The organism is Pseudomonas sp. B3(2017), assembly GCF_002113595.1.
Lineage (GTDB): Bacteria > Pseudomonadota > Gammaproteobacteria > Pseudomonadales > Pseudomonadaceae > Aquipseudomonas > Aquipseudomonas ekonensis.
Genome location: NZ_NEIU01000011.1, coordinates 115,344 through 173,014, shown reverse-complemented (window position 1 = coordinate 173,014; position 57,671 = coordinate 115,344). Strand labels below are relative to the sequence as shown.

At 66.5% G+C, this 57,671-nt stretch carries 43 protein-coding genes and 1 pseudogene (1 of these 44 only partly in view); 24 read left to right on the top strand and 20 right to left on the bottom strand.

Annotation, left to right across the window (positions count from 1 at the left end; all coding sequences use genetic code 11):
• Both CAG33_RS17665 and CAG33_RS17660 read right to left on the bottom strand, forming a co-directional pair.
• Positions 1–165, bottom strand: the start of a protein-coding gene (locus CAG33_RS17665; RefSeq protein WP_085639727.1) for an NAD(P)-dependent alcohol dehydrogenase. Its footprint begins 912 nt before the window's first position; 165 of the gene's 1,077 nt are visible here — the first part of the coding sequence; its start codon is at positions 163–165; the stop codon falls past the left edge of the window.
• 124 nt (positions 166–289) lie between these two features.
• Positions 290–838, bottom strand: a complete 549-nt coding sequence (locus CAG33_RS17660; RefSeq protein ID WP_085583227.1) for a GNAT family N-acetyltransferase — start codon at positions 836–838, stop codon at positions 290–292.
• 185 nt (positions 839–1,023) lie between these two features.
• Between CAG33_RS17660 and CAG33_RS17655 the strand changes: the two genes are divergently transcribed.
• From CAG33_RS17655 to CAG33_RS17640, 4 genes are all read left to right on the top strand, one after another.
• On the top strand, positions 1,024–1,950 hold the full coding sequence (locus CAG33_RS17655; RefSeq protein ID WP_085639724.1) for a universal stress protein: 927 nt from the start codon (positions 1,024–1,026) through the stop codon (positions 1,948–1,950).
• Entirely contained in the window at positions 1,941–3,308 is a 1,368-nt protein-coding gene (locus tag CAG33_RS17650) for an MBL fold metallo-hydrolase RNA specificity domain-containing protein (RefSeq protein ID WP_085639721.1), read from the top strand. The genes CAG33_RS17655 and CAG33_RS17650 overlap by 10 nt, the downstream gene beginning before the upstream one ends.
• Before the next feature lie 19 nt (positions 3,309–3,327).
• On the top strand, positions 3,328–3,972 hold the full coding sequence (locus CAG33_RS17645; protein WP_256576744.1) for a hypothetical protein: 645 nt from the start codon (positions 3,328–3,330) through the stop codon (positions 3,970–3,972).
• Positions 3,973–4,037: 65 nt separating this feature from the next.
• Entirely contained in the window at positions 4,038–4,700 is a 663-nt protein-coding gene (locus CAG33_RS17640) for a phosphoribosyltransferase (RefSeq protein WP_085639718.1), read from the top strand.
• A 35-nt stretch (positions 4,701–4,735) separates the two neighbouring features.
• Here the strand turns inward: CAG33_RS17640 and CAG33_RS17635 are convergent.
• Positions 4,736–5,179: pseudogene (locus CAG33_RS17635) on the bottom strand (erythromycin esterase family protein); the annotation flags it as partial.
• A 114-nt stretch (positions 5,180–5,293) separates the two neighbouring features.
• Complete coding sequence (locus CAG33_RS17630; protein WP_085583297.1) at positions 5,294–5,863, bottom strand: GNAT family N-acetyltransferase; 570 nt, start codon at positions 5,861–5,863, stop codon at positions 5,294–5,296.
• 177 nt (positions 5,864–6,040) lie between these two features.
• Between CAG33_RS17630 and fnr the strand changes: the two genes are divergently transcribed.
• A complete protein-coding gene (fnr, locus tag CAG33_RS17625) occupies positions 6,041–6,772 on the top strand; it encodes a fumarate/nitrate reduction transcriptional regulator Fnr (protein ID WP_085639716.1) in 732 nt (243 codons plus the stop codon).
• On the opposite strand, the gene CAG33_RS17620 is transcribed toward fnr, so the two are convergent.
• Entirely contained in the window at positions 6,747–7,460 is a 714-nt protein-coding gene (locus CAG33_RS17620) for a hypothetical protein (RefSeq protein WP_085639714.1), read from the bottom strand. The two genes, fnr and CAG33_RS17620, sit on opposite strands and share 26 nt — an antisense overlap.
• A 196-nt stretch (positions 7,461–7,656) precedes the next feature.
• Here CAG33_RS17620 and CAG33_RS17615 point away from each other — a divergent pair, with 196 nt between their 5' ends.
• The 3 genes from CAG33_RS17615 to CAG33_RS17605 all read left to right on the top strand — a co-directional run bounded on the left by CAG33_RS17615 (position 7,657) and on the right by CAG33_RS17605 (position 11,164).
• Positions 7,657–8,217 carry an Hsp20/alpha crystallin family protein gene (locus tag CAG33_RS17615; protein ID WP_085639711.1) on the top strand — a complete coding sequence of 187 codons (561 nt, stop codon included), beginning with the start codon at positions 7,657–7,659 and terminating at the stop codon, positions 8,215–8,217.
• A gap of 62 nt (positions 8,218–8,279) precedes the next feature.
• Entirely contained in the window at positions 8,280–8,750 is a 471-nt protein-coding gene (locus CAG33_RS17610) for a CBS domain-containing protein (RefSeq protein WP_085583295.1), read from the top strand.
• Positions 8,751–8,788: 38 nt separating this feature from the next.
• On the top strand, positions 8,789–11,164 hold the full coding sequence (locus CAG33_RS17605) for a phosphoketolase (protein ID WP_085639709.1): 2,376 nt from the start codon (positions 8,789–8,791) through the stop codon (positions 11,162–11,164).
• A 7-nt stretch (positions 11,165–11,171) separates the two neighbouring features.
• Here CAG33_RS17605 and CAG33_RS17600 read toward each other — a convergent pair whose 3' ends face one another.
• The 3 genes from CAG33_RS17600 to CAG33_RS17590 are packed head-to-tail and all read right to left on the bottom strand — an operon-like array spanning position 11,172 to position 14,139.
• Positions 11,172–11,597: a potassium channel family protein gene (locus CAG33_RS17600; RefSeq protein WP_085583209.1), complete on the bottom strand. Its 426-nt coding sequence runs from the start codon at positions 11,595–11,597 to the stop codon at positions 11,172–11,174.
• Positions 11,598–11,625: 28 nt separating this feature from the next.
• A complete protein-coding gene (gene ftsH / locus CAG33_RS17595) occupies positions 11,626–13,464 on the bottom strand; it encodes an ATP-dependent zinc metalloprotease FtsH (protein ID WP_085632446.1) in 1,839 nt (612 codons plus the stop codon).
• Positions 13,465–13,491: 27 nt separating this feature from the next.
• Positions 13,492–14,139, bottom strand: a complete 648-nt coding sequence (locus tag CAG33_RS17590) for a BON domain-containing protein (protein WP_085639706.1) — start codon at positions 14,137–14,139, stop codon at positions 13,492–13,494.
• 188 nt (positions 14,140–14,327) lie between these two features.
• On the opposite strand from CAG33_RS17590, the gene CAG33_RS17585 reads away from it, so the two are divergent.
• The 3 genes from CAG33_RS17585 to CAG33_RS17575 all read left to right on the top strand — a co-directional run bounded on the left by CAG33_RS17585 (position 14,328) and on the right by CAG33_RS17575 (position 16,388).
• Positions 14,328–14,579: a hypothetical protein gene (locus CAG33_RS17585; protein ID WP_085639703.1), complete on the top strand. Its 252-nt coding sequence runs from the start codon at positions 14,328–14,330 to the stop codon at positions 14,577–14,579.
• Positions 14,580–14,748: 169 nt separating this feature from the next.
• Positions 14,749–15,639 (top strand): universal stress protein, encoded by an 891-nt coding sequence (locus tag CAG33_RS17580; protein ID WP_085583201.1) that lies wholly within the window; start codon positions 14,749–14,751, stop codon positions 15,637–15,639.
• 257 nt (positions 15,640–15,896) lie between these two features.
• A complete protein-coding gene (locus CAG33_RS17575; protein ID WP_085583199.1) occupies positions 15,897–16,388 on the top strand; it encodes a BCAM0308 family protein in 492 nt (163 codons plus the stop codon).
• Between the two features lie 53 nt (positions 16,389–16,441).
• Here CAG33_RS17575 and CAG33_RS17570 read toward each other — a convergent pair whose 3' ends face one another.
• A complete protein-coding gene (locus CAG33_RS17570) occupies positions 16,442–17,338 on the bottom strand; it encodes a universal stress protein (protein ID WP_085639700.1) in 897 nt (298 codons plus the stop codon).
• Positions 17,339–17,426: 88 nt separating this feature from the next.
• The gene (locus CAG33_RS17565; RefSeq protein ID WP_085583195.1) at positions 17,427–17,987 is read right to left on the bottom strand and encodes a phosphoribosyltransferase family protein; all 561 of its coding nucleotides are present in this window, start codon (positions 17,985–17,987) and stop codon (positions 17,427–17,429) included.
• Positions 17,988–18,125: 138 nt separating this feature from the next.
• Here CAG33_RS17565 and CAG33_RS17560 point away from each other — a divergent pair, with 138 nt between their 5' ends.
• From CAG33_RS17560 to CAG33_RS17530, 7 genes are all read left to right on the top strand, one after another.
• The gene (locus CAG33_RS17560; RefSeq protein ID WP_085639697.1) at positions 18,126–18,845 is read left to right on the top strand and encodes an ABC transporter ATP-binding protein; all 720 of its coding nucleotides are present in this window, start codon (positions 18,126–18,128) and stop codon (positions 18,843–18,845) included.
• Positions 18,842–19,732, top strand: coding sequence for a biotin/lipoyl-binding protein (locus CAG33_RS17555; protein WP_085639694.1), 891 nt, complete (start codon positions 18,842–18,844; stop codon positions 19,730–19,732). Before CAG33_RS17560 ends, CAG33_RS17555 begins: the two co-directional genes overlap by 4 nt.
• Entirely contained in the window at positions 19,729–21,192 is a 1,464-nt protein-coding gene (locus CAG33_RS17550) for an efflux transporter outer membrane subunit (protein WP_085639691.1), read from the top strand. The genes CAG33_RS17555 and CAG33_RS17550 overlap by 4 nt, the downstream gene beginning before the upstream one ends.
• On the top strand, positions 21,189–22,331 hold the full coding sequence (locus tag CAG33_RS17545) for an ABC transporter permease (RefSeq protein ID WP_085583187.1): 1,143 nt from the start codon (positions 21,189–21,191) through the stop codon (positions 22,329–22,331). The genes CAG33_RS17550 and CAG33_RS17545 overlap by 4 nt, the downstream gene beginning before the upstream one ends.
• Before the next feature lie 154 nt (positions 22,332–22,485).
• Positions 22,486–23,679, top strand: coding sequence for a sodium:proton antiporter (locus tag CAG33_RS17540; RefSeq protein ID WP_085639688.1), 1,194 nt, complete (start codon positions 22,486–22,488; stop codon positions 23,677–23,679).
• A 45-nt stretch (positions 23,680–23,724) separates the two neighbouring features.
• Positions 23,725–24,150, top strand: a complete 426-nt coding sequence (locus CAG33_RS17535; protein ID WP_085583183.1) for a YeeE/YedE family protein — start codon at positions 23,725–23,727, stop codon at positions 24,148–24,150.
• 1 nt (position 24,151) lies between these two features.
• The gene (locus CAG33_RS17530) at positions 24,152–24,607 is read left to right on the top strand and encodes a YeeE/YedE family protein (RefSeq protein WP_085583181.1); all 456 of its coding nucleotides are present in this window, start codon (positions 24,152–24,154) and stop codon (positions 24,605–24,607) included.
• Positions 24,608–24,705: 98 nt separating this feature from the next.
• On the opposite strand, the gene CAG33_RS17525 is transcribed toward CAG33_RS17530, so the two are convergent.
• From CAG33_RS17525 to CAG33_RS17490, 8 genes are all read right to left on the bottom strand, one after another.
• Positions 24,706–25,515: an isocitrate lyase/phosphoenolpyruvate mutase family protein gene (locus CAG33_RS17525; RefSeq protein ID WP_085639685.1), complete on the bottom strand. Its 810-nt coding sequence runs from the start codon at positions 25,513–25,515 to the stop codon at positions 24,706–24,708.
• 179 nt (positions 25,516–25,694) lie between these two features.
• Entirely contained in the window at positions 25,695–26,180 is a 486-nt protein-coding gene (locus tag CAG33_RS17520) for an Lrp/AsnC family transcriptional regulator (RefSeq protein ID WP_085583177.1), read from the bottom strand.
• A gap of 225 nt (positions 26,181–26,405) precedes the next feature.
• The gene (locus CAG33_RS17515; RefSeq protein WP_085639682.1) at positions 26,406–27,689 is read right to left on the bottom strand and encodes an MFS transporter; all 1,284 of its coding nucleotides are present in this window, start codon (positions 27,687–27,689) and stop codon (positions 26,406–26,408) included.
• 102 nt (positions 27,690–27,791) lie between these two features.
• Positions 27,792–27,998, bottom strand: a complete 207-nt coding sequence (locus tag CAG33_RS17510; protein ID WP_085583173.1) for an MbtH family protein — start codon at positions 27,996–27,998, stop codon at positions 27,792–27,794.
• A 51-nt stretch (positions 27,999–28,049) separates the two neighbouring features.
• The gene (locus tag CAG33_RS17505) at positions 28,050–30,560 is read right to left on the bottom strand and encodes a methyltransferase domain-containing protein (RefSeq protein WP_256576743.1); all 2,511 of its coding nucleotides are present in this window, start codon (positions 30,558–30,560) and stop codon (positions 28,050–28,052) included.
• Positions 30,561–30,596: 36 nt separating this feature from the next.
• The gene (locus CAG33_RS17500; RefSeq protein ID WP_085639679.1) at positions 30,597–40,838 is read right to left on the bottom strand and encodes a non-ribosomal peptide synthetase; all 10,242 of its coding nucleotides are present in this window, start codon (positions 40,836–40,838) and stop codon (positions 30,597–30,599) included.
• Between the two features lie 107 nt (positions 40,839–40,945).
• Positions 40,946–46,198: a non-ribosomal peptide synthetase gene (locus tag CAG33_RS17495; RefSeq protein WP_085639675.1), complete on the bottom strand. Its 5,253-nt coding sequence runs from the start codon at positions 46,196–46,198 to the stop codon at positions 40,946–40,948.
• A 68-nt stretch (positions 46,199–46,266) separates the two neighbouring features.
• Positions 46,267–47,217: a fatty acid desaturase gene (locus CAG33_RS17490; protein ID WP_085632468.1), complete on the bottom strand. Its 951-nt coding sequence runs from the start codon at positions 47,215–47,217 to the stop codon at positions 46,267–46,269.
• A gap of 505 nt (positions 47,218–47,722) precedes the next feature.
• Here CAG33_RS17490 and CAG33_RS17485 point away from each other — a divergent pair.
• Positions 47,723–49,129, top strand: coding sequence for an amidase (locus CAG33_RS17485; protein ID WP_085632470.1), 1,407 nt, complete (start codon positions 47,723–47,725; stop codon positions 49,127–49,129).
• Between the two features lie 54 nt (positions 49,130–49,183).
• On the opposite strand, the gene CAG33_RS17480 is transcribed toward CAG33_RS17485, so the two are convergent.
• Positions 49,184–50,098, bottom strand: a complete 915-nt coding sequence (locus CAG33_RS17480; protein ID WP_085583163.1) for a LysR family transcriptional regulator — start codon at positions 50,096–50,098, stop codon at positions 49,184–49,186.
• Between the two features lie 270 nt (positions 50,099–50,368).
• Between CAG33_RS17480 and CAG33_RS17475 the strand changes: the two genes are divergently transcribed.
• The 4 genes from CAG33_RS17475 (at position 50,369) to pgm (ending at position 56,587) form a co-directional block, all read left to right on the top strand.
• A complete protein-coding gene (locus CAG33_RS17475) occupies positions 50,369–51,391 on the top strand; it encodes a zinc-dependent alcohol dehydrogenase family protein (protein WP_085583161.1) in 1,023 nt (340 codons plus the stop codon).
• Positions 51,392–51,927: 536 nt separating this feature from the next.
• Complete coding sequence (locus CAG33_RS17470; RefSeq protein WP_085639672.1) at positions 51,928–53,385, top strand: hypothetical protein; 1,458 nt, start codon at positions 51,928–51,930, stop codon at positions 53,383–53,385.
• Between the two features lie 48 nt (positions 53,386–53,433).
• Entirely contained in the window at positions 53,434–54,834 is a 1,401-nt protein-coding gene (locus tag CAG33_RS17465; RefSeq protein ID WP_085639669.1) for an aminotransferase class I/II-fold pyridoxal phosphate-dependent enzyme, read from the top strand.
• A 106-nt stretch (positions 54,835–54,940) separates the two neighbouring features.
• A complete protein-coding gene (pgm, locus tag CAG33_RS17460) occupies positions 54,941–56,587 on the top strand; it encodes a phosphoglucomutase (alpha-D-glucose-1,6-bisphosphate-dependent) (protein WP_085632478.1) in 1,647 nt (548 codons plus the stop codon).
• A gap of 158 nt (positions 56,588–56,745) precedes the next feature.
• Here pgm and CAG33_RS17455 read toward each other — a convergent pair whose 3' ends face one another.
• Positions 56,746–57,441 carry a pirin family protein gene (locus tag CAG33_RS17455; protein ID WP_085639666.1) on the bottom strand — a complete coding sequence of 232 codons (696 nt, stop codon included), beginning with the start codon at positions 57,439–57,441 and terminating at the stop codon, positions 56,746–56,748.
• On the opposite strand from CAG33_RS17455, the gene CAG33_RS28530 reads away from it, so the two are divergent.
• Complete coding sequence (locus CAG33_RS28530) at positions 57,440–57,610, top strand: hypothetical protein (protein WP_170930050.1); 171 nt, start codon at positions 57,440–57,442, stop codon at positions 57,608–57,610. The two genes, CAG33_RS17455 and CAG33_RS28530, sit on opposite strands and share 2 nt — an antisense overlap.
• Positions 57,611–57,671 lie beyond the last annotated feature (61 nt).

Below are 57,671 nucleotides of genomic sequence, written 5' to 3'. Positions count from 1 at the left end.
GGCCACCGGGTATTCGCCCCGCAGGATGTGCACATCGGTGCCGCAAAGGGTCGTGGTGGTGATGCGCACCAAGGCATCCAGCGGGCCGATGTCAGGGACGGACTTTTCCTCCAGTACGATGCGGTGCCTCTCGACGAAGACTGCCGCTTTCATCTTCTGTGCCATGGCTCGCCTCCGGGGACGGTGATCGGGCGTGATGTGGGGCTACTGTGCGCCGTCGATGCCCCCGATCTTTGATCCGCGTCAAATTTGCGCGCTGCCGTGACGTGCCGCTCGTCAGCCCGGTGTTTCAGGGGCGCAGATCGAGTTCGTGGAAAATTTCGCTGACGTCGCCCCGTACGTAGCGGGACGTGAACCCCAGCGCCTTGGCCAGATGGTGCATGGCGTAGTTGTTCGCCAGATCCATCGAGACCATGCATTCGAAGCCGTTGCGTTGCGCCGCCGCGACCAGGCGTTGCAGCAGGAGACGGCCCAGCCCCTTGCGTTGCCAGTCTTCGCTGACCGCGACCGCGCATTCGCAATGGCGGCCACCGGGGATGGCGGCGCAACGGCAGACGCCGACCTGCCGGAGCTGGCCATCGGCATGGGCCAGCGCTACGTAGGCCAGGCCGGGCGGAAGGTCGTGCGCCGTGCGCTGCATCTCCAGCCCCGCCAGGCCGCCGCTGAGCCCGGTCATGAAACGGAAGCGCCGGGATTCGTAGGCGAGGGTGCTGCGAAAGCGCTTGTCCCGCTCGCGGTCTTCCTCCCGCAGCGGGCGGATGAGCACGGTCGCGCCGTCCGCCAGTTGTTCCACCCAGTGTTCGCCAGCCTCTGGCTGTTCAATCCGCTGCCTCGCCATGTCGCCTCCCGGCCCTCGGCCCGATAGGGGTGAAGCCGTTGTACCGTGGCGCAGCGGCCCGTTTCTGACAATCGTCAAGTTGCGGCGCAGGTGGCCATTTTCTGATCTTCGTCAAGCCGACGCACGACCGGGTTCCGACAATCGCAGGCATCGACACGCCTGCCGCGCAGGCCCGGAGGTCCGCCATGGGTCAATATCGACAACTGCTGGTGCTGCTCACCGAGGTGGATCCGCATTCGGCCGCGTTGCGCAGGGCTCTGGCCCTGGCGCATGCCAGCGGTGCCGGGGTGCACGTGCTCGGGCTGTTCGAACCGTCCGAGGCGCACCTGCTCAGCGAGGAGCGCCTGAACGAGACCGAGATCCAGCGCCAGTTCGAGGATTACCGTGCACGGCTGGCCAGCCTGGTCGAACGGCACCGCGGCAGCGGTTGCGCACTGACGGTCGACAGCCTGCGGGCGGAGGATCTGCGCGGCCAGGCCATCGATTACATCGGCGAACTGCAGCCCGACATGGTCATCAAGGACAGCGAAGGGGCGTCGGCCCTGGCGCGGCTGTTCAGCACGCCGCTGGACTGCGCGCTGATGCGCGGCCTCAAGGGGCTCACGCACCTTGTGCCGGCGGGCGCGGTGTCGCTGCCGCAGCGCATCCTGGTGGCCGTGGACACGTCGGCGGTCGATGCGCCGGATGCCCAGGCGCGCTTCAACCGCGCACTGGTGCGGGCCGCCCAGGCCCTGGCGCTGCAATGCGACGCTCAATTGCACCTGCTCTCGGCCTACGACTTGATCGGGGTCTTCGCCTCCGACATGAACGTCACCCAGGCGTGGATCGATGAAATGCGCGTTGTCCTGCAAGAACCCTTCGACCGCCTGGCGGACGCGGAAGGCGTCGCGCCGGCGTGCCGGCACTTCATCGAAGGCGACCCTGCGCAGGTGATCCGCGACCAGGTCGCGGCGCTGCACATCGATGTGGCGGTCATGGGCGTCGTGCAGCCCAAGGGCCTGGACAAGCTGCTGGGCGACACCACCGAACGCATCATCAGCCATCCGCCTTGCAGCGTGCTGGCGGTTCATCCTCACGCGACCGACATTTGGGAGCCCTGGCCATGCAACTGACTTTTCTCGGCGGCACCGGCACCGTGACCGGCAGCAAATTCCTGCTGACCCGCGACAGCACCCGGGTTCTCGTGGACTGCGGACTGTTCCAGGGCTACAAGCAACTGCGCCTGCGCAACTGGGAACCGTTGCCGCCGGCGCTGCGTCAACTCGATGCGGTGGTGCTGACCCATGCCCACCTCGACCACAGCGGCTATTTGCCGGTGCTGGCGCGGGAAGGCTACAGCGGGCCGATCTACGCCACCCCGGCGACCTGCGCCCTGGCGCAGATCCTCTTGCTCGACAGCGCCCGGCTGCAGGAGGAGCAGGCCGAGCATGCCAACCGGCACGGCTACTCCAAGCACTCGCCCGCACGGCCGCTCTACACCGAAGAGGACGCGAAGCGGGCGCTGACGCTGTTCCGTCCGGTCGAACTGCATCAGGCCACCCCGATCGCGCCCGGCATTGAACTGCTGTTGCGCACGGCCGGGCACATCCTGGGGGCGGCGACGGTGCAGCTCGGCGTCGACGGCCAGACTTTGCTGTTCTCCGGCGACCTGGGTCGCCCGCAGGATCCGATCATGCGCGCGCCGGAACCGGTGTCGGCGGCGGACGTGCTGCTGGTCGAGTCCACCTACGGCGACCGTCGGCACCCGACGGAGTCGACCGAGCAGTACCTGGCCCAGGTCATCACCCAGACGCTCCTGCGCCACGGCATCACCCTGGTGCCGTCGTTCGCCGTCGGCCGTGCCCAGTTGCTCATGTATTACCTGTACAAACTCAAGCGCGACGGGCTGATACCTGATGTTCCGGTGTACCTCAACAGCCCGATGGCCACCGATGCCACCAGCCTGTACCTGCAATTTCGGAACGAACACCGGCTGACCCCGGACGAATGCGTGGCGATGTGCAAGGGCACGCGTATCGTGCGCACGGTCGACGAGTCCCGGCACCTGGACCAGTTGCGCGAACCGGCGGTGATCATCGCCGCCAGCGGCATGGCCACGGGAGGGCGGGTGCTGCACCACCTCAAGGCGCTGGCGCCCAATCCGCGCAACAGCATCCTGTTTTCCGGCTTCCAGGCCGGCGGCACCCGCGGCGCCGATATCGTCGCCGGCGCCCGCAGCGTGCGGCTGCAGGGCGAAGACGTGCCGATCAGGGCACAGGTGCATGCCATGGACACCCTGTCGGCCCATGCCGACGCCGACGAGATCATGGCGTGGCTGCGCGGGTTCACCCGGCCGCCGCGCCAGACCTATGTGATCCATGGCGAGCCGCATGCCGCCGACACCCTGCGCCGGCGCATCAGCCTGGAACTGGGTTGGCAGGTCTGCGTGCCCGAGCATCAGGAAACCGTCTCATTAGACCCTATGCGCTAGAAGGGCGCGGGAGGTTCACATGGAAACGCAGGCAAGGGCCAAACTGCGGGCCTGGAGGCACCGGCCCAAGGGCAGCCTGGGATGGATCGTGGCCATCGTCGCCTTGCTTGTCGCGGCCGCCGCCTACCGGGCGCTCAGCCCGACATGGCGCTTGCCCATGCAGGATCCGGCGGTGCTGCTGTCCTTGCTGGCCTTGAGCGTCGCCCTGGGCTGGGCGGTGCAGCGTGGGGTGAAGCGCACCGTGGCACGGACGATCTTCGACGGGCAGGGCAGCGGCTGGCAGGCCAGGCTTGGCTTCATCCGGTCGGTCACCCGGGAGTCGAACATCGCGTTGGGTGTGCTGGTGCTGCTGGCGGTGGTCGGCGGGGGCACCCTGTGGCTGGCAGGCCGCTCGGTGGCGCGTATCGTGGACAACTGCGAGGCCAATCTGCAGGCCCAGGTGCAGACCCCCGTCGACGGCCAGCTCACCGCGCTGGTCGGCAAACCGGTGTGCACCTGCCTTGCGCAGACGTTCCTCGACCGCAACGGGGTGCTGCGCCTGGCGCTGTTCGGCACGCCGCTGCGTGAGGTCAGCGGCTTCAAGGCCCTGATGCCGGCGGATGAGCGGCGTTGCCTGACGCAGTACGACCTGCTGCTGGAAGAGTCCGGCGCGGACGAACCGTGAAGGGCTCGGCACGCCTGACCGTCCGTTGAACGATGCGCTCCCGTCGGTGCGCAGGAGGTGTTCCCATGTCACAGATCCCCGTGTTGAAAAACCGGTTTCTCGACCGCAGCGAGGCCGGGCGGCGCCTGGTCGAGCCGCTGAGCCGCTATGGCGCAAGGCCCGACGTGATCGTGCTGGGGTTGCCCCGCGGCGGCGTGCCCGTCGCCTGCGAAGTCGCGTCCGCCCTCCAGGTGCGCCTGGACGTGCTGGTGGTGCGCAAGCTCGGCGCACCGGGCCATCCCGAATACGCCATGGGCGCCATCGCCGGGGGCGGCGTGCAGATCCTCAACGACGATGCACTGCGCACCTTCAAGGTCGACCGGGACGCGTTCGCCGCCGTGCTGAACCGGGAGACCCGCGAGCTGGCCCGCCGGGAGCAGGCCTACCGCGCAGGCCGCCCGCCGCTGAACCTCAAGGACCAGGTGGTGATCCTCATCGATGACGGCCTGGCGACCGGCGCCTCGATGCTGGCGGCCGTCGAGGCCGTTCGCCGGCAAGGGCCTGCGCGCCTGGTGGTCGCGGTGCCGGTGGCGCCGCCGGACACCCTGGAAGCGTTGCGCAACGAGGTGGACGAGGTGGTCTGCCCGTTGGTGCCCGAACGGATGGTCTCGGTCGGCTACTGGTATGAAGACTTTCCCCAGACCTCCGATGAGGAGGTCGTCGCGTTGATGCAGCAGGCCGGGGCCTGAAGCCCTCGCGGCCTTGAGGCCGGCCGGCGGTCGCGTCAGACGCCGAACGGATAGGTGTCGTCCTCGGGTTCCATCTGTTCCCGTTGCGGCAGGGGCAGGGCGGCGACAGGCCGGGTCTGCTCGAACCAGACCAAGGCGTCGAACTGCTCGGCCAGCGCGGCTTCGAAATAGTGGCTGAGGCGTTCGCTGTCCGGCCGGTAGATCACCCCGATCGCCCGCTCCAGCAGCGTCGTGGACAAGGCCCGGCGCAGCTCCTGGCGCTGCGGGTCGCGCCAGTCGGTGAGCGAGGCGGGCACGCCGGCCAGGCGGAACTGGTGCTCCCAACTGTCGGGCCGGGCGGGCCGGATGTCCTTGATCCGCATGTCGCCGTCCCAGTCATCGGCGGCGGCCACCTGGCCGCGGTCGGTGGCCATGCCGATCAGCACGGCGTCGCGGCCGAAGGCGTTGCGGCACAGTTGGCCGATGTTGAACTGGCCTTTCAGCTTCTGCGAAGGACCGATCATGGGGCATCCTCCTTCAGGGGGGGCGCGAATGCGCCCTGGCGCGGTCCTGGAGGGCAAGCGCTCCGGAGCGCGCCAGGGCGAGGTGTGGGTTCAGGCCAGCGCGAGGCGGTGGATGACCTGGCTGGGGTTGTCCGGGTCGGTGGCCGTGGTGAATCCGGCGGCCTTGGCCAGATCGCGCATCGGGTGATTGGCGGCGGCATCGATCGAATACATCTGCCGGAAACCTTTGGCCCTGGCGTGGTCGGTCAGGTGCTTGAGCAGCAGGCGGCCGAGGCCGTGGTGCTGCCAGCTGTCGAGCACCGTGACCGCGCATTCGCACTCATCCTTGCCGGCACCGGCGGCGTAGCGGGAGATCCCCACTTCCTGCAGCTCACCATTCACATGGGCCAGGGCGACGAACGCCGCCTGGCGGTCCTGGTCGACCTTCATCAGTTGATCGAGCATCGCTTCGCCAGGTTCCCTGAACTGGCACAGGAAGCGGAAGTGCCGGGATTCCGGCGACAGGCGTTCGATGAAAGCCTTTTCCCGTTGCCGGTCCGCGGCCCGCAGGGGCCTGATCAGCACGTGGGTGCCGTTGTCGAGGGACTCGATCCAGTGTTCGCCCGCAGGCGTCGGGAACGCAGGGATGGAAGGTTGAAGACCGGTATCGGCGGGAGCCATGGCAATGTCCTCGTGTGTCGGAATGAACAGGGCCAGTTTCGGTGCCTGTTCCCCCACCGACTTGACCTTCGTCAAACCCTCGCGCGCCGGGCCTGACCCTTGGTCGGAATGCCCGGAAACATGGGCCCGAGGGGCTAATGTGAAAGAACGCCCGCACATCAAAGCGGAGGCATTGCCATGTCAGGCATTTCCGACACGGGTGCAAGGCCCCATGTGAAGTGCCTTGCCTGCTCCTTGAGCCGGCTCTGCCTGCCCGCCAGCCTCAGCGCCGAGGAAGTGGACAGGCTGGAGCGGATCGTCCGCCGCAACCGGCCCCTGAAGCGCGGGCAATACCTGTTCAAGGCCGATGAACCCATGGAGCACGTGTTCGCCCTGCGCTCAGGGGCCGTCAAGAGTTACCTGCTCGATGCCGAAGGCAACGAGCGCATCACCGGTTTCGTCCTGCCGGGGGAAATGCTCGGGCTGGACGCCATCGGCGCCAGTCATTACCGCAGCTACGCCGTGGCGCTGGACATCTCGATGGTCTGCTCGATCAGGCTGGATCAATTGGTCGACCTGTCCGGCCACATCCCCGGCCTGCGCTACCAACTGCTGCACATGCTCAGCCTGGGGATCAAGGGCAAGGACGACCACCTGCGCTGCTGCCACGGACGGGCCGACCAACGGCTGTCGATCTTCCTGTTGGGCATGTCGACGCGCTACCACGCCCGGGGGCTGCGGGCGGACATCTTCACCCTGCCCATGTCGCGCGGCGACATCGCCAACTACCTCGACCTGACCCTGGAAACCGTCAGCCGGGCCTTCACCCGGTTCGTCCAGGCCGGGCTCATCCGCTGCGCCGGCCGTGAAGTGACGTTGGTCGACGAGCAGGGCCTGATCGACCTCAGCCATCTGGAGGAGCCCACTTGAGCATCGCCAGCACCCGGTCATAACGCTGCACCGGCCCGGCCCACGTGGGGCGCTGCACCTGATCCGGCCGCAGCCAGATGCGCTGCGGCGACACCCCCTTTCGCCAACACAGGCGCGCGGCCTGGCGGGCCACCTGCGACGGCGCGCAGCAGAACACCGTGTCCGGCCTGTAAGTGTCCAGCAGGTGGATCAGTTGCAGCCATCCGCTGCTGCTGGTGCGCGGCACGCGAGGCAGCGCCGAGAACCACGTCTTGCATTCGTCGGGCAGTTTCCCGGGAGCGAAGCCATCGTGCAGCAGCCGCAGTTGCAGCGCAGGCAGCCAGCAGCGCACCTCATCCAGCGCGCCGAGCAGCGTCAGCACCCCTTCGCCCCGGGCGATGGCCAACAGCCGCGTGCTCTGCAAGGGGAGCGGCCAGGCGCTGCCCAGCGGGCCGGAATAGGCCAGCCGCTCACCCGGCCGCGCCAGCGGTCGGGCCGCGTGGACGGTCACGATGAACCGTCCGGTCGCGCCCGGCAGGCTCACATAACTGCAAGGCCAGCGCTGCCGGCCGTCGCCCAGCAAGCAATACTGCCCCGGCATCGGTTCGGCGGTGGGCGGGCCGCAAAGCGCCAGGCCCAGACATTGCTGGACGCCCGGCCCCGATGACGTCTGCAGCACGCGGACGGATCCGCTGTCTTCCCGATCCATAGACACCTCGCCGCTCGCCGGGGGTTGACCACGGTTCGTCCAGCCTAGGCGCATGCCTGGGCCTGACTTTGATCGCGATCAAGTTACGGGGCGGGCGCAGCGTTGCGCAGGTTGATAAAGATCAAACGGGGTGGGTGAGCGCCGCGCAAGATCGAAGCGTCTCCCAGGGAGGCATCACTCAAACGAGGAGGTCGTCATGTCCGAAGCAGCCAAAAAAGTCCCTGTCACCCCCGTTGCCGCCCAGCCAGCCAAAGCGTCGCCGCCCGGCGTCGAAGCCCCGGACCTGTGGCGGCCGTTCCAGCAGTTGCGGCGCCAGATCGACAGTCTGTTCGATGATTTCGGGCGGCGTCCGATGCGCATGTCGTTCAGCCATACGCCGTTCGATCTCGAACCCTTCTGGCGGCGAGACCTGTTCTCCCACGGCATGCCGGCGATGGACATCAGCGAACTGGCCGAGGAATACCGCATCAGCGCCGAATTGCCTGGCGTGGACGACAAGGACATCGAAATCAAGCTCGCCAACGGCAACCTGGTGATCCGTGGCGAGAAGCAAGAAGAAGTCGACGAAAAGCGCAAGGAGTACCACCTGTCCGAGCGGCATTACGGCAGCTTCGAACGGGTCTTCCAACTGCCCCGCGAAGTCGACGCCGAGAAGATCAATGCCCAGTTCGCCAAGGGGGTGTTGCTGGTGCACCTGCCCAAACGCGCCGAGGCCATCCATCCGGAAAAAGTGATCCCGATCAAAGGCGGCAAATGACCGGCGCGTCATACCGTTCCAGGAGCAGGGAGGCTCCGCCCCTTCAACCCGAGGTGAACTTCATGTCCATTGGCAAATACTGCAACCGGGATGTGGTCGTGGCCCCGCCCGGCATTTCCATCTATGCCGCCGCGCGCATGATGAGCCAGTACCACGTCGGCGATCTGGTGCTCGTCGAGCCCGTCGACCGCGAGCACGATGTCTTCCGGCCGGTCGGCCTGATCACAGACCGGGACCTGGCCTTGCGGATCGTGGCGCGCAACCCGCCGGACCAGGACGAACTGAGGGCGGTCGACGTGCTGCCCCGGTCGCTGATCACGGCCAACCAGAACGAGGATCTGTTCGACGTCATCCTGAACATGCGCCGCGCCAACATCCGGCGGATCCCCGTGGTGGACGACTTCGGCCTGCTGGTGGGGATCGCCACGGCGGACGATCTGGTGGCCTTGCTGTCCGACCGCCTGCACGAACTGACCTTGCTGATCCGCCAACAGAGCCTGCGAGAGGAAGACATCCGCGCCGAAGACATCTGAACGCGGCCGCGCCGAGGCCATCACCCGAGGGGGCGATCATGAGCGATTATCCGGGCACCGAGGAACTGGAGGGGCTGGATGCCTACTGGCGGGCGGCCAACTACCTCACGGTGGGGCAGATCTACCTGCAGGCCAACCCGCTGCTGGCCAGCCCGCTGCAACTGGCCGACATCAAGCCCCGGCTGTTGGGTCATTGGGGGACTTCGCCGGGCCTCAACCTGATCTACACGCACCTGAACCGGCTCATCCGTCAGCACGACCTCAACGTGCTGTTCGTCGCGGGCCCCGGCCATGGCGGGCCGGCCGTGGTGGCCCAGGCCTACCTCGACGGCACCTACACCGAGCTCAACCCCGCGGTGTCGCGGGACGCCGAGGGGATGGCCCGGCTGTTCCGCCAGTTCTCTTGGCCCTACGGCATCGGCAGCCACGTCGGCCCCCATGTTCCCGGCTCGATCCATGAGGGCGGCGAACTGGGCTACTCCCTGGTTCACGCCTACGGGGCCGCGCTGGACAACCCCCAGTTGCTGGTCGCCTGCGTGATCGGCGACGGCGAGGCGGAGACCGGTGCGCTGGCGGCGAGCTGGCACTGCAACAAGTTCCTCAATCCGGCGGGCGACGGGGCGGTGCTGCCGATCCTGCACCTCAACGGCTACAAGATCGCCAACCCCACCGTGCTCTCCAGGATCAGCGAGGACGAACTCACCAGCCTGATGTGCGGCTATGGCTACGACCCTTATTTCGTCGAAGGCGACGAACCCATGGAGGTGCACCGGGCGTTGTCCCGCACCCTGGAGGTGATCTACGACAAGATCTGCCGCATCCAGCGCCTGGCCCGTCAGGCCGAGGCCGGGGAGGGTGTCGAACGGCCGCTGTGGCCGGCGCTGATATTGCGCACCCCGAAGGGATGGACCGGGCCGACGTTCGTCGATGGGCAACGGATCGAAGGCACCTGCCGCGCCCATCAACTGCCGCTGGCGGACTTGGCCAAACCGCTGCACTTGCTGCAACTGCAGCAATGGCTGGAAAGCTACCGACCGCAAGAACTGTTCGATGCCCAAGGCGCGCTGCTGCCCGAACTGGCCGCGCTGGCTCCGTCCGGGCGGCGGCGCATGAGCGCCAACCCCCATGCCAATGGCGGCCTGACGCTGCGCGCGCTGGATCTGCCGTGCCACACCGATTATTGCGTGCAGATGGACGGCCCCGGCCAGGTGCGGGCCGAAGCGACCCGGGTGCTGGGCGGTTACCTGCGCGATGTCATGAAAAACAGCGCCGTGTCGCGCAACTTCCGCCTGTTCGGGCCGGACGAAACGGCGTCGAACCGCCTGGACGCGGTGTTCGAGGCCACCGACAAGGTCTGGCTCGACCCGCACGGCAGCGACGACGCTCATCTCGGCGCGCAGGGCCGGGTGATGGAGATTCTCAGCGAGCACCTGTGCGAGGGATGGCTCGAAGGCTACCTGCTGACCGGCCGCCATGGCCTGTTCTCGTGCTACGAAGCGTTCATCCATATCGTCGATTCGATGATCAACCAGCACGCCAAGTGGCTGAAGACCGCCGCCGAGGTGCCGTGGCGCAAGCCGGTCGCGTCGCTGAACATCCTGTTGACGTCCCACGTGTGGCGCCAGGACCATAACGGCTTCTCGCACCAGGATCCGGGCTTTCTCGACCTGTTGGCCAACAAGAAGGCCGACGTGGCGCGGATCTACCTGCCGCCGGACGCCAACTGCCTGCTGTCGGTGGCGGACCATTGCCTGCGCAGCCGCGGCTACATCAACGTGGTCGTCGCCGGCAAGCAGCGCGAATGGCAATGGCTCGACGGCGAGGCGGCGGCCTTGCACTGCCAGGCCGGCATCGGCCGCTGGGCCTGGGCCGGCCATGAAGATGACCATCCCGAGGTGATCCTCGCCTGCGCCGGCGACGTGCCGACGCTGGAGACGCTGGCGGCGGTGACGCTGCTGCGCGAGTGCGCCGCCGACTTGCGGATCCGGGTGGTGAACGTGGTCGACCTGATGGCCTTGCAGTCGGCGCAACAGCATCCCCACGGCTTGCCGGACAGCGAGTTCGAGGCGCTGTTCACCGCGGACCGTCCGGTGATCTTCGCCTTCCACGGCTACCCGGCGTTGATCCACCGGATGATCTACCGGCGCGCCAATCCGGAGCGGTTCCATGTGCGCGGCTTCCGTGAGGAAGGCGCCACCACCACGCCTTTCGACATGGCGGTCATCAACAACCTGGACCGCTACCAACTGATGCTGGACGTGTTCGAGCGCGTGCCGCGCCTGCAGCCGCAGGCCGAACAGGCGCGCAGCCGCTACTGGTCGATGATGGAGCGGCACAAGCTGCACTTGATCGGGCACGGCGAGGACCTGCCGGAGGTCGCGCAGTGGCGCTGGAGCGCACGCCCAGGCCGGTGAACCGCCGTTACTTGGCCTTCCAGTACTTCTGCATTTCCAGGAACAGGAACGAGGCGGTCCAGGTGATCAGCACCAGGCCCGTCAGTGCCTGCAGGCCGGTCAGGTACTTGAGGTGGCCGGTGGGGGCGATGTCGCCGAAGCCGATGGTGGTGTAGGTGGTGAAGGAAAAGTACACGCAGTCGAGCAGGCTGCCGTCGAAATTGCCGCTCAGCGTGCCCCAGCCTTCGGCGTGCGCCATCAGGTAGTACACCAGGGCGAAGCACCACACTTCGATGGCATGGGCCAGCAACGCGCCGAACACCCCCACCACGATCCGGAACCGGGCCCAGAGCTTGAGGCGCGGCAGCCAGTCGTTCAGGCGCAGCAGGCATTCGTAGTGGATCACCACCACCAGGATCACCACGAGCGTGTTGATCAGCGTGACGGTCAGCATGGTCGGTGCCCCGGGCAGGATCGGTCGGTCATCTGGCTTCGTTCACCAGCGTGCAGGCGGCCGGTTCGCCGGCCTGGGGCAGCAGCGCCGGAAACTCTTCGGGGGTGATGGTTTCCCGGGCGAGCAGCAGGCGGGCCCCGGCGTCGAGATCCTGCCGCCGCTGCTCCAGCAGCGCACGGGCGCGGCCGTAGGCCTCATCGAGCAAGTGGCGGATGCCCAGGTCGACTTCACGGGCGGTCTGTTCGGAATAGTCCTTGTGCTCCTGCTGCATGACCGCGTCGCCGAGGTAGCGGGTCGATTGCCGCTCCAGCACCGCCTGACCCAGTTCCGCGCTCATGCCGAAGCGGGTGATCAACTGCCGGGCGATGTCGGTGGCGCGTCCCAGGTCGTCGGCGGCCCCGGTCGAGACCTGGCCGAACGCCAGGCTTTCGGCGGCGCGCCCGGCCATCAGCACGGCGATGCGGTCGCGCAGCATCTGCGCGCTGATCAGGAAGCGGTCGTCCGTGGGCCGTTGCAGGGTGTAGCCCAGCGAGCCGGCGGCCCGGGGAATGATCGACACCTTGTGCACCGGATCCATCGCCGGCAGGCTGCTGGCCGCCAGGGCATGCCCCATTTCGTGGTAGGCGACCACCCGGCGCTCGTCCTCGCGCAGGACATTGCCCTTGCGCTCCACGCCCGCGACCAGGCGTTCGAGCGCCGCAGTGAAGTCCGGCAGTTCGACCTGCTGGCTGTTGCGGCGGGTGGCGATGATGGCGGCCTCGTTGACCAGGTTGGCCAGGTCGGCGCCGGTCAGGCCGGGGGTGATCGCGGCGATGCGTTCGCAGTCGAGGCCGTTCTGGCTGAGGATCTTTTTCAGGTGGACCTTCAGGATCGCCAGGCGACCCTTGCGGTCGGGCCGGTCGATCAGGATCTGCCGGTCGAACCGACCGGCGCGCAGCAGCGCCGGATCCAGCACCTCGGGCCGGTTGGTCGCGGCCAGGAGCACCACGCCTTCGCGGGGATCGAAGCCGTCGAGCTCGGCCAACAACTGGTTCAGCGTCTGCTCTTTCTCGTCGTTGCCGCCGAGGTTGCCGAGCCCGCGCATCTTGCCCAGCGCGTCCAGCTCGTCGATGAAGATGATGCAGGGCGCCGCCAGCCTGGCTTGTTCGAAGAGATCGCGGACCCGCGCGGCGCCCACGCCGACGAACATTTCCACGAATTCCGAGCCGGAGATCGAGAAGAAGGGCACCCCGGCTTCGCCGGCGATGGCCTTGGCGACCAGGGTCTTGCCGGTGCCCGGCGGCCCGACCAGCAAGGTGCCTTTGGGCACATGGGCGCCGAGGCGGCCATACCAGGCCTGGTCCTTGAGGAACGACACGATCTCGGTCAGCTCGTCCTTGACATCGTCCAGGCCGGCCACGTCGGCGAAGGTGACCTTGATGTCGCGCTCCACGTACACCCGCGCTCGGGATTTGCCGACATTCATCAGTCCGCCCAGGCCGCGCCTTTCGCCCGGCCCGCGCAGCAGGAAATACCACAGCACCAACATCACCAGCAGCGGCAACAGCCCGATCAGGGCGGACAGGACGCTGTCCTCGGCCACTCCGCTGAAGGCCACGCCCGAGTGCGCGAGCTGCCCGCTCAACGCCGGATCCACCCGGATCGTGGAGAACTGCGTGCGCCCGTCGACGGGTTCCTGCAACCGCCCGACGATGCGGTCGCGCTCGATCCGCAAGTCGCTGACCTTCTGCAGATCCAGCAACTGCAGGAACTGGCTGTAGGCAATGACCTGCTCGGCCTGGCGGTTGAACAGGCCGAGCTGGACGGCCACGAGCAGCGACACCCCGATCACCGCCAGATAAAGCTTCCAGGGTTGATCCTTGTTCATGGCCGGGCCTCCCGGTGACCTGCCGGATCAGGCGATCAGCAGGAAGTCTTCGACCTTGCTCACGCCGGGCACCGCCCAGGCCGCGCGCTCGACCACTTCGCGCTCGCGCATCAGGTGCACCTTGCCTTCGAGCCGGACCACGCTGCCGTTGACGGTGACGCGAATGCCGTCGGCCTCGATTTCGGCGCTGCGTTTGAGCGCATCCTCGATGTGGCGCTTGATGTCGACCGCATCGGCGCGGGCCTTCAGGGTGATGCGGTTGTGCACGCGCACCACACCGGACAAGTGCCACACCGCCTGCTCGATCACTTCTTTCTGGTATTGCCAGTCCAGTTCGCCTTCGAGGGTCACCGTGCCCTTGTGCACGGTGACCTGGATGCCTTCCACATTGGCGTCCGAGCTCCAGGCGATGATTTTCAGGGCGCGGGCGGCAATCGTGTCGTCCGCGGTGCCTTCGAGCCTGTTCAGCCGCACTTCGATTTCCTCTGCCAGGCCGCGCACGCCTTTCATGGCCTTGACCGTGCGTTCGGCGCTGACTTTCTGGGCGTAGCTGTCGACATGGCCGGACAGGGTGACGACGCCATCCTGTACCGTCACGCCGATGCTCGCGGCGTGGATGTCGGGTTGAAACTGCAGCTCTTCGAGCACCAGGTCGCGCAAGTCGAGGTCGTTCATGAGGGTCTCCGCTATCGGGTTCAAAGGCGGGCCGGGTCGCCCGGGGACTTTGTTTTTACGCCCGGGCGCGGCAGCGCGATTGACAAAGGTCAAACTCCGCGGGCACCGGGCCGATTGATAAATGTCAGGCCCCGCCCGGTGCCGGCGCCGATACTCGGGTCATCTTGGGCATGCACGGAGACACGGCCATGCAACGCTTGCTGTGGGTGGGACTGTCGGGGCTGCTGCTGGCGGCGGCCTCGGGATGCACGCCTTGGCGTGCGCAGGAATACTACGCGCGCCTGGAGTCGGCGGAGGACAACGCGGCCACCGCCCGGCTGCGCGCCGATCAGGTGTGCTACCGCCTCGACCGGGTCGAGCGGACCGCCGACGAGGCCTTGCGCAGGGCGGACGACGCCCAGGCGCAGGTGCGGCAACTGCGCCAGGCCCTGCGCAAGTAGCGCCTGCGCGCGGTTGATAAAAATCAAGCGTCAGGGCGCGCGCTGGGGGACGCTGCCAGCACCGGCCCTTTGCCCCTGACCCGCCTGCCGGGCGGTGTCCTGTCCGGCGCAAAGCGGATGCAACCGCGCAGCCTGAACGGTCAGGCGCGCCCGATCACGGGAGTCCATCATGAGCCACTATCAAACCCTGCTGCTGATCCTGAATCCGGCACTGCATCAATCCAACGCCCTGGAACAGGCCGGTGCCCTGGCCCGATCCAGTTCGGCCCATCTGCACATCGTCGGCCTGCTGGCGGCGCACGACCGGCCCAGATTGCTGGACACCGAAGAACACCAGGCCAAGCGCCAGGCGCTTCTGCAAGTCAGGCAGGCGCAGCTCGAAAAAAAAGCGGGCGCGTTGCGCGCCAAGGGCGTGGAGGTGACCGTCGAGGTGGCCTGGAGCGATGACCTGGAGGAGGACATCCTGGCGCATGCCCTGGAAATGAAGCCGGATCTGTTGCTCAAGCAAGTCGAGCGTGAACCGGCGCTCAAGCGCGCCTTCTTCACGCCGCTGGACTGGAAACTGCTGCGCCATTGTCCGATTCCGGTCTACTTGCTGGGCGCCGCCGGGCCTGCCTTGCCGCATCAGGTCCTGGCGGCGGTGGACGTGGCCGACAATACCGCCGAAGGCGAGGCACGCAACGAGGCGATCGTGCAGCAGGCCAACGCCCTGGCCCTGCAGACCGGTGCGCAGTTGGACCTGCTGCATGCCTGTGACTTGTCGGTGGCCTACATGGGCGACATGGCCTACGGCGCGTGGGCCGTCGACGACATCACCGAGCCTTTGCGCGAAGAGCTTGAGGACGACTTCAACGCACTGGCCGACCGCCACGGTGCGCCGGGCAAGCGCCGCCATTTCGTCATCGGGCGTCCGGTGCCGGTGCTGAACGACTACATCGAGGCCCACCCGGTGGACGTGATCGTCATGGGCCGGCCCGCGGCGCGGGGGCTTGAGCGCCTGTTCGGCAGCACCACCGAACACGTGCTGTACCAGGTGCCCTGCAACATCCTGGCGGTGTGAGGCGCCAGCAACGGCTCAGCCGTGCGCGGCGCCGCGCCACGGCATCGCCGTAGGCCTGGCTGCCGTGCAGGGCGAACAGTAACGCAAGCGGTTCTTTCATCAGCGCCGGCTCCGCAAGAAGTTCACGCCCGACATAGGCGCGGTGCGGCGCCCCGGTTTGACGATTATCAAGTCGGCCCTGCCTGCGGGACGGACACTGGGCAGGACGACGCAGGCCTGGGCCTGCGCCCCTCATCACCTGCACAGCGAGCACGCCCATGGATAAATTCCAGAAAAGCCGCAAGGACAAACTGTTCAAGCCGCAGCGGTTCGACCCCTACGCCACGCCGCTTCGCCCCGGCGGCAAGGCGCGTTGCCCGCAATGCGGCGCCGTTTACCATGAGGGCGAATGGCATTGGCACGCACCGGCCGAGGCCGGGGCGGTGGAATCGACGGTCTGTCCGGCATGCCGGCGCATCGAGGACCGGGCCGCTGCCGGCCAGGTCCGGGTGACGGGGCATTTCCTGGCCGGGCATGAGGCCGAGATCCGCCAGCTCATGCACAACGCCGAGCAGCAGGAGCGGCAGACGCACGTGCTGGAACGGCTGATCGACATCGACTGCCGGCCGGACGCCCTGGTGGCGACCACCACCGGCACCCACCTGGCCAATCTCATCGGCCATGAGCTCAAGGCCGCCTATGACGGCACCTGCAGCTACCGCTACAGCGACAGCGAGGTGTACCTGAGCGTCGACTGGCACCGTGACTGAAAGATGCCCGCCGGCCATGGCCCGAAGGCCGTGGCCGGCGGGCTGCGGCGCGGTCAGCCGGGGATCGCGAGAAGGCTGGAGCGGATCCTGTACAGGGTCTGTTCGGTGGTGCTGCCGATGATCTTGGCCACCCCTTCGTGGTAGAGGGTGCCCATCACCACCACATCGAAGCTGTGTTGGTCGGCGAATTCGCCGATGACGCTGCGCGCAGGGCCCTGCAACAGGTGCTGGCGCTCGGGTGCAACGCCCCAGCGGCTGCCGAACCGGGCCATGCGTTCGCGGGCGCGCCCGGAGATATCCTCGACCAGCTCTTGGGTCCAGGCCACCGGCGCGGCGGCATAGGCGACGAAGCTGCTGCTGGGCTCATAGGCCTGCAGCAGGTGCAGCGGCGCCTTGCAGCGCTGCGCCAGTGCCTGTGCCGCTTGCAGGACGCGTTCGTTGAGTGTCTCGACGGCCGGATCGTCTTCGGCCAGGTCCACCGCAGCCAGCACGCGCTCCGGCAGCCGCGGGGCGGCCTGGGCCACCAAGTGCAGCGGGAGCGGGCAGGCGCGCAGCAGGTGCCAGTCCAGCGGTGTGAGCAGGGCGCGGCTCAGGGCGGTCTCGTGGCGGATGTCCTTGATCACCATGTGCACCCGTTGCTCCCGGGCCAGGCGGATCAGGTCGTTGAGCGGGTCTTCGTCATCCACTGTTTCGGCATAGGCGTCGATGCCTTGCCTGGCCAGCGCCCGGACCTGTTCATCGAGCCAGGCGCCGCGGTGCTCAGCGTCCTGCTGGCGGGCGTGGCTGCGCAGGATCCGGTCCAGGGTCGCCAGGTGTGAGGGCAGTTGGCTCAGGGCCACCAGGTGCAGCGTGGCGCCCGTGGCCTTGGCCAGCAGTTGAGCCCGCGTCAGGGCGGGCGAGGGGTGCAGGTCCGGATGGCAGATCAGTAACAGTCGCGAAAATTCATTCATGATGGCCTCCGCCGCGATGGCCGCCTCGGTGCACGCGCAGCGGCAGGCCCCAGCGTGACGCGACGGGCCCGGCGGGCCTTGATATTTGTCAAGGTCGGCCGTGGCGCACCACTTCCACGCAGAAGTCTGCCTCGTAGGGCGGGACGTGGCACTCGACGATGTCTTTCGCGGCGACCTGCAGGTGGATGCCGACGATGTCCGCGTGCACGGGCTGGCGGCACACATGGCGGTCCACGAGCACGGCGCTGAGCACATGCCGTGCGCCCAGCCCGGCGAGGTAGGCGCAGGTGCGCAGCAGCGAGTGTCCCTCGTAGAGCACGTCGTCGACCACCAGCAAGGACGTCTCGGCCAGGTTCAGCCGGGCCAGTTCGGGGTTCTCCGTGAGCTGCGCCTGGGCATGCAGCACGCTGAGGTCATCCGCGTAACGTTTGACCTTGACCGGGTAGAGCGGCAACGGCGGCCCGCCGGCCATTGACTGCAAGTGAGCCTGCAGACGCCGGGCCAGGGGTTCGCCGCGCCGCTGTATGCCGATCAGCGCCATCCGCGACGCGGGCATCCGGGCCAGGGCCTGGCAGGCCATTTCACGCAGGATGCGGTCGAGGTCTTCTTCATCGTACAGACGAAGCCTTGAGGGAACGGAGAGGCTCATGGGTCACCTGCCGGGGCGTGACGGTATTCGCCCTGACCTTATCCGGCCTGCCTTGGGCGGACCTGATCCAGGTCAAACGTGGCGGATCCCGCGGGCCTACCTTGATGGCTGCGTCACTGGTCTTGCGCGGGAGGGCCCATGAGCAACCTGTCGGTCGATCGCAACGCCGTGGTCGCCATCGCCGCACGCGGACTGAGCAAAGGGTTCGGGGAGGGCGCCGCGCGGGTCAAGGCCGTGGACGGTGTCGACTTCACCGCGCGGTTCGGCGAGATGGTCTATCTGGTGGGCCCCTCGGGCAGCGGCAAGACCACGCTGTTGAGCATGCTGTCCGGCATCCTGCGGCCCGACGCCGGCACCGTCGCCATCAACGGCCAGGACATCTGGAGCCTCGACGGCGAGCGTTTGGCGCAGGTGCGCCTGGCGCATTTCGGGTTCGTGTTCCAGGACTACCACCTCTTCACGCGGCTGACCTGCGCCGAGAACGTCGCGATTCCGCTGATCCTGCGGCACCGGCCCTGGAACGATGCGCTGGCGGCGGCCCGGCAATGCCTGGCGGTGGTCGGGCTGGAAGGCCGCGCCGACCTCATTCCGGCCAAGTTGTCGGGCGGCGAGCAGCAGCGGGTCGCCATCGCCCGGGCCATCGTCGGCAGCCCGAGCCTGCTGATCCTGGACGAGCCGACCGCGTCCCTCGACGGCGACACCGGCAAAATGGTCATCGCGTTCGTCAGGCAGCAGATCCTCACGGCGCACTGCTGTGTGCTGATCGTCACCCACGATGCCCGCATCGAAATGTTCGCCGACCGCGTCGTGCATATGGAAGACGGCCGGGTCATCGAGCGCGACCGGACGATGCCATGAAAAGCCCATGGCTGCAGGCGGTCGCGCTCCTGGGGGCGCTGGCCGGGTTGGGCGCGGCCTACCTGTTCGGCCGCACGCCCGAGCCGCTGCCCCCGGTCTTCCCGCCGACCAGCAGCGAGCGGGCGGCCATTTACGCCAACGGCATCGTCGAGAGCGAACAGGCCGGGGGCAGCGACATCGTGATCTTTCCCCAAGTCGCGGCGCCCGTGACGCGGATCCTGGTGCACGAAGGACAGCCCGTGAGCCTCGGGACGCCGTTGGTGGCGCTCGATGACGCGGTGCCGCGGGCGAACCTCGAATTGGCCGAGGCCAACCTGGCGGTCGCCGCCGATCAATACGCCAAGCGGCTGGCGGCCTACCGCATGGATGCTCGGTCGATCAGCGTGGACGCCCTGGACACGGCGAAGAACCAGGCGGCGCAGGCCCGGGCGGCGCTCAAGGCATCGGCGGCCGAACTGGCGCGTTACGTGATCAAGGCGCCGGCCGAGGGAACGGTGGTGACCCTCAACGGGGCCGTGGGCAGCTACGTGTCGCCGCAAGGGGTCTACAGCCTGCACACGCAGGGGTTCACGCCGCTGGTGGTCATGACCGGCGGCCAGGAGCGCCTGGTGGTCCGCTGTTACGTCGACGAGATCCTGATCGACAAGTTGCCGCCGGCCGACCAGATGGAGGCGCAAATGGCGATCCGCGGCACCCAGACCAGGGTGCCGTTGCAGTTCTGGCGGATACAGCCCTATGTCACTCCGAAGATCGAACTGTCCAACCAGCGGCAGGAGCGGGTGGACCTGAGGGTGCTGCCGGTGCTGTTCCGGTTCGAAAGCAAAGGGCTGCCGACCATCTATCCCGGCCAGTTGGTGGACGTGTTCATCAGCCGGAAGACGCCATGAGCGCCCTGGGCCTGCGGTACGCGATCCTCTGCGGGCTGTCGCTGCTGGCCGCCTGCACGGTGGGGCCCGACTTCACACCGCCCCAGGCCCCCGAGCGGCAGCCTTACTGGCAGGGCACCCTCGCCGACCCGCAGACGGTGCAGGGGCAGGGCCAACGGTTCGTCGCAGGCGGCGACCTGGCGTGGAACTGGTGGACGCTGTTCGGTTCGCCGCCGCTCGACGGCCTCGTCCGCCAGGCCATCGAGCGCAACCCGACCCTGGAGGCGGCGCAGGCCAGCCTGCGCCAGAGCCACGACCTGCTGCAGGCCGGGCAGGGCGTCTACTACCCGCAGGTCGTCGCCAGCCTTGCCGGCCGCCGGCAACGCGGCAGCGCCGAGCAGCCGGGGCTGGCGGTGGCGGATTCGGTCTTCAGCGTCGTGACGCTGGGGGCGACCGTCCGTTATGTGCTCGACGTGGCCGGAGGGCAGCGGCGGGCGGTCGAAGGGCTGCAGGCGCAGGCCGATCTGCAGACCTTCCGCTTGCAGGCGGCGTACCTGGCGCTGACGGGCAATGTGGTCAACACGGCGATCGCCCGCGCCGCCTACGGGGCGCAAGTGCAGGCAACGGAGCGGCTGATCGGATTGCTGCAACAGCAGTTGAGCGTCGCCGATGCGCAAGTGCGCGGCGGCACCCTGGCGGACTCGGCGCAGGCGGGCCTGCGAAGCCTGATCGCGACCAACGAGGCGCAACTGGCCGATGTCCGCCTCCGGTTCATCGAGTCGGGGCACTTGCTGGCGAGCCTGGCGGGCGTGGCGCCGAACCAGCTGACGTTGCCCGACATCCCCCTGGACAGCTTGCGCCTGCCGCACGACCTGCCGGTGAGCCTGCCTTCGCAGCTGGTTCGCCAGCGCCCGGACATCCGCATGGCCGAAGCGCAGCTGCATCAGGCCAGCGCCGCCATCGGGGTCGCCACCGCCGCCCTGTTTCCCGGCATCGAACTGACGGGCAGCTACGGTACCGGCGGCACTTCGCTCGGTTCCTTGTTTTCGGGACGCTTCTGGTCCATCGGGCCCACCGTCGACATACCGTTGTTCCAAGGCGGGCGGTTGTGGTTCGAACGCAAGGCGGCGCTGGAGGCTTACCGGCAGGCGGACGCGGCCTATCGGCAAGTGGTGCTGAGCGCGTTCTCGCAGGTGGCGGACCTGCTCGACGCGTTGCAGCTCGATGCGCTGGCCTTGCAGAAGCGCAGCGAGGCGGCGCAGGCGGCCGACGCTGCGTTGCAGGCGCTGCAGGTCAGCTACCGGGCGGGGCTGGTGCCGTACATCGATGTGCTGGTGGCCGATGTGCAACTGCAACAGGCTGACATCGCGTTGCTGGAGGCGACGGCCCAGCGCCGCCAGGCGACAGCGGCGCTGTTCGTGGCGCTGGGCGGTGGCGGGTGGAACGGCCCGGCGGCGCAGGCCGGCAAGGAGACGCCATGAAGTACACCGGGATACTGCGCATCGGGTTCAAGCTGCTGGTCAGCGACCGGGCGAAGTTCTCCGCCTTGCTGGTGGGCCTGACCTTTTCGGTTTTCCTGATGATGCAGATGACGGCGATGTTCGCCGGCATCCTGACCCGGGCCTACTCGACGGTCACCAATATCGGCGCGCCCATGTGGGTGATCGATCCGGCGGTGAACACGCCCACCGCGGTCATTGCGCTACCGGACTACCTGCTGGACGCCGTGCGCAGCCTGGATCAGGTGGACTATGCCGTCCCGCTGTTCGTCGGCAATGCCCAGGCCCGCCTGGCCGACGGCACCTATCAGATCGTCAGCGTCGTAGGCCTCGACGACACCAGCCTGTACGGCCGCCCGGACCTGGAGCAGGGCGCCATCGAGGCGCTCTACGCCGAGAACGGCTTTGTCATCGTGCATGACGCCGAATACGCAAAGCTCGGAAGCCCTGGCATCGGCACCGACTTCGAGCTCAACGACCACCGCGGCACCGTGGTCGGCATCGCCAAGGTGCTGACCGGCGGGCTGATCGGCGTGCCGACCCTCTACACCACCTATCGGCGGGCGATCGAATACGTGCCGACCGCCCGGTTCAAGATCTCCTACATCCTGGTCAAGCCCAGGGACGAGCAGGCGGTGGCGCGCATTCAGGAAAGCGTCGCCCGGCTGGGCTATGTGGCGCTGACCCGGGCGCAGTTCAACCAACGCATCGCAGACTTCTACATCTACCAGACCGGGGTCGGCACCAACATATTGTTGATGACGACCATCAGCTTCCTGGTCGGGTTATCCATTTCAGGGCAAATCTTCTACAGCTTCATCCTCGAGAACCTGGACAAGTTCGCGGCGCTCAAGGCGATCGGGGCGAACCCCCGGGACCTGCTCCTGATGATCCTGTACATGGCGCTCTCCACGGCCTTGACCGGTTATGGCCTGGGGGTGGGCCTGGTCACCGTGGTGATTGCGCTGGGGCGAACGTACTTGCCCAACTATGCGGCGATCATCACGTTCTGGAACCTGGGCCTGGCGTTCGGCCTGGTGCTGCTGATCGCCGGGGTGTCCAGCTACCTGGGCATCGGCAAGGTGCTGCGGGTCGAGCCTTTCGAGATCTTCCGTTCCTGAGCGCCCGGTTGCGGCCGACGGTCGGCGCGCAAAGGGCGCAGCGGTTTATTCGACGATTCCTTGACCTGAGATAACTTCTGCCGGGTTTCGCCTCGCCGCGCCGCGGCCCCGGTGATAGCGTCAGGCACAGACGTTGCGATCAAGGAGCGTTGCCATGTACCAGAACCTGGCCGTGTTGAGCGCATTGCTGGTGCTGTATGCGGCCTTCGCCGGTTCGCTTGAGGCCAAACCCGTCAACGGGCCGCTTTTGTTCCTCTTGGCCGGTGTCGCCGCCGGCCCTGCCGGGCTGGGCCTGCTCAACCTGGCGATGGATCGTCACGACCTGCGCCAGTTGGCTGAGCTGACCCTGGCCATCGTGCTGTTCACCGATGCCGCCAATGCCGACCTTGCCCAGTTGCGCCTGCACCGCAACTTGCCGTTGCGTCTGCTGCTGATCGGTTTGCCCCTGACCCTGATCGCCGGCTGGCTGGTCGCCCGGTGGCTGTTCCCGGCGATGCCATGGCTGGAGATGGTCCTGCTGTCGACCCTCTTGGCGCCCACGGACGCCGCTCTCGGCAAGGCCGTGGTGAGCAACCCCGCCGTGCCGGCGGATATCCGGGAAAGCCTGAACGTCGAGAGCGGCCTGAACGACGGCATCTGCGTGCCGTTGATGCTCCTGTTGATGGCGCTGGTGGCGGAAAAGCACACCGCGTTGCCGTTCACGTTGGCCGGGCACCTCTTTCTCGAAGAGCTGGGGATCGGCCTGCTGACCGGCGTCGGCCTGGCGTTGGTGTCGGGGGGCGTGCTGCGCTGGGCGCGCCGCGATATCGCGCCGATCGCGTCATGGCAGCAACTGGTGATGCCGGGCCTGGCGTTGCTGAGCTTCGCCTGCGCCCAGGCATTGGGCGGCAGCGGGTTCATCGCCGCGTTCTGCGCGGGGCTGCTGACCGGCTGCCTGTTCAGGCGGGAAACCCACGCGTTGCTGCAGGCTGGGGAGTCCCTCGGCGAGGCGCTTTCGTTGATCACCTGGGTGGTGTTCGGCGCCTATGTGGCGCCCAAGGCCACGCAGATCCTGTCGCCTTCCGTGTGGCTCTACGCCTTGTTGAGCCTGTCGCTGGTGCGGATGCTGCCCGTCTGGGTCAGCCTGGCGGGCAGTGCCCTGGCGACGCAGAGCCGTTTGTTCATCGGTTGGTTCGGGCCGCGGGGCCTGGCCTCCATTGTCTTCGCGGTATTGGTGCTGGATGTGCCGTTACAGGAGCGCGACACGCTCATTTCCGCCACCATTGCCTGCGTCGTGCTCAGCGTTATATTGCACGGCGTGAGCGCATGGGCCTGGGTGGGCCGGCTGAGCCGCAGGGCCGAGCCCTGAGGCGCAGGCGCATCCGTTTTTCTGTATAGAGGGGAGGAGGTTGCGATGTCTGCTTTTACGCCGTGGTCGGCATTGGCGGGAGGCGTGATGATCGGGTTGGCGGCCGGGTTGTTCGTGGCTGCGAACGGTCGGATCGCCGGCATCAGCGGGTTGCTCGGCTCGCTGTTGCAGCGCGGCGGGGAGGGGCGGGGAGACAAGGGCGCTTTCCTGCTCGGACTGATCGCCGCGCCGCTGTTCTGGCAGCTGTTTGCGCCGGTGCCGCCGGCCCGTTTCGGCGCAGGCGCCTTGACGCTTGTGGCGGCGGGCCTGCTGGTGGGCGTGGGTACGCGCTATGGCAGCGGCTGCACCAGCGGTCATGGCGTGTGCGGCCTGTCCCGGCTGTCACCGCGCTCGGCGGTGGCGGTGCTGTGCTTCATGGCGGCGGGGTTCATCACCGTCTTCGTTGCCCGGCATCTGATGCAAGGAGGATGACATGACCCGGATCATCGGTTTTTTCGCAGGCGTGCTGTTCGGCGTGGGCCTGTTGCTGGCCGGCATGGCGAACCCCGCCAAGGTGCTGGGCTTTCTCGACCTTGCCGGAGAATGGGATCCGTCGCTGGCGCTGGTGATGGTCGGGGCCATCGGGGCGGCGGCGTTGCCCATGGCCTGGGCGCGCCGCCATCCGGTGGCCTTGCTGGGCGCCAAGATGCACTTGCCTGACCGGCGCGACATCGACCGCCGTCTCGTCGTCGGCAGCCTGACGTTCGGCGTGGGGTGGGGGCTGGCCGGCCTCTGTCCGGGGCCGGCGCTGGTGCTGCTGCCGGGTGGGGATTGGCAGGCCTGGCTGTTCGTGGCCGCGATGCTCGGCGGCATGTTGCTCTTCAGCGGCATCGAAGCGCTGCGTTCGCGCAACAGGGCCGCGAAAGGCAGCGGGCACATCCCGTCATGAAGCGCGTTCGCCGGCATTGAACAACACGGTGACGTAGGCCGGCAGCTCGCTGCCGGCGATGTCCTTGGCTTGTGCCGGCGTCAGCGAGCCGGACTGGATCACTGCGCCCGGGGAGCCATCAGCGAATTCAGTTCGCCGTAGGTGTGGGCCTTCAAGGCATGGGTGTCCAGATGCCCGTGCTCCAGGAAGCTGCTGGCCAACCCGCCCATGGCGCCATACAGGAACTCGGCGATGGCTGAGCCGGCGCTCAGGCGCCTGACGCCGAGGCGTTGCAGTTCATCGGGAGCGGCCAGGCCAGCGCGCCACAGCAGGTTGACCGGCAATTTCGATTCCCGGCACACCGCAGCGATTTCATGAGGTTCGACCACGCCGGCGGCGAACAGCCCGTCTGCACCTGCGTTGGCATACAGCGCGGCGCGCTTGAGCAGTTCTTCCAGGCGCTGCTCGGCGGGCAGCAGGTTCTTCAGGTAGACGTCGCAGCGCACGTTCACGAACAGGTTGACCCCGTGCCGGTCGGCGACTTTCTTGGCGGCGTCGACCTTGCGGATGAGCAGGTCGGGAGCGCCCACGCCGTCTTCGATGTTGACCCCGACCGCACCGGCGGCGAGGACGGCGTCGATGACGTTGGCGACTTGTTCGGGTTCATCCGAATAGCCCCCTTCGATGTCCACGGTCAGGGGAACGCTGAGCACCCGGGTCATCGAGGCGATGGTGGAGCGCAGCAATTCCAGCGGGAGTTTGTTGCCGTCCTGGTAGCCATGGGACCAGGCCATCGCTGCGCTGCTGGTGGCCACGGCCTTGCTGCCCAGGCGCTCGACGAGGCGCGCGCCGCCGGCATCGCCCACGTTGGCGAGCATCAGCAGGCCTTGCCGATGAAGATCATGAAAAACGGTATCCAGTGCTGCCATGAAATCCTGCTCCTTTGAACATCCTGTTGATGGATCACTGCTGAGGTCAGACCGCGACCGTGCGTTCGCGGCATCGGAAGATGCACTGTAGCCAATCGTTACGGGATTCGCCCGCGCCTGGGTCGTCGCCAGGGCGATCGCCTGGGCGTGTATGCGTTCGTAGCAGTGGCGTGTGCAAGTTATGTACGTGCCGATAAAGGCAACAGCCGGGAATCATAGACCTCCCGAAGTGTGATGGAAGTCTTGATTTGAGTAATGCAGGGGATCTTGCGAAGTGTCTTTTCAATGAACTCGGTGTACAGGGAAATACTTTTGCAGACGATCTTTATCAAGAAGTCATAGTCCCCAGTCACATTGTAAAGAGCGACGACTTCCGGGCAGGAAGTAATCTTTTCTTCCAGTTTTCGGGTGACGTCTTCGGTATGTGTATCGACGGAGAGATGAACGAAGGCGGTGACTTCGAAGCCCAGGGCCTCTTTGTTCAGGATGGCCTGGTAACCCTGGATGAAGCCTTCTTCCTCAAGGCGTTTGAGCCTGCGCCAGCAAGGCGTTTCACTCATGGAAAGAACTTCCGCGAGTTTTGAAGTGGTGGTCAGGCAGTCGGTCTGCATGATGTTCAGGATCTTCAGATCGATCGCATCGAGCACCGTAGAGTTCTTTTTCAAATCAGAGTCCTTTCTGGCGTGCCATGAGCAAGTGCAGTCCTTATAACTTTGCCATGGTGCCAGCAACGGATAGGGTGCGCAACATTTTGAAATGGGCACGGCCGTCCTTCCCGTGGCTTATATTGAATGTCACGGGATGGTTACATATGGCGCCAAAACAACCGGTCAACTAATGAGCTGTTTGGATAGTGCGTCCTTTAATGGCCGGTTGGTCAGCGTCGTGTGTCAGGCCTCCGCGCCTTGGGCCTGCAGGTCATCGCCACGGGTTCCTGCGCGCTGGCGGCTGGCGGCGCGGGCGAGGAGGGGCGTGGCGATGCCGGCAATCGCAAACACGGCCCCCAGCCCGATCCATCCGGCAGCTCCGCGTTCCACCACGGCGATCGGCAAGATCGCGGGGAAGACCACGGTCATCAGGTTCGCCCCCAAGGCATACACGCTCAGGTAGTAGGCCCGGTTCTCGGCCGGCGCCAGGTAATAGGAAATCCCCCAGGCGCCCGCGCATTGCCACAGTTCGCCGAAGGTCATCACCACGCAACCCAACAGAAGAATCCCTGCCGCGAGGTAGGGCGACTGATCGGCCGTGGTCATGGCGACCATGGCGCAGGAGAGCGCCAAGGTGATCCCGGCGTAGAGGTGCTTGCGCGCGGCGTGCACCACTTCGTTGCCGCGTTTGCTGAACGCCAGTTGCAGGGTGATGGCCATGATGCCGTTGACCACCAGGATGAGGCCGATCAGGGCTTTGGGCGCCTGGGTCTTGGTCAGCAGCCACAGAGGCACGGCGATGGTCATCACGGCCTGGTGCAGCGAAAGGATGCCGTTGCACAGCGACAGCGAGAGGAAGTTGAGGTTTTTCAGCGGATGCGCAGCGGCGGCCGCCGGCGCGCTGTCCACCTGTTCCCGGGCAGCGGCCTGAGGCAATTTGGCCACCACCAGGAGCACGGCCGAGATGAGGAACGCCAGCGCATTGGCGATCAGCAGGCCGATCACGGCGTTGGCGCTGCTGGCGACGCCGACGACGATGGCGAACACGCCTGCGGCGAGCATGTAGGCGACGTTCCTGACGATGGCCACCTTGGACATGGTCTTGACGTAGGCATCGGACTTGACCGCCGCCCCCACCAGGGTCTGGATGATCGGCCACACCGCCTGTTCCACGCAGCCGATGAAGCAGGCGATGAGCAGGAACGCGTAGAAGTCGTTGACGAACGGGTAGATCAGGAAGCCCAGCATGCGCCAGACCTGCAGCACCGCCAGCACCCGGGCAGCGCCGAAGCGGTCGGCGATCCGGCCGATGGGCACCGTGCAGACAAGCCCGCAAAGCCCCGCCAGGGCCAGGCCGATGCCCACCTGGACGGTGCTCAGGCCGACCACCTGGGTATAGAAGAACGTGGCGCCGGCGAGGAAGAGGCCACGCCCGGAAGCATCGACGAAGGCAATGAGCAACAGCAATAGAGAGGCACGCTCGTGCGAGACCGGTGCCTTGTTGGAGAAGCGACTGCGTACAGACATCAGGCTATTCCTTTAGAGAGAGAAGCGGCGCCAGCCGGTGGCTCTCGCCCGCCCGGACGACGCACAAGGCGCCGCCCGGGTGAGCCCGAGCCTTGTCCGGCGCTAGGGTTGCAGGCGCTGGCGCAGGCTGAGCGGCCGCATGTCGGTCCAGGTGTCCTTGATGTAGGCCAGGCACTGCGAACGGTCGCCCTGTTGCCCTGTCGCGTGCCAGCCGCCGGGCAGGGGGCGCTCGGCCGCCCAGAGGGAGTACTGCTCTTCGTCGTTGATCACGACGAGATAGAGGCCGGTGTCTTGTTCTTCGGTGGTCATGGTTGAACGTCCTTGAAAAGTTGAAGGCTAGTGTTTTGCGATCGGCCAGGCTTAGGTCTTGCGGATGATCAACATGTACATCTGGCCGTGCAGGCTCGGGAATTTGGCCTTCAGCGCAAGATCCATGTCCAGCAGGTTGCGGATCCGGGCAGGCCCGTCCTGCTGCAGGTCGAGTTCGTAGCCCAGCGATTCGGGGAGCAGCCCCAGCGGACGGATCTCCTCGACCGCGAAGCCCTGCGCCCGGGCGATCTCACTGGCCTCGCCACGGCTGAGGGCGTTCTGTCGCATCAGTTCCTTCTGCTCGTGGGAGTAGATCGAGAGGTAGGTCAGGTGCGGGCATTCGATGTCCCAGGTCGAGATCACGCAGAACCCGCCCGGCACCAGGCAGCGATGGATTTCGGACATGACCTTGGAGAAGTCCTGCCTCGGGAAGTGCGCTGCCGTGCCCATCATGCAGGTGATGAGGTCGAACTGAGTGCTTTCGAACGGCAGCGCCCTGGCGTCGCCCTGACGGAAGTCCGGATTGAGCGCGCCGCCGGTTTTCTGCCGGGCATACTCGACGGCCCTCGGTTCCAGGTCGACGCCGAATGCCTGGATGCCTTGTTGGGCCAGCAGGGTCGGGTAGCGGCCGGTCGCGGCGCCGATGTCCAGGCTTTTGCGGAACGGGCCGTAATGCTTGAGGCAATCGAGCATGTTGACCAGCTCAAGGGATTTCTTGGCTTCGTCCTCGGGCACGGAGCAGTCGTAGCGCATGTAGGCCGCCACGTCGTAGTCCAGTGCGGCATCGGCGGCCTTGTCGGCTTTGTCCAGCGCGAACCCATCGATCACCGAGAGCAGCCGCCCGCGCTGTTCGGCCACGCCCGCCAGTTGGGTGGCCCGTGCGGTGCCCGGGGCGAAACCGCGTTGCGCGGCGGGGTCGAGCAGCCCCAGGATCAGGCTGGCGTACCAGTCCTTGTCGTCGCTGCGCAGGCCGTCAGGTTGCGCGGCCTGGCGGCTGAGCTGCTGCAGTCGGGTGTCGGTATCGAGGTAGTCGGGGCAGAGGGTAAACACCACTTCGTAGTATTTCTGGGCCTCGGCGAAGGAGCCCTGCTCCTGATGGATACGCCCCAGGGTGTAGAGGGTTTTCTTGGCCTCTTCGCTGACGGTCAGTTCGCGGGCGCGGCGGAAGGCCGATTTCGCCGCGAAGTGATGGCCGGCCATGAGGAAGCTCTCGCCGGCCTGGGTGAAGCTCTTGAGCTTCATCCGGTCGTCCTGGCCCGCCCAAGTGAAGTGCCGCGCCGCCTGGTGCCATTCCTGACGCTGCTGGTAGGCCTGCGCCAATAGGAAATGGCTGGTGCAGTGGCTGGGGAACAGCCGCACATCCTCGGCCAGCAGTTTGATCGCCAGTGCCTCCCGGTCTGCCTGGCTCAGTCGCAGCGATCCGCCGTTCAGCCAGTCCACGGCATATTCGATCAGCCCCGTTTGCCCGAGCTGGGCGAGCAGCGCTTCGGCCGCGTTGCGCTGTTCGGCCTCGTCGGCCAGTTGTTCTGCGTTCAGTTGCAGCAGGCCGATGTGCTGGTTGTGGCTGTCGTGGGCATGGTTGACCAGCAGCTTGACCGTGCCGTCGGTGCAGCCTGACACGACGATCGAGCCGTCTTGCGAAATGCCGGCGGTCCAGACCTCACCGCCCGCCTTGCAGGCCCAGAGCGGCTTGCCTTGGCGATCGAGCAGGCGAAGGGTGCCGTCGGGCGAACCGATGACGGCTGTGCCGCCCGCAGAGATCGCGACGCTGCAGATGCCCGGCGCGGCCACCACTGCGGTGGCTTTGCACTGCCGCAGGCCGTCGCCCTCAAGCAGCAGGGCCGAGCCGTCTTCCAGGGCGACGATGCCGGCGCGGCCAGTGTGGGAGACCGCGCATTTGACCGCCATGCGCGGCAGCTCGTGCAGCGCCACGATCCCGGCGTCTCGGTCCAGCACGCTGAGCAGGCGCTCCTTGACCTTCAGCAGGCTGGCGCTGTGGCTCGAAGCCGCCGATGCAGCGGCCGGCTCAAGGTGGCGGGCGTCGGCTTGCCGCAGCTCGTAGCCGCTGCCGCTGCCGCTGCGGGTGACGATGTGCTGGGTCTGGTCTTGGCAGAGGACGACCAGTCGTTCGCCGTCGGCCGAGAGGCTGATGTCGTAGGGCGCCGACGCCAGGGGGACGCTGAACAGCGCTTGGCCGTCGGCATCGAAGAGGCTGACCGTACCGCTGCCGTCTGCCGCCCGTTGCGTACCCGCCGCGACGCAAGGCGTGGAGCTGATCGCCAGGCACGTGAGCTCATCCGCGAACTGCTGCGACCAGCACGGTCGGCAATCGCGGGTCAGCACCGTGAGGGTGCGGTTGCGGCAGGCGACGGCAAGCCACGCGGCATCCGCCGTGAGGCAGAGGCCGGTGACGGGCGCGCCGAAATTGCGGCTCCAGAGCTCGCTGTGAGGCGCCTCCATGAACAGGCCGCCCGAGTGGGCCGGGTTTGCACGCAGGTCGCAAGGCTGCTGTGGCTCGGCTGCTTTTGCCTGGAGATAGGCATCATTGTTGAAGTTGGTCATGGACACTCCTTATCGAACCGATCTTGATCATTTTTTTTATCCGAGCAGCTTGTAGATGCAGGGGGTGGCGGCTTCGAGAATGCTGTAGTGGTCGGCCTGCAGCGCCTGGCCGGCGAACGACTGTCCGCACCATCGGCGCCAATGCGTCTCGCTGGCCGCGTTGTCCTGGGTGTGCAGCAGGTTCACGGGGCTGTTGACCCCGTTCCGGGGGGCATACGTGGACAGCGCCTGTTGGTTGGCCGCGAAGACCGCCAGGCGCCGCTCCAGTTGGGCGTCGTCCAGGCTGTCCGGGATCAGGCCGGTGCGGCGGGCCGCCGCGACGGTCGCCGCGTCCCGGTCCGGTTGCGCCATGAGCTGGCTCAGGCGCTCGGCCGAGAACGGCAGGTCCATCGACAGCGAACGGGCCAGATCCACCAGGTAGGCGCCCAGCGGCCACGCCTGGGCCGGCGACGCCAGGCCCGGGGCAGGCGCGTCGATCAGCAGCAACCGGCGCACGGGCTGGTCGTGCATTTCGAGCTGGCGCGCCATTTCGAAGGCGATCACACCGCCCATCGACCAGCCGCCCAAGTAGTACGGCCCGGTCGGCTGCACCCGGCGCATCTGCTCGATGTAGGCCGTGGCCAGCGCTTCGATGCTGTCGCCGGGCGAGGTGCCTTCTTCGAGCCCGGCGGACTGGAACGCATGGACGGTGAAGTCGTCGGGCAACAGGTGCGCCAGCCGGATGTAGGGCGACACGGTTCCGCCCACGGCATGCACCAGGAACAGGTGCTTGCTCCCGCCTTCCTTAAGCTGCATGCGTGTCGAGCTGCGTTCGGCATCGCCCTGGCTGATCTTGCGCACAAAGGCTCCCAGGTCCGCCGACTCGAACACCTGTCGCACCTCGGCCGCGAGGCCGAGTTCCCGGTTGACCTGATCGACCATCTTCATGGCCAGCAGCGAATGACCGCCTTTCTCGAAGAAGTTGTCGTTCAGGCCGATCGCGTCGAGCTTGAGGGTCGACTTCCAGATGTGGGCCACGCTCTTTTCCAGTGCCGTGGCCGGCGCTTGCGTCGACGGCTCGCTCTGCCGGGGCGTGCCCGCCAGGGCGGACAGTGCTTGCCGGTCGACTTTGCCGTTGTGCAGCAGCGGCAGTCGCTCAACGAAGCTGAAGCTCATGTCCGCCATGTGGCCGGGCAGGGTGCGGGACAGGAAGTCCCGCAGTTCGGCGGCGCTCGGCTGCGCGCCGGCGACGCACACCAGGTGGGCGGTGAGGCCGCAAGCGTCGCCGCCATGGGTTTGCACGCCGACCACGGCCTGGCTGACGAGCGGGTGCGCGCACAGCTGCATTTCGATTTCGCCCAGCTCTATACGCATGCCGCGCAGCTTGATCTGCTGGTCGTTGCGGCCCAGGTACTCGATGTCGCCGCTGGCAAGGTAACGGGCCTTGTCGCCGGTCAGGTACATGCGGCTGCCCGGCGCGCCGTAGGGGTCGGGAATGAATCGCTCAGCGGTCAGTTCCGGCCGGTTGAGGTAGCCGCGCGAGAGCTGCACGCCGGCGATGTACAGGTCGCCGGTCACGCCGACGGGCACCGGTTGCAGACGGGCATCGAGCAGATAGGTGCGGGTATTGGCCACTGGCCGGCCGATCGGCACGGCATGGCGGCTTTCGTCGGGGCTGCATGGCCAGAAGGTGACGTCGATCGCCGCCTCGGTCGGCCCGTACAGGTTGTGCAGCGCGGTCGCCGGAAAGCGTGCGAAGAAGTCATTCTGCACCGCCGTGGACAAAGCCTCGCCGCTGCTGAACACCTGGCGCAGCGTGCGGCAATGGCCGGCCTGGGTATACGCCATGTAGGCACTGAGCATCGAAGGCACGAAGTGCGCCGTGGTGATCCCATGCCGTTCGATGAACGCTTCGAGGTAGCGCGGGTCTTTGTGCCCATCGGGGCGGGCCACCAGCAGTCGGGCACCGACGCTCAGCGGCCAGAAGAACTCCCAGACCGAGACATCGAACGAGAACGGCGTCTTTTGCAGGACCTTGTCCGCAGCGTCCAGCGGGTATTGGGCCTGCATCCACTGAATGCGGTTGATGATCGCCTGATGGGTGTTCAGCGAACCTTTCGGCTTGCCGGTGGAACCGGAGGTATAGATGCAGTAGGCCAGGCCCAACGGATCGACCGTCCGCTGCGGATTGCTGCGCGGCAGCTCGGCCAGCCGCGCGGCGTCTGCGTCCAGGCACACCTGCCGGTAGGCACGCAGCGGTGCGCGCGCCTGCAAGGCCTGTTGGGTCAGCACGATCACCGGCGCCGCATCGGCCAGCAGGTAGGCGACCCGCTCGTCGGGGTAGTCCGGGTCGACCGGCACGTAGGCGGCCCCCGCCTTCAGGATGCCCAGCAAGCCGATGGTCATCTCCAGGCTTCTGTGGGCGTGCACCGCGACCAGGTCATCGTTCTTCACGCCCTGGTCGATCAGGTAGCGGGCCAGTTGGTTGGCCCGCTCGTTGAGCTGGCGGTAGCTGAGCGATTGCGTTTCGAAGGTGAGCGCTACGGCGTCGGGCGTGCGCTCGACCTGGCGCTCGAACAGCTGATGCAGCGCGGCCACGGGCTCGTAATCCACCTCGGTGGCGTTCCACTGCTCAAGCATCTCGTGCCTTTGCGCGGCAGACAGCAGCGGGAGGCTGGCGATTGTCTGTTCCGGATCGTCCACCGCAGCGCAGGCCAGGTTGACCAAATGGCTGGCCATGCGCTCGATGCTGGCGGCGTCGAACAGGTCGCGGTTGTATTCCCAGCGCATCTGGTAGCCCTGGTCCGAGGGCGTCAGTTCCAGGCTCAGGTCGAACTTGGCGGTGGTCGTCCCGATGTCGAACGGTGCGACTTCCACACCCGGCAGTTGCAGGGCCTGCGGGACGGTGTTCTGCAGCACGAACAGCACCTGGAACAACGGCGGGCGGCTCAGGTCCCGAGGCAGCTCCAGGGCCTCGACGACTTTCTCGAACGGCAGGTCCTGGTTGGCGTAGGCGCCGAGGGTGGTCTGGCGGATCTGATCGAGCAACGCGCTGAAGCTCGGGTTGCCTTCCAGCCGGGTGCGCAAGGCCAGGGTGTTGACGAACAGGCCGATCAGCGGCTCGACCTCGGCCCGGGTGCGGTTGGCGATCGGGGTGCCGACGACGATGTCGTGCTGGCCGCTGTAGCGGGCCAGCAGCAGGTTGAACAGGGCCAGCAGGGTCATGAACGGCGTGGCGCCGTGCCGTTGGCCCAAGGCGTCGATCTGCCCGGACAGCTGACGGCCCAGCGACAGGCTGAGCGCGTGCCCGCGGTAGGTCTGGATCGCCGGGCGCGGCCGGTCGGTCGGCAGGTCAAGGCTGGCGGGGGCGTGGGCCAGCTGTTTGCGCCAATAGTCCGCCTGCGCCGCGAACACGCGGGGCGCCTGCCACTGGCGCTGCCAGGCGGCGTAGTCGGCGTACTGGATCTCCAGCGGCGGCAAGGACGCCGGCTGTCCCTGGGCGAAGTCTTGGTAGAGCGCCATGACCTCGCGGCTGAGCACGGCGATGGACCAGCCGTCGCTGATGATGTGATGCAGGGTGAACAGCAAGACATGCCGTTGCTCGCCGAGCTGCAGCAGGGTGGTGCGCAGCAACGGGCCCAGCTCAAGAGAGAACAGATGCCCGGCTTCGGCCTCGGCCAGGCGGCGGGCCTCTTCGAGCGGTTGCCCGTGCTGGCGCAGATCGAGGCAGGTCAGCGCGGCCGGGCCGGCCGGATGAACTTTCGCCAGCACCTGTCCGTCGCTGTCGAGGGCGAAGGTGGTGCGCAGCGGTTCGTGACGCGCGGTCAGCTCGGTCAGGCAGCGTTGCAGCAGCGTTCGGTCCAGCGCTCCGTTGAGCTCCAGGGCCAGCGCGATGTTGTAGGCGGCGCTGGAGCGCTCGAGCCGGTTCAGGAAGAACAGGCGCTCCTGCGCGAAAGACGCGCTCCTCGCACCGGGGCCGGCATGGGCCGCGGGGATCGCCTGGCCGTTGGCCGCCGGGCTTTGGCCCAGCCGCGGCAGCAGTTGTTCGATGGTCGGGGTCTCGAACAGCGTGCGCAGGGCCAGGTCCACTTGCAGTTGCCGGCGGATGCGCGACACCACTTGGGTCGCCAGCAGCGAATGTCCGCCGAGGGCGAAGAAGTCATCGGTGACGCCGACCCGCGGCAGGTTCAGGACATCGGCCCAGATCTGCGCCAGTTGGCGCTCGCCGTCATTGCGGGGGGCGACGTGGTCGTCTTCCAGCGCTTCGTGCTGGGGACGCGGCAAGGAACGCTTGTCGACCTTGCCGCTGGGGGTCAGCGGCAAGGTGTCGAGGCAGACGAAGGCGCTGGGGACCATGTAGTCCGGCAGGCGTTGCTTGAGCTGTTCCCGGAGCGCAGCGATGTCCAGCGTATCGCCACCCTTGGCGACCAGATAACCCACCAGTTTCTTCAGGCCCGGACGGTCCTCCCTGACCGTGGCCGCCGCAGCGGCCACGCCGTCGAGGGTCATCAGGGCCTGTTCCACTTCGGCCAGCTCGATGCGGAAACCGCGGATCTTGACCTGGTGGTCGGAGCGTCCCAGGTACTCGATGTTGCCGTCCGGCAGATAGCGTGCGACGTCGCCGGTCTTGTACATCCGCGCCCCCGGCGCCGGGCTGTGGGGGTTGGGGATGAAGCGTTCGGCGGTGATGTCCGTGCGCTCCCAGTAGCAGCGCGCCAGGTGGATGCCGGCGATGTAGAGGTCACCGCGCACGCCCACGGGCACCGGCTCCAGGTCGGCGTCGAGCACGTACATCTGGGAGTTGAACAGCGGTTTGCCGATCGGGGGCAGCGCCGGCCACTGCGTCGGGTCGCCGGTGAGACGGTAGCCGGTGACGAAATGCGACTCGGTGGGGCCGTACTGGTTGTGCAGCAACGCGGCGGGCAGCTTCTGGAACAGTTCGACGACTTCCTGGGTGATCTGCAGTTGCTCGCCGCCGCAGACGATTTCCCGGAGGCAAGCCAACTGATCGAGATCGGCGGCGGCGTCGGCGATCCCTTGCAAGGCCACGAACGGGATGAACAGCCGGGCAATGCGTTGCCGCTCGATGAGTTCGAGCAGCAGCACCGGATCCTTGCGGGTCTCTTCGCTGACCATCACCAGCGTGCCGCCGCTGGCCCAGGTGGAAAAGAACTCGTCGAAGCTGACGTCGAAACTCAGGGGCGAGAATTGCAGCGTGTTGTCGCCTTGGCCCAGTTGCGACTCGGTGAGTTGCCATTGCACCAGGTTGGTCAGCATCTCGTGGGTCAATGCTGCGCCCTTGGGCTGGCCGGTCGAGCCCGAGGTGTAGATCACATAGCACAGGCTCAGCAGGTGTTGCGGCTGGCTTGGGTTGACCGACGGCTCGTTCCAGGCGTCGTCGCAGCGGTCCATGCAGACCAGGGTTTCGCAGCAGCCCTCGACGCGGTGGCGCAGGCTGGTGAGGGTGACGATGAGGTCGGCCCGGGCATCCTGGGCCATGAAGCGCAGGCGCTCGGTCGGATAGCTTGGGTCCATGGGCACGCACACCGCACCGGCCTTGAGGATGCCGAGAATCGCGACCGGTACGTGCAGCGAGCGCTCCAGGCAGATGCCCACCAGGGTGTCAGGCGTGACACCGGCGCGTTGCAGGTAGCGGGCGAACTGGTTGGAGCGCGCTTCCAGTTGGCGGTAGCTCAGTGATTCGTCGCCGAAGACCGCCGCCGGCAGGTCGGCGCAACGCTCGGCCATTTCCGTGAACAGACTGTGCACCGGCAGCGGACGGAAAGCCTGCTGCGTCGCGTTCCAGCCGTGGAGCAACTGCTGTTTGTCCGCCTCGGTGATCATCGCGATCCGCCGCAGCGGCTGGTCTGGCGCCGCCACGGCCGAACGGGCCAGGGTCTCGAAGTGGCTGGCCATGCGTTCCACGGTCGCGGCGTCGAAGAGGTCGCAGTTGTATTCCCAGCGCATGCGGTAGCCCTGGTCCGACGGCGTCAGCTCCAGGGTCAGGTCGAATTTGGCGGTGGTCGCCTCGACCGCCAGCTGCGCGATCTCAAGGCCCGGCAACGTGAACGCCTCGGTCGGCGCGTTCTGCAGCACGAACATCACCTGGAACAACGGCGAGCGGCTCATGTCCCGGGGCAGTTCCAGGGCCTCGACGACTTTCTCGAACGGCACGTCCTGATTGGCGTAGGCGCCGAGGGTGGTCTGGCGGACTTGCTCAAGCAACGCGCTGAAGCTCGGGTTGCCTTCCAGCCGGGTGCGCAGGGCCAGGGTGTTGACGAACAGGCCGATCAGCGGCTCGACCTCGGCCCGGGTGCGGTTGGCGATCGGGGTGCCGACGACGATGTCGTGCTGGCCGCTGTAGCGGGCCAGCAGCAGGTTGAACAGGGCCAGCAGGGTCATGAACGGCGTGGCGCCGTGGCGCTGGCCCAAGGCATCGATCTGCCCGGACACTTGCGCGTCCAGCGACCGCTGGATCACGTGCCCGCGGTAGGTCTGGATCGCCGGCCGCACGCGGTCGGTGGGCAGCTCCAGGGTGGTGGGGGCGTTGGCCAGGTGCTCGCGCCAGAAGGCGGTCTGGGGTTCGAACTCGATGGGGGCCTGCCATTGACGCTGCCAGAAGGCGTAGTCGCTGTACTGGATCTCCAGCGCCGGCAGCGGGGATGGCTGGCCTTGGGCGAAGGCCCGGTACAGGGCCATGACTTCCCGGGCCAGCAGGGCGATGGACCAGCCGTCGCCGACGATGTGGTGCAAGGTGAACAGCAAGGCATGCCGTTGCTCGCCGAGCTGCAGCAGGGTGGTGCGCAGCAACGGCCCTTGTTCGAGCGCGAACAGTTGCCGGGCCTCGGCCTCCGCCAGGCGGCGGGCCTCTTCGAGCGGTTGCCCGTGCTGGCGCAGATCGAGGCAGGCCAGCGCGGCGGGAGCGGCCGGATGGACCTGCGCCTGGGCCTTGCCGTTCTCGTCGAGGATGAACGTGGTGCGCAGGCTGGCGTGACGCTGGATGAGCGTATCCAGACAGCGCTGCAGCACCGCTGCGTCCAGCGGGCCGTTCAGCTCCAGGGCCAGCGCGATGTTGTAGGCCGCGCTGTCAGGTTCGAAATGGCTGAGGAAGAACAGGCGTTCCTGGGCGAAGGACAACGGCTGCAGCGTCTGCGGCAGCGTGTAGGCGAGGATCGGCGGGCTCTCTCGGCCCGCCTGCGCGTCGAGGTTGTCGACCAGTTGGGCGATGGTCGGCGTTTCGAACAGGCTGCGGACCGGGATGTCGATCTTCAGGTGCTTGCGCATCCGGGAGATGACCTGGGTCGCGAGCAGCGAGTGCCCGCCCAGTTCGAAGAAGTTGTCGGTGACGGCGATGTCCTGCCGCTTGAGGACCTGTTGCCAGATGTCGGCGATGGCCTTTTCCAGGGGCGTGGAGGGCGGCTGGCCCGCTGCCGTCCGGGCGGTCGGCTCCGGTGCGGGGAGGCGCTTGCGGTCGATCTTGCCGTTGGGGGTCAACGGCAGCTGTTCGAGCGCCACGAAATGGTTGGGGATCATGTAGCCGGGCAAGGTCAGCCCCAGGTGCTGGCGCATGATCGCCGGATCCAGCGTGTGGCCCTCGGCAAGGCGCAGGTAGGCCACGATCTGCCGCTCGCCGGGCACGTCCTCCCGAACGGCGACCACGGCCTGGAGCACCGCGGGGTGGCGATCCAGCTGCTGCTCGATTTCCCCCAGCTCGATGCGGAACCCGCGCACCTTGACCTGGTTGTCGATCCGTCCGAGGAACTCGATGTCACCGTTGGCCAGCCAGCGAACCAGGTCGCCGGTCTTGTACAGCCGTGCGCCCGGCTCGCTGGCGTACGGATCGGGGACGAACTTCTGGGCGGTCAGTTCGGCGCGGTTCAGGTAGCCGCGGCTGACCCCTTCGCCACCGATGTGCAGTTCGCCCGGGCTGCCGATGGCGCACAGGTGGCCGCTTTCATCGAGGATCCGCAGCACCGTGTTGGCGATCGGTTCGCCGATCGGGCAGTGGGTCGAGGTCACCCGGCCGACGGCCGACCAGATGGTGGTTTCGGTCGGCCCGTACATGTTCCACAACGACTCGGTGCGTTGCAGCAGTTTGTCCGCCAGCTCCGGCGCCAGGGCCTCGCCGCCGCACAGGGCCTTGAGCTTGAGCGTGCTCGGCCAACCGGCTTCGAGCATCAGCCAGTAGGTCGAGGGCGTGGCCTGGATGACCGTCGCGTCATGGGCCATCGCCAGCTTGATCAGCGCATGCCCGTCCGCCGCCGCCTCGCGCTCGGCCAGAACGATGCTGGCGCCGCTCACCAGCGGCAAGAACAGCTCCAGGACACTGATATCGAATGAAATGGAGGTCACCGCCAGCAAGCGATCCGTTGCGCCGATGCCGGGCTTCGCCGTCATCGAGCGGAGGAAATTGACCACCGCGCGATGGGGCACCTGAACGCCTTTGGGCAGGCCGGTGGAGCCCGAGGTGTAGATCACGTAAGCGGTGTTCAGGGCCGCGACGGGAGGACGGGTGACGACGGCGGCCCGGTTCGGATCGAGGTCCTCCAGGGTCACGACGGCGGACGCGTGCCCGGCGAAGGCTTCGGCGTGCTGGCGCTCGGTCAGCAAGATCGGCGCCTGCGAGTCCTGGAGCATGTGCAGCAGGCGGGCGTGCGGGTAGGCAGGATCCATGGGGACATAGGCGGCCCCGGCCATCCAGGTGCCGAGCAAGGCCGCCACCATGCCGACGGAGCGGTCCAGGCACACGGCCACGCAGCTGTCCGGCCCGGCGCCCAGCTCCAGCAGGTGCGCGGCGATGGCTTGGGCCTGCTGTTCGAGCTGGCGATAGCTCACGTGCTGTCCGGCGCAGACGATGGCCGTGGCGTCGGGTGTCAGCCGTGCCTGATCGAGGAACAGGTCGTGTACGCAGCGCTCGGCCGACAGGGCGAATCCGGCGTCGGGCTGGGGCGCCAGCCGGGACAGGCGCTCCGCCGGCGGCAGCAGTTCCAGGTCACCGATGGGGCGGCCCGGGTCGGCGATGATGGACGCCAGCAAGACGTGCAGGTAGCTGCTCAGACGCTCGATGCTGTCCCGGTCGTACAGCGCGGTGCGGTACTCGAAGAAGCCGCCCAGCACGCCGTCGCGCATGTGCATTTCCAGCGACAGGTCGAACTTGGCGAAGCGGCTGTTCTGGGGCAGCACGCTCGCGGTGGTGGCGTCGAGCGTCAGCGCCTGGGCGATGTCCTGGTTGAAGAAGGAGAACATCACCTGGAACAGCGGTGAGTGGTTGAGCTCGCGGGTAGGGCACAAGGCTTCCACCAGCCGCTCGAACGGCACGTCCTGATGCTCGTCGGCATCGAGCAGGCGCGATTGGGCCTGTTTCAGGTAGTCGGCGAAGGGTTGTCCGGCACCGACCTGGCTACGGAACACCAGGGTGTTGACGAAGAAACCGATCAGCGCCTGAGTCTGCGCGTCGTTACGGTTGGCGACCGGATAACCGACGCTGATGTCGGCTTGGTTGCTCACGCGGAACAGCAGGCTGTTGAACGCACAGAGCAGCGTGGCGAACAGGGTCGCCTGGTGGCGCTGGCTGAGCTGCTGGAGGCGCTCCGTCAGGTCGCGGGGCAACTCGAAATGCACCCGCTCGCCGGCGTGGTCCAGGCGAGGCGGGCGAGGGCGGTCGCTCGGCAGCTCCAGCACGCCCGGCGCCCCTTCGAGCCGGCTCGCCCAGTAGTCGAGCTGGGCCTGGAGGGTTTCGCCCTGCAGCCAGTCCCGTTGCCAGTGGGCGTAGTCGGCGTAGTGCACCTCAAGTTCCGGCAGGACGGGATCGTCGCCGCGCAGCCGGGCGTTGTAGAGCGCGCTCAACTCGTTGAGCAGCAGCGTCATGGACCACCCGTCGGAGACGATGTGGTGCAGGGTCAGCAGCAAGATGTGCTCGTGGGGGCCGACCCTGATCGCGCTGGCGCGGATCAGCGGGGCCTGGGCCAGGTCGAAGGGCTTGGCCGCTTCTTCATCGATGTACTGCTGCAGTGTTAGGTGCCGGTCATGCAACGCTTGCAGGTCGATGCACTCGATCCGCACCGGTGCGTGGTGCTCGATGACCTGCACCGGCAGGTCGTCGGCCACGTCAAAGCGGGTGCGCAATGCCTCGTGGCGTGCGATGACCGCATTGAGGCTGTGTTCGAGCGCGTCGAGGCGCAGCGGGCCCTCGATCCGGCAGGCCGCCGGTATGTTGTACAGGCCAGTGCCCGGCTCATATTGCTCAAGAAACCACAGACGCTGTTGAGCGAAGGAGGTACTGAATTGATCTGACGACATGACTCACACTCTCATCTGGTTTCTTGTGCAGGGCGTTTGCGGTGCCTGGGGCACCTCCGGGCCTTGGCGGGCGAGGCCAAGGCCCGGATCGGCGTTCAAGGCATTGCTCAGTCGACGGCCTGGTTGCGCGCCAGGCGCTTGATCGGCGGTGCCGATGCGCGCGGCGTGCGTTTCTGTGCGTCGAGCCAGGCCGCCATGGCTGCCACCGTCGGCGACTCGAAGAGCACCTTCAGCGGCGGGCTCAGCGCGAACAGCGCCTGGGTTCTGGCGAGGATCTGTGTGGCCAGCAACGAATGCCCGCCCAGCTCGAAGAAGCTGTCGTTGACCCCGATCCGGGGAACCTTCAGCACGTCTTGCCAGATCTCGGCCAGTGCCGTTTCGGTGGCCGTGCCGGGCGCGACGTAGCGTTCGTCCGAAGAGGCCAGGCGCACGTCCGTGGCCGGCAGCGCCTGGCGGTCGATCTTGCCGTTGGCGTTCAGCGGCAGGGCATCGAGCACCACGAAGAAACTCGGCACCATGTAGTCGGGCAAGGTCTTGGCCAGGTGCTGGCGCAAACGGGCGCTGTCGGCCTCGCTGGCGTCGGCGGCGACGAACGCCACCAGGCAGGGGGCGCCGCTGGCATCGTCGCGGGGCACGACCACGGCCTCGCGCACGGCGGGGAAGTCGAGCAGGGCGTTTTCGATTTCCCCCAGCTCGATGCGGAAGCCGCGGATCTTGATCTGATGGTCGCTGCGGCCCAGGTACTGGATATCACCCGAAGGCAGGTAGCGCCCGCGGTCCCCGGTGAGGTACATGCGCCCGCCGTCGGCACCGTGCGGGTCGGGCAGGAAGCGCTCGGCGGTCAGGTCGGGACGCCCCAGGTAGCCACGGGCGAGCTGCACCCCGGCGATGTAGAGGTCGCCGATGACCCCGACCGGCACGGGCGCCAAGGCTTCGTCCAGGATGTACATCCGCGTGTTGGCCACCGGCCGGCCGATCGGCACCAGTGCGTGGCGATAGTCGGGCTGGCATTGCCAGTAGGTGACGTCCACGGCCGCTTCGGTGGGGCCGTACAGGTTGTGCAGCCGGGCTTGCGGGTAGCGGGCGAGAAACTGGTTGGCCACCGTGACGGGCAGCGCCTCGCCGCTGCTGAACACCAAACGCAACGGGCTGGCGTGCGGGGCGTTCCCGGCGGCGAGAAAGGCCTGCAGCATCGAGGGCACGAAGTGCAGGGTGGTCACGCCCTGGGCCTGGATGACCTCCATCAGGTAGGCCGGATCCTTGTGCCCCTCGGGCTTGGCGATGACCAGCCGGGCACCGTGCAGCAGCGTCCAGAAAAATTCCCAGACCGAGACATCGAAGGCGAAGGGGGTCTTCTGCAGCACCCGGTCATCGCTGGACAGGCCGTACTGTTCCTGCATCCACAGCAAGCGGTTGACCACGGCGGCATGGCTGTTCATCGCCCCTTTCGGACGGCCCGTCGAACCCGAGGTGTAGATGCAGTACGCCAGGCATTGGGCGTCGCCGCGTTGCAGGTTGCCGGTGGGCTGGCGGGCGATCAGCGCCTGATCGGTGTCCAGCCACAGGGTCGGCAATGCATGCGCGGGCAGGCAGTGCCGTAGGCTTTCCTCGGAGACCAGCACCACAGGCTTGGCGTCTTCGAGCATGTAGGCCAGGCGTTCGGCCGGGTAGTGCGGGTCGAGGGGGACGTAGGCGCCGCCGGCCTTGAGGATCGCCAGCAGGCCGATGACCATTTGCGGGCCGCGCTCCAGGCACAAAGCGACCAACGAATCAGGCGTGACCCCGCAGCCGACCAGGTGGTGGGCCAACTGGTTGGCCGAGGCGTTGAGCTGGGCGTAACTCAACTGTTGCCCCTCGAAGACCAGGGCAATGGCGTCGGGGCTGCGTTCGGCCTGCGCCTCGAACAGGGCGTGCAGGGTTTTCCCCGTCGGGTAGTCCCTGGCGGTGTCGTTCCATTGCTGCGTCAGCCGTTGCTTCTCGCTGTCGCGCAAAAGGGGCAGGTGGCCGACCGGCACCTGCGGCCGGGTGGTGGCGCCGTCGAGCAACAGGAGGTAGTGATCCAGCAGGCGCTCGACGCTCTGCGCGCTGTAGAGCCCGGTGTTGTACTCGCACGCGAGTTCCAGGCGGCCGCCCGCGTTGTGCACTTCGATCTTCAGCTCGAAAGCGGCGTGGTGGATGCTGCCGGCGTGATGACCGGTGAGGCTGATGCGGCGGTCCTCCGGGCCGGCCTGGCGTGGCGGGGTCTGGGCCAGTTCGCTGTGGAAATTCATCACCACCTGGGCATAGGGCGTGCCGGTCGCCTGCCGGGAGGGCACCAGATGCTTGAGGATCAGCTCGAAGGGAATCTGCTGGTCGTAGGTGCTCAGCAAGCGCTGCGCGGTGCTTTCCAGCAGTGCGGCGAAACACACGTCGGCCGGCACACGGCTGCGCAGCGGAACCACGTTGATGAAGTTGCCCACCAGGCCTTCGGTGCCTTGCGGGCGGTTCGCGGACATCACCCCGAGGCACAGGTCATCCTGCCCGGTCATGCGCTGCAGCAGCACCGTCATGGCGCTGAGCAAGACCATGAACAGCGTCGCGTCATGGCGCTGCGCGAAGGTTTCGAGCTGACGGGCGAGCGCCGGCGGCACCTCGACCGTTTTCACCGCGCCTTCCTGGGTGTGGCCGTCCTGACGCGCAAAATCGGTCGGCAGATCCAGCGCGGTCGGGACGCCCGACAAGTGCTCCCGCCAGAACGCCAGGCGTTGTTCGAGCCACTGGCCGCTCAGGTGCTGCTGCTCCCAGACGGCGTAGTCGGCATAGTCGATGGCCTGCGGCGGCAACGCGACGGCATGGCCGCGCGCGAGCGCGTCGTAGATCGCCAGGAACTCCCTCTCCAGCACTTGGCTCGACCAGCCATCGCAAATGATGTGGTGCAGGGTCAGCAGCAGCACATGCCGTTGCGGCGCACTGCGCAGCAGGCACGCCCGGATCAGCGGCCCCTGGGAGAGGTTGAAGGGGCGGTGGGCTTCGCGGCGGATGGCGTCGTCGATGTCGGCCGGTCGGCTCAGGTCGATCCGCTCAAGGGGAATGTGCAGCGCCGGGAGGATCCGTTGCCGCAGCACACCGCCTTCGCTGTCGAACAGGGTGCGCAGCGGCATGTGGCGCTCCACCAGCGTGTCCAGCGTCTGCTGGACGATCTGCGGATCCACCGGGCCCTCGATGTCCAACGCCAGGGGCAATGAGTAGAACGGGTTTTCCGGTTGGTATTGGTCGAGGAACCAGAAGCGCTGCTGGGCATAGGACAACGGCAACGGATCGTTGCCCGTTGCGCGGACGATGGCGGGCAGGGCGGGGGCCGAATGCGCCGATGCGCTGGCGATGGCGCGGGCCATGGCGCGCAGGGTGGGCGAGTGGAAAAGCGTGCTCAGCGGCAGTTCGACGTCGAACCGCTTGCGCACCTCCAGCATCATCTGCGTGGCCAGCAGGGAGTGTCCGCCCAACTGAAAGAAGCTGTCGCTGCTGGAAATCTCCGGCCGATCCAGCGTGGCTTGCCAGATCGCCGACAGCGCCGCCTCGATGTCGGCCAGCGCCGGATCGTCCTGGGCTTCCTGGTCGTCGGCCCGGTCTTGCCGGTGCCAGGCCCAAACGGTCTTGATGGCAGCATCCTGGAACAGCTGTCGGCAGCGGGTGCGCTGGATCTTGCCGCTGGACGTGCGGGGAATGGCGCCGGTCTTGACCAGCAGCAGCGCCGACAGGTCGAAGACCTCATGCCGCTCGGCCAGCTCCGCCTGCAACCGGGCCACCAGCGTGTCGGTGTCGGGCTGATGTCGCGCTTCCAGCTCCTGCACCACCACCAACTGGGTGGACTCGCCGTCCTCGATGGAGAAGGCCGCGCAACCGTTGGCGCGGAATGCCGGGTCCAGGGCTTCGACCGTGATTTCGATGTCCTGGGGGTAGATGTTGCGGCCGCTGAAGATCATCACTTCCTTCAGGCGACCGGTGATGTACAGCTCGCCCTCGCTGACGAAACCCAGGTCGCCGGTGCGGAACCAGCGCGCATCGTCATCCGTGGCGCGGGTGTGAAACACGCGGCTTTCTTCTTCGCGGCGCCAGTAGCCCCGGGCGGTCGACGGCCCGCTGATCCAGACTTCGCCCACCTGTTCCGGGCCGAGCCGGACGGCGGTCTGCGGATGGAAGATCGCCAGTTGGTGGTCGGCGGTGACCACGGTGCCGGTGGCGACGACTTCCACGGCGTCCGCGGCGTGCGGCTGGGGTTCCACCCGGCCGCTTTCAAGGGCGCTTTTGCTGATGCTGCGGATCTTCGGCAGTTGCCCGGCGGCAGTGCGGGTGTTGGCGCTCACCAGCAACACTGACTCCGCCATGCCGTAGGCGGGAATCATCGACTGCGGTTGCAGCCCGCACTCGGCAAACGCTTCCACGAACGAGCGCAAGGTCGCCGGACGGATGCGTTCGGCGCCGTTGACCGCGATGTCCAGGCAACTCAGGTCGATGGACTGCTTCTGCGCCGCGCTGATGCGCTGCACGCACAGCTGGAAGGCGAAGTTGGGCCCGCCGGTGACCCGGGCACGGTAGTCGGCGATCAGTTTCAGCCAGCGGAACGGGCGCATCACGAACGCCGCCGGCGGGAACTGCACGCAGTGGCTGGCCAGGTAGACCGGCAGGATGATGGCGCCGATCAGGCCGAAGTCGTGATGCGGGGGCAGCCATGAAACGAAGACATCCTGCTCGCGGATCCCGTAGGTGCGCTTCGACAGTTCGACGTTGGCCAACAGGTTCGCGTTGCTGACCATCACGCCTTTCGGGGCGCCGGTCGAACCGGAAGTGTATTGCAGGAACACAATGTCGCTCGCCACGGTCGGCGGGTGCTGCCAGTGCTCGCTGGCATCGTCCAGGGTGTCGCTGGCCAGCCACGTGAGGCCGGTCAGCGGGCAGTCCGCCTCGCTGTCCGCCGTCATGCGGTCAAGGGCGCCGGACACCTTGTCGAGGGTCAGGGCGAGGGCAGGTTGCGAGTCGACCGCCAGCAGTTGCAGGCGCGGCAGGGTCTTGGCGTTGGCCGGCGACAGGGCCGGCACCGCGATGACACCGGCATAGACGCAGGCATAGAACGCGATGATGTATTCCAGGCACGGCGGATACACCAGCAGCACCCGGTCGCCCGGGCGGGTCAGGCGCTGCAGGTGCGCCGCCAGGCTGCGGGCCTTGTGGTCCAGTTGGGCGTAGGTCAGCGAGCCGCTGACCGAATCCCCGTCATCCAGGTAGGTGAACGCCAGGCGTTCGGCGCTCGGCTCGCCTGGCGAGGCCCTGAACCGGACGACATCGAGGAGGGTGGCGAAGGTGTGCATCGGGGACTTGTCCATGTCACGGCTCTGAAGAATTCGCGGTTTCGTTGAGGAGCGTGGTACGGCGGCGCACGGCCGCCTTCAGCTCATTGAGGCGCCTGGGCGGCGCGCTCTGCCCTCAGTTGGGCCGAGCGTTGCGGAAACATCAAAGGTGCATTGAGGTAGTGCGAGTACGGCACGGTGTGGCGGTCGCTGGGCAGATCCTTGGTCAGCTCGGGCAGCTTCAGCCAATGCACGCCCGGCTTGTAGTGATGTTCCTGGTGGTAGCCGAGATTGAAGGTCAGCCAGTTGTAGAGCTTGCCGTAGCAGCTGACCGAGTCGCGCTTGGGGTCGAAGGGGTCGGTGGCGCCCCAGTGCTGGAAGTAGTTCTCGCCCTGGCGCAGGCTGTCGATCAGGTAGGTGACCGGGATGAAATAAAAGAAGAAGAACTGCCAGTCGGTCAGGCACAGCACCAGACGGAACAGGAACCAGGCCGCCAGGTCGTACTTCGCCGCTTTCAGCTTCGACGGCTCCAGCAGTTTCTTCAGCGCCCGGACACCCAGTTCAGGGTCGTCGGGCGAGGCCAGCGCCGCGACGCGTTCCAGGGGCCAGTGCTTGAGCAGGATCAGCAGGACGAAATACTTAAGGCCCACCGATTCGAGAACGAACAGGCCGAAGTTGACGAGTTGCCCGGGCAATGAGCGCTTGAGGCCGAGGATGCGCAGGATGGACGTGTCGTTCCACGACTGGTGGGTGACATGGTGAATGCCGTGCCCGATGTTGTAGGGCGTCTTGGGCGCTTCCGTCATGGAAAAGCCCATCCGCACCAGGGTGTTCATCCAGCGGATGCGAAAGAACGGGGTGTGGTAGTGGTTATGGTTGGCGCCGGCATTCTGCAAGGACAAGGCGAACAGCACAGGCACCATGGCCAGCAGCGCGATCAGGGAAAGGTGTTCGTAGTTCAGGGCCAGCAGCCAATAGACGGCGATCTGGAACGGAATCACCAGGCAGCATGCAAGATCCCAGTACGAGTACCTGAAGACTTTACTTTGAAGCATGTCCACTCCTTGTGTGGCGCCTTTTCGCGAGACAACGTTGCCCGATGCCGTTCGCTGATGAGGCAGCGGCATGATCGAAGAAGGGCAGAAGTTGCGAGAAGAGGTTCCATCCTGGCAGGGGCACGGTCCGTTAAGGCGAGCCCTGGGTATTTATGAGCCGCCGACATGTGAACCGCTGCCGGCGGCAAGTGTTGTAGCTCTATTATCTGAATCCGCGTGAGAGGTTTTTTGCTTTTTTTGCCGTCATGACAAAGGCTTCGGGATTTTTATTTCTCTTTTGGCGGACAAAAAAGAGAAAAAAATCAGTTCGGTTTTCTCGCCCAGCAAACACGGGCATTTGCCCGATGCGCGACGTTCGGTCGGCTGGGTGGCCCGGTTTTTGTGACGGCCGGTTTTTCCCCTATTCTTGCGCACGCTCGCCCCATCCGACCCGCCGTGCGGGCGCCATGGCGGCACCGGCGATGCCCGCCGCACCCTTCAAACAGTGTTTTTACGGAAGCCATTCATGACGGACTTTGACGCGCTGAGTATTGCCCAGATGGCACGGGCCATTCGTGAGGGACACGTCACCAGCCGACAGCTTGTCGAGTTCTATCTGCGCCGCATCGCCGAGCGCAACGGATCGATCAACGCCATCGTCCAGCCGGCCGATCCGGCCCGGTTGCTCGAACAGGCGCAGGCGGCGGACCGCAGGGTCGCGGCGGGAGAGGCGCTGGGGCCGTTGCATGGCGTGCCCATCACCATCAAGGACGTCTGTCATGTCGAGGGCTTCAAGATGTCCTGCGGCATGCCCGAATGGCACGGCGCACCGAGCCCGGCCGATGCCACCGTGGTGCGGCGGCTGCGCGAGGCCGGGGCGCTGATCCTGGGGATCACCAATGTCCCGGAGCTGTGCATGTCCTTCGAGACGGAAAACTTCCTGTACGGACGCACCCTCAACCCCTTCGACCTGTCCAGAAGCCCCGGCGGCAGCAGCGGTGGGGAAGCCGCCGGCATCGCCGCAGGTTGCAGCCCGGCAGGATTGGGTTCGGATGCCGGGGGCAGCCTGCGCATCCCGGCGCATTTCAACGGCGTGTGCGGGTTCAAGCTGACCCAGGGCCGTGTCCCCCTGACCGGTCAATACCCGGTGGAGCGTACCGGCCTGATCCACATGACATCGGCCTATGGCGTCATGGGGCGCTACGTGGATGACATCAAGCTGCTGGGGCAACTGATCGCCGGGGCGGACGGCCATGACCCGGACACCGTCGACGTACCGTTCGAGGATGACCTGCCCCTCGCCAAGGCACGGGTCGCGCTGTTCCATGAGCTGCCGGGCGTGACGGTGCGCGCTTCGGTGCGCGATGCGCTGCAACGGGTCGCCGGCCTGTTGGAGCCGCAGGTCGGGCAAGTGAGCCAGGTCGCGCCGCCGGGCATGGAGCAGGCCTGCGATAGCCTGTGGAACATCTTCCTTTCCGGTGGCGATGCCGCCCGGGCCTGGGACAAATTCCTGCCCAGCCTTGGGCGCGACAAATTCTCGGCATGCCTGGAGGGCCTGGTGCAGGCGAGCAGGGAGACGGAACTGAGCGTCGATCAGTTCAAGGTCGACCTGGCCTACATCAATACCTTCCGCCGCGGCCTCAGCAGTTTCTTCCGCGACCACGACGTGCTGATCTGCCCGGTCTTCCCGGACGTCGCGTTCAAGCCGGGCGAATCGCTGGACGGCCGCTCACGGTACGGCTACGTGTTCCCCTTCAGCCTCTCCGGTTCGCCCGTGGTGGTGCTGCCGGTGGGGCTCGACCCGGAACTGGGCCTGCCGATCGGCCTCCAGATCATCGGCCCTCACTGGAAGGAACAGCGCCTCTTGGCGCTGGCCGCGCTGCTTGAACGCCAGCTTGCGCGGTGGCGGCCGGCGGTTTTTGGCGAGGTTTGAAAACGTGGGCGGCCTCCAGGGGGCTGGAGGCTGGGGAGGAGTGATGGAGGGTGTTCAGAGGCTGTCCGGATCGCCGAAGAACATCTGAATCCTCGACCGCAACCAACGCTCGCCCGGGTCGTTGTCCTGCGAGCCGCGCCAGGCCATGTGCAGTTCGAAGGTGCGGGTGGGCAGTGGCGGGTCTTCGGCCCGGACGCCGCCGGCGGCGGTGAGGGCGTCGGCGGTGTAGTCCGGCACGGTGGCGACGATGTCAGTGCCGGCCAGCAGGGTGCTCAGGCCGTTGAACTGCGGCACGGCCAGCACCACGTGGCGCTTGCGGCCGAGCTTTTCCAGTTCCTCGTCGATGAAGCCGCTGAGGTCGCCGGCGAACGACACCAATGCGTGCGGGCGCGCGCAGTAGTCGTCCAGGCTCAACGGCCCCGGCACGGTGTCGGCGCGCAGCAGTTTCGGCTGGCTGCGGCGCAGCACCTTGCGTTTTGCGTTGGCCGGCAGGTCGGTGGTGTAGCTGACGCCGATGGAGATTTCGCCGGACGCCAGCAGGCTCGGCATCAGGATGTAGTTGACCCGGCGCACCACCAGCACGATGCCCGGTGCTTCGGCGCGCAGGCGTTTGAGCAGCATGGGCAGCAGGGCGAATTCGACGTCGTCCGACAGCCCGATGCGGAACACCGACGTGCTGGTGGCCGGATCGAACTCGGCCGCACGGCTGACCGCCGTGGAGATCGAGTCCAGGGCCGGGGAGAGCAGGGCGAAGATTTCCACGGCGCGGGCGGACGGTTCCATGCTCCGGCCGGTGCGCACGAACAGCGGATCGTCGAACAGGCCACGCAGGCGCGAGAGCGCGGCGCTGATGGCCGGCTGGCCGAGGAACAGTTTTTCCGCGGCGCGGGTCACGCTGCGTTCGTGCATCAGCGTTTCGAAAACGATCAACAGGTTCAGGTCGACACGACGCAGGTCATTACGATTCATCTGGAGTCCTGGCAGAGTCATCAAGCTTGACGAGAGCGACCATATGAGAACAATGGCCGGCATGAATAGTACGGGGAAAGGCTGGTACTCTGCACCGGAAAATTGAGCTTTACTGAGCGGGTTCCGGTCTTACGCTCATGGATTCTGCCAATGCCGCCCATGCTGCGGAATCAATGACAGGCATGTCGACTATTAATGGCCGCTGATGGTCTTGGCCGGAAAGCCCAGATAGAGTTCAGGGCATTAGAGGTTACTTTGACGAGGTTTGCGATGTCCCGCACGATCCGTTTTCACAAGTTTGGTCCGGCCGAGGTGCTCAAGTGCGAAGAGCATGCGGCCGCTCAGCCAGGTCCTGGCGAAGTGCAGGTGCGCGTCGAGGCGATCGGCATCAGTTGGTACGACACCTTGTGGCGCCAGAACCTGGCGTCGTCCCAGGCCCGCCTGCCTTCGGGCCTGGGCCATGAAATGGCCGGCGTGGTCACGGCCGTCGGCGAAGGCATCGAGGACCTGGCGGTGGGCGACAAGGTCGCAAGCTTCCCGGCCGAGAGCCCCAACGACTACCCGGTCTACGGTGAGCTGATCGTGATGCCGCGCACCGCGCTGACCCGCTATCCGGACGTGCTCACGCCGATCGAGGCCAGCGTCCACTACACGCCGCTGCTGATCGCCTATTTCGCCTACATGGACCTGGCGCGGGTCAAGCCCGGGCAGTTCGCCCTGGTCACCGACGCCAGCCACTGCGCGGGGCCTTCCTTTGTCCAGCTGGGCAAGGCGCTGGGCGTCAAGGTGATCGCCGCGACCAAGACGGCCGAAGAGCGTGAATACCTGTTGTCGCTGGGGGCCGAGAAGGTCATCGTCACCGAAGAGGAAGACCTGTTGACCCGCGTCAACAAGATCACCGACAACCGTGGCGTCGAGATGGTGTTCGACGGCCTCGGCGGTCCGCAGATGTCGTTGCTCGGCGATGTGCTGGCGCCGCGCGGCAGCCTGGTGCTGTATGGCCTGCAGGGCGGCAACCAGACGCCGTTCCCGGCCTGTGCCGCCTTTCAGAAGAACATCCAGTTCTTCGTGCACTGCATCGGCAACTTCACCGGCAAGCCTGAGCTGGGCATCAAGCAGGACGGCGACGCGCTGCAGCGGGCCCTGCGCGACATCAACCAGTTCACCGCCGACCGCGTGCTGGTGCCGCTCAAGACCCGGGTGTTCCCGTTCGACCAATTCGTCGAGGCCCACCGCTACATGGATGAGTGCCCTTGCCGCGAACGCGTGGCCCTGCAGGTCGAAACGGCCTGATCTTCAAGCCCAGGAGTCCGTGCCGCCACGGACTCCTTCCTTTGCTTCACGCCCCTGGCCGGACTCTCACCGGCGTCTGCCCGCAACCGTTCAGCAACTGAACCGGTTTTTGCCTGGGATCTGTATCTTCTAATCGTCCTTCAAGCCCTGATAATTGAATGATTACTTTCATCTCAAGGAATGAGCCATGGCTGTGCATTCTGTTTTTTCTGGGCGAATACTCTTGTTTGTCTTTTTGCGATATGCCGATTCTTGTTTAAAAGTTGTAGGCGGGTTGCAAAAAGCATTCTTTATTTCTTGTGGTCACTGTTTGTGGGACTGCGTAAGAAGTTTCCTAGGACTCTCTTTTGCTTCCGGAAAACCCTTGCGGCCCTTGGCCTGCGCTGGTTTCATGGGGTGAGCGGCACTCAAGTGTTTCAAATAACTACGAAATCTTAAGTGTTAGGATTCAGCGTCTATTTATTAGTGATCCATTATTCCGTGCCACTGAGTTTGGCGGCGGGGTATGAAACTTTTCTGCACCGGGTAAGAGACCGATGAGCACAATCCATGATCAGGCAATGAATTATGTCTACCAGCAAGTGCTGCAACGCTTGTTGAGTTTTTTCTCCCGCGCAGAACGCACGGCGCTGCAACTTCTTATTCAACGGCTCGTCGTCGCGGCCGGCGGCAGCGAGCGCATCGGCGAGTTCAAGGTGCTGGCCGTCCAGACCGGCACCCGTGACAGTTGCTACGCCCTGGCGATGCTGCGGGCCGCTCAGTTGAGCATCGCCGGGCGCGCGCCGGCCACCTTTCAGCTGCGGGTGGCGACCTTGCGCTACGAAGGCAATGACCTGGCCGCGCTCGAAAACATGCACCGCAGCCATGCCGCGCTGTTTCTCTGCGACGATCCGCGGGTCGAGCTGCTGATGGTCGATCACCGCGAGGTGATGCCTTTCGATCACCAGGCGCCCATCAGCGAAGGCGGCAGTGAGGCCAACCGCATCAATCTGCTGATGGTGGGGCACCGCCGGACCTGGAACGAGGCGCTGGAGCTGTGGGACGACCGCTACCTGGCGACGGCGGAGTTCCATGGGCAGGTGGCGCGCTGGAACAACGGCGTCGATGTGCTGGCCGGCTGCGACTCCGCCGCGCGCCAGAGGCGCTTCATCGACGGGCTGGACCGTGCGGTGCGCAAGGTCGGCATCGGGCCGCTGGCGGACAACTCGGGCAGCTACGATCAATTGTTCGCGCTGCTCGACGGCCTCGACGGCGACTGCTACCGCCGGCTCTACACCGAGCCCGAGCGCATGCCCTGGCGTCCGGAAGGGCAGTTCGAGGCCTGCCGGCGCACGGTGTTCATCGACGTCCACGACATGCTCGTCGCCAAGCTCGATGACCGTTGGCCCCTGCTCAGCGAGTTCCTCGGGTTCAAGGCGGACGAATGGTCCGCGGCGCTGTTCGACGACGAATGCCCGGATCCGCTGGTGGCCGCTTACCTGTGCGGCCTCCAGGCCCGGTTCGTGGAAGGGCACAGCTACGAGGCCGGCGTCCAGGCGTTTGTGCAGCGCAGCCTGGCGGCCATGCGGCGCCGACAGGTGCCGGAACCGGTCTGTGAGCATCTGGCCGCGACCTTCGCCAAGCCCCAGGGGTATGAAGAGTTGAGGCAAAAGGCCCTGGCCGGCCTGCAGGCGCGTTTCGGGCTCAACGAAAACCAGATCGTCTGCCTGCTGTTTGCGCCGTTCACCGACAGCGGCGCAGGCCTTGAGCGTTTCCTGCGGGCCTGCCACCCCGGCATGCTGGTGGCGATTCCGGATCTGCACCGCGCGATGCAGGGCCTGCACGCGCCGGAGCAGGTGTTGCAGTGGATGACGGAGGTCAGCGGATTGCCCGTCAGGCTCATCGGCCGGCTGTATGCCATGGAGCCCGTCCCGGCGCTACCGCAGCGGCCGCTTGAAACGGCGTCGCCGACGAGTGACGACGCGTTCGGGGGCGACCGCTCCCAGGAACGTTAGGATGGGCGGCGCACACGACAATGACTGGATCGCGCCGGGCGGGCGCCCATGAAGGCGCGGCGGGAGACCGACTTTGCGTATCAGGCGGTGTACCGCTACCTGACCCGACTGATGGCCGGCTGTGGCCCGGATGAAAGCATCCGTTTGCCGTCCCTGCGGCAACTGGCCGACCGTCTGAACGTGTCGATATCGACCATCCAGTGCGCCTACTCGCTGCTGGAGAAGGAAGGGCGGGTGTATTCGGTCGCCAAGTCCGGCTATTTCGCCCGCGCCGTCTCGTCTGTGCCGTCGCCGGACGACGACCGTGACCTGCTGGAGACCGTCTATGTCAGTGCCCGCTGGCCGGGCATGAAAGTGCTGAGCGGTGACGAGCCGGCGTCGATCCAGCCTTTGGACAGCCCGCTGCTGGTGCTTGAGCGGGAGCTGCTGCGCCAGTATCCCCGGCCGTCGCAGTGGCTGGCGCCTCCTTGCGGCGAGCAGCAGTTGCGGGCAGCCGTGGCGGCCCGCTACACCACGTCGCACCGGCACTGCTGGCACGCGGACGACGTGTACGTCGGCGCCGACCTGCGCGGGGTGCTGGAGATTCTGATCGCCGTGCTGGATCTCAGGCATGCCACCCTGGTGGTCGAGTCGCCGTGCGACTGGGTGATCCTGCGCCTGCTGCAGTCGGCGCAGGTGCAGGTGATCGAGTTGCCGTTGCAGGCCGCAGGCGGGCTCGATGCGCAGCGGCTGGAGGATCTGCTCAAGACCCGGTCGGTGGCGCTGATCCTGTTGTCTTCCGGGTTGAGCATGCCCCGGGGCAGCCAAGTGCCGGCGGATAACCGGCAGTCCATCGCGCGCCTGCTGGCCCGGCACGGCACCTGGGTGCTGGAGAACGATTGCTACAGCGAACTCGACGAAGGCCTCGACCGCTTGCGCCTGCGCGACTTGCTCGACCCTGACCGCCTGCTGGTGTTCTCCTGCTTCGAGACGTTCATCGGTGCGGAGGCGCCGTACGGCTACCTGCTGTCACGGCAGTGGCGCACGGAGCTGCAGCGGCATTTCCTGTTGCGTTCGTTCCGCCTGTCGCCTATCCGCCAGAAGGCGATCGCACGCTTGTATGACAGTGGGCGGCTCGATCAGCACTTGGAGTCGTTGCGCCGCCGCTTGAGAGAGCACCGCACGCCCATGGTCGAGCTGTTGCGCGAGCGGCTGGGGGAGAGCCTGCAGGTGGTCGAGCCCCAGGGCGGGGCGACGCTTTGGGTGCGCGCCAGGCGCCCGGTGGACATGCGCGACGTCTTTCGGCGCCTGCTCAAGCAGCAGGTGGTGATCGCGCCTGGAGAGCTGTTCAGTCTGCAAGGGTTGCATGCCCAGCACCTGCGTTTGAGCCCCCTCGGCCTGGATGCCCGGGATGCCTCGGGCACGGTAGGCCTGCTGGCGGATGCGCTGCGTCTGGCGCCGCTGCGGTGAGCGGAAAAAACATTAAATGTTGTCAGGATAGATCCCATCGCACTGCGGTCGAAGTGCCAGTAAACTGCGCGGTATTTCCTGAACCACTCTCTCTCAGAGGTTTTGCATGACACTCAGTCCTTTTGCGGGCAAACCGGCACCGACAGATCTGTTGGTCGACATCCCGCGACTGGTAACGGCCTATTACACAGGTCAACCGGATGCATCGGTCTCCACCCAGCGTGTGGCGTTCGGCACTTCCGGGCACCGGGGCAGCTCCTTCGACTTGAGTTTCAACGAGTGGCACGTGCTGGCCATCAGTCAGGCCATCTGCCTGTACCGTGAAGCCCAAGGCATCACCGGGCCGCTGTTTGTCGGCATCGACACCCATGCGCTGTCGACCCCGGCGGGCGCCAGCGCCCTGGAAGTGCTGGCGGCCAACGGCGTGACCGTCATGATCGCCGCCGGCGACGAATACACGCCGACCCCGGCGGTGTCCCACGCGATCCTTTGCTACAACCGCGGACGCACGTCCGGTCTGGCCGACGGCATCGTCATCACCCCGTCGCACAACCCGCCGCAAAGCGGTGGCTACAAATACAACCCGACCAACGGCGGCCCGGCCGACACCCACATCACCAAGTGGATCGAAGCCAAGGCCAACGAACTGCTGGCCAACAAGCTGGCCGGGGTCAAACGCATCAGCTACGAGCAAGCGCTCAAGGCCGACACCACCCACCGCCACGACTACGTCAACACCTACGTGGCCGACCTGATCAACGTCATCGACTTCGACGCGATCCGCGCAGCCAAGCTGCGCCTGGGCGTCGATCCGTTGGGCGGAGCAGGGGTGCGCTACTGGTCGGCGATCGCCGAGCACTACCGTCTGGATCTGGAGGTGGTGAACAAGCAGGTCGACTCGACCTTCCGCTTCATGACTGTCGACTGGGATGGCCAGATCCGCATGGACCCGTCCTCCAGCCACGCCATGCAAGGCCTGATCGGCCTCAAGGAACGCTTCGACGTGGCGTTCGCCTGCGACCCGGATCACGACCGTCACGGCATCGTCACCCCGAGCGGTGGCCTGTTGGCACCGAACAATTACCTGGCCGTGGCCATCGACTACCTGTTCCAGAACCGTCCGCAATGGCGCGCCGATGCCGCCGTGGGCAAGACCGTGGTCAGCAGCGGGCTGATCGACCGCGTCGCCAAGCGTCTGGGCCGTCGTCTGTACGAAGTGCCGGTGGGCTTCAAGTGGTTCGCTGACGGCCTGTTCGACGGTTCGCTCGGCTTCGGCGGCGAAGAAAGCGCCGGCGCCTCGTTCCTGCGCAAGGACGGCGGCGTCTGGAGCACCGACAAGGACGGCCTGATCCCTTCGCTGCTGGCCGCCGAAATGACCGCCCGCACCGGCCGCGATCCGAGCCAGGCCTACCGTGCCCTGACCGACGAGCTGGGCGAGCCGTTCTCGGTGCGCGTGGACGCCAAGGCCAACCCTGAGCAGAAGGCGCTGCTGAGCAAGCTGTCGCCGCAGCAGGTCACCTCGACCGAACTGGCGGGCGAGAAGATCCAGAGCATCCTCAGCCACGCGCCGGGCAACGACCAGGCCATCGGCGGCCTGAAGGTGATGACCGAAAACGGCTGGTTCGCGGCGCGTCCGTCGGGCACCGAGGACATCTACAAGATCTACGCCGAAAGCTTCATCGGCGACGACCACCTCAAGCAACTGGTGGCCGAGGCGCAGACCCTGGTGGACGGTGCGATCAGCGCGAAGTGACCACGGATCCTGCTGCACCCTGGCCTCTGCGGGCGCGGGCTTGCCCGCGAAAGCGGTGGTTCAGGCACTGAAGATGTTGGAAGAGCCTGACAGTGATGCGTGAAACAGAAAGGGGCGACCACTACGGTCGCCCCTTTTTTTGCCTGCGTGTTCGGCCGTCAGGCCAGGTCCACCAGGACGACCTCGCTGTCTTCGATGGCCGTGACCGTCAACACCTGTTCCTGGGCCACCGCGACGCCGTCCCGGGCCTGGGCGCGCACACCGTTGACCTCGATGACGCCGGTGGCCGGCACCAGATAGGCACGGCGTCCGGCGTCCAGGCGATACTCCGCCGTTTCGCCGGCCTTGAGATTGGCGGCCACCAGGCGCGCATCGGCGCGGATGCGCAGGCTCTGGTCATCGCCGTCCTTGCCGCTGGCCAGCGTCACGAAACCCTCGCGCTCGCCTTTGGGGAAGGGCTTGGCGCCCCAAGAGGGCGGCGCGCCGGTTTCGGTCGGCAGGATCCAGATCTGGAAGATCTTGGTGTCGCCCGCTTCGAGGTTGTATTCGCTGTGCGCGATGCCGGTGCCGGCGCTCATCACTTGCACATCGCCCGCTTCGGTGCGGCCCTTGTTGCCCAGGTTGTCCTGGTGGCTGATCGCGCCTTCACGGACATAGGTGATGATTTCCATGTCCCGGTGCGGATGGGTGGGAAAGCCGGTGCCGGGCGCGATGATGTCGTCGTTCCACACGCGCAGGTTGCCCCAGCTCATGCGTTGGGGGTCGTAGTACTCGGCGAACGAAAAATGGTGATGGGCATCCAGCCAGCCGTGGTGGGCGCCGCCCAGCGAGCTGAAAGGTCGGAGTTCAAGCATGGTCGTGATCCTCGATAGGTTCCCGGAGCAGCGGGGGATGACGGGCATCATCTATCAGGGAGTCATCGATAAAAAGCGTAAAAAGTGCGCCATAACAATCGAATCGATCGATGTTTATGAACCTCGAAACGGTCTCACCCAGCCTTCAATTCGTCGTCTAACCCCATGACGCGCAAGCATTTCGCTAGAACTCGAAAGCAATTCCAGACACCATAGCGCTCAACCGTTTC

Excerpts from the sequence above, each read along its gene's own strand:
- CAG33_RS17455 (WP_085639666.1), bottom strand. The coding sequence starts at position 57,441 with ATGCTTGAACTCCGACCTTTCAGCTCGCTGGGCGGCGCCCACCACGGC.
- CAG33_RS17570 (WP_085639700.1), bottom strand. The coding sequence starts at position 17,338 with ATGAATGAATTTTCGCGACTGTTACTGATCTGCCATCCGGACCTGCAC.
- CAG33_RS17585 (WP_085639703.1), top strand. The coding sequence starts at position 14,328 with ATGCAACGCTTGCTGTGGGTGGGACTGTCGGGGCTGCTGCTGGCGGCG.
- CAG33_RS28530 (WP_170930050.1), top strand. The coding sequence starts at position 57,440 with ATGGTCGTGATCCTCGATAGGTTCCCGGAGCAGCGGGGGATGACGGGC.
- CAG33_RS17590 (WP_085639706.1), bottom strand. The coding sequence starts at position 14,139 with ATGAACGACCTCGACTTGCGCGACCTGGTGCTCGAAGAGCTGCAGTTT.
- CAG33_RS17530 (WP_085583181.1), top strand. The coding sequence starts at position 24,152 with ATGACCCGGATCATCGGTTTTTTCGCAGGCGTGCTGTTCGGCGTGGGC.
- CAG33_RS17565 (WP_085583195.1), bottom strand. The coding sequence starts at position 17,987 with ATGAGCCTCTCCGTTCCCTCAAGGCTTCGTCTGTACGATGAAGAAGAC.
- ftsH (WP_085632446.1), bottom strand. The coding sequence starts at position 13,464 with ATGAACAAGGATCAACCCTGGAAGCTTTATCTGGCGGTGATCGGGGTG.
- CAG33_RS17485 (WP_085632470.1), top strand. The coding sequence starts at position 47,723 with ATGACGGACTTTGACGCGCTGAGTATTGCCCAGATGGCACGGGCCATT.
- CAG33_RS17560 (WP_085639697.1), top strand. The coding sequence starts at position 18,126 with ATGAGCAACCTGTCGGTCGATCGCAACGCCGTGGTCGCCATCGCCGCA.
- fnr (WP_085639716.1), top strand. The coding sequence starts at position 6,041 with ATGTCAGGCATTTCCGACACGGGTGCAAGGCCCCATGTGAAGTGCCTT.
- CAG33_RS17655 (WP_085639724.1), top strand. The coding sequence starts at position 1,024 with ATGGGTCAATATCGACAACTGCTGGTGCTGCTCACCGAGGTGGATCCG.
- CAG33_RS17475 (WP_085583161.1), top strand. The coding sequence starts at position 50,369 with ATGTCCCGCACGATCCGTTTTCACAAGTTTGGTCCGGCCGAGGTGCTC.
- CAG33_RS17500 (WP_085639679.1), bottom strand. The coding sequence starts at position 40,838 with ATGTCGTCAGATCAATTCAGTACCTCCTTCGCTCAACAGCGTCTGTGG.
- CAG33_RS17555 (WP_085639694.1), top strand. The coding sequence starts at position 18,842 with ATGAAAAGCCCATGGCTGCAGGCGGTCGCGCTCCTGGGGGCGCTGGCC.
- CAG33_RS17505 (WP_256576743.1), bottom strand. The coding sequence starts at position 30,560 with ATGACCAACTTCAACAATGATGCCTATCTCCAGGCAAAAGCAGCCGAG.
- CAG33_RS17615 (WP_085639711.1), top strand. The coding sequence starts at position 7,657 with ATGTCCGAAGCAGCCAAAAAAGTCCCTGTCACCCCCGTTGCCGCCCAG.
- CAG33_RS17600 (WP_085583209.1), bottom strand. The coding sequence starts at position 11,597 with ATGCTGACCGTCACGCTGATCAACACGCTCGTGGTGATCCTGGTGGTG.
- CAG33_RS17470 (WP_085639672.1), top strand. The coding sequence starts at position 51,928 with ATGAGCACAATCCATGATCAGGCAATGAATTATGTCTACCAGCAAGTG.
- CAG33_RS17545 (WP_085583187.1), top strand. The coding sequence starts at position 21,189 with ATGAAGTACACCGGGATACTGCGCATCGGGTTCAAGCTGCTGGTCAGC.
- CAG33_RS17580 (WP_085583201.1), top strand. The coding sequence starts at position 14,749 with ATGAGCCACTATCAAACCCTGCTGCTGATCCTGAATCCGGCACTGCAT.
- CAG33_RS17650 (WP_085639721.1), top strand. The coding sequence starts at position 1,941 with ATGCAACTGACTTTTCTCGGCGGCACCGGCACCGTGACCGGCAGCAAA.
- CAG33_RS17480 (WP_085583163.1), bottom strand. The coding sequence starts at position 50,098 with ATGAATCGTAATGACCTGCGTCGTGTCGACCTGAACCTGTTGATCGTT.
- CAG33_RS17515 (WP_085639682.1), bottom strand. The coding sequence starts at position 27,689 with ATGTCTGTACGCAGTCGCTTCTCCAACAAGGCACCGGTCTCGCACGAG.
- CAG33_RS17495 (WP_085639675.1), bottom strand. The coding sequence starts at position 46,198 with ATGGACAAGTCCCCGATGCACACCTTCGCCACCCTCCTCGATGTCGTC.
- CAG33_RS17630 (WP_085583297.1), bottom strand. The coding sequence starts at position 5,863 with ATGGCTCCCGCCGATACCGGTCTTCAACCTTCCATCCCTGCGTTCCCG.
- CAG33_RS17525 (WP_085639685.1), bottom strand. The coding sequence starts at position 25,515 with ATGGCAGCACTGGATACCGTTTTTCATGATCTTCATCGGCAAGGCCTG.
- CAG33_RS17540 (WP_085639688.1), top strand. The coding sequence starts at position 22,486 with ATGTACCAGAACCTGGCCGTGTTGAGCGCATTGCTGGTGCTGTATGCG.
- CAG33_RS17610 (WP_085583295.1), top strand. The coding sequence starts at position 8,280 with ATGTCCATTGGCAAATACTGCAACCGGGATGTGGTCGTGGCCCCGCCC.
- CAG33_RS17645 (WP_256576744.1), top strand. The coding sequence starts at position 3,328 with ATGGAAACGCAGGCAAGGGCCAAACTGCGGGCCTGGAGGCACCGGCCC.
- CAG33_RS17620 (WP_085639714.1), bottom strand. The coding sequence starts at position 7,460 with ATGGATCGGGAAGACAGCGGATCCGTCCGCGTGCTGCAGACGTCATCG.
- pgm (WP_085632478.1), top strand. The coding sequence starts at position 54,941 with ATGACACTCAGTCCTTTTGCGGGCAAACCGGCACCGACAGATCTGTTG.
- CAG33_RS17660 (WP_085583227.1), bottom strand. The coding sequence starts at position 838 with ATGGCGAGGCAGCGGATTGAACAGCCAGAGGCTGGCGAACACTGGGTG.
- CAG33_RS17535 (WP_085583183.1), top strand. The coding sequence starts at position 23,725 with ATGTCTGCTTTTACGCCGTGGTCGGCATTGGCGGGAGGCGTGATGATC.
- CAG33_RS17490 (WP_085632468.1), bottom strand. The coding sequence starts at position 47,217 with ATGCTTCAAAGTAAAGTCTTCAGGTACTCGTACTGGGATCTTGCATGC.
- CAG33_RS17465 (WP_085639669.1), top strand. The coding sequence starts at position 53,434 with ATGAAGGCGCGGCGGGAGACCGACTTTGCGTATCAGGCGGTGTACCGC.
- CAG33_RS17550 (WP_085639691.1), top strand. The coding sequence starts at position 19,729 with ATGAGCGCCCTGGGCCTGCGGTACGCGATCCTCTGCGGGCTGTCGCTG.
- CAG33_RS17640 (WP_085639718.1), top strand. The coding sequence starts at position 4,038 with ATGTCACAGATCCCCGTGTTGAAAAACCGGTTTCTCGACCGCAGCGAG.
- CAG33_RS17605 (WP_085639709.1), top strand. The coding sequence starts at position 8,789 with ATGAGCGATTATCCGGGCACCGAGGAACTGGAGGGGCTGGATGCCTAC.
- CAG33_RS17510 (WP_085583173.1), bottom strand. The coding sequence starts at position 27,998 with ATGACCACCGAAGAACAAGACACCGGCCTCTATCTCGTCGTGATCAAC.
- CAG33_RS17575 (WP_085583199.1), top strand. The coding sequence starts at position 15,897 with ATGGATAAATTCCAGAAAAGCCGCAAGGACAAACTGTTCAAGCCGCAG.